The 57,671-nt window shown below is 37.3% G+C and carries 39 protein-coding genes, 3 tRNA genes and 3 pseudogenes; 41 read left to right on the plus strand and 4 right to left on the minus strand.

What is annotated here, in order from left to right; all coding sequences use genetic code 11:
* From tuf to PVV60_RS03550, 13 genes and pseudogenes are all read left to right on the plus strand, one after another.
* Positions 1-351, plus strand: a pseudogene (gene tuf, locus PVV60_RS03490) (elongation factor Tu); the annotation flags it as partial.
* A gap of 48 nt (positions 352-399) precedes the next feature.
* A tRNA-Trp gene (locus PVV60_RS03495) sits at positions 400-475 on the plus strand.
* Between the two features lie 205 nt (positions 476-680).
* Complete coding sequence (secE, locus tag PVV60_RS03500) at positions 681-893, plus strand: preprotein translocase subunit SecE (protein ID WP_273723221.1); 213 nt, start codon at positions 681-683, stop codon at positions 891-893.
* Between the two features lie 20 nt (positions 894-913).
* Positions 914-1,444, plus strand: coding sequence for a transcription termination/antitermination protein NusG (gene nusG / locus PVV60_RS03505; RefSeq protein ID WP_012755024.1), 531 nt, complete (start codon positions 914-916; stop codon positions 1,442-1,444).
* 149 nt (positions 1,445-1,593) lie between these two features.
* Positions 1,594-2,022 (plus strand): 50S ribosomal protein L11, encoded by a 429-nt coding sequence (gene rplK / locus PVV60_RS03510; RefSeq protein WP_273723157.1) that lies wholly within the window; start codon positions 1,594-1,596, stop codon positions 2,020-2,022.
* Between the two features lie 4 nt (positions 2,023-2,026).
* Positions 2,027-2,731: a 50S ribosomal protein L1 gene (gene rplA / locus PVV60_RS03515; protein WP_273723159.1), complete on the plus strand. Its 705-nt coding sequence runs from the start codon at positions 2,027-2,029 to the stop codon at positions 2,729-2,731.
* Positions 2,732-3,087: 356 nt separating this feature from the next.
* Complete coding sequence (gene rplJ, locus PVV60_RS03520) at positions 3,088-3,606, plus strand: 50S ribosomal protein L10 (protein WP_273723160.1); 519 nt, start codon at positions 3,088-3,090, stop codon at positions 3,604-3,606.
* A 101-nt stretch (positions 3,607-3,707) separates the two neighbouring features.
* Positions 3,708-4,079: a 50S ribosomal protein L7/L12 gene (gene rplL / locus PVV60_RS03525; RefSeq protein WP_012755028.1), complete on the plus strand. Its 372-nt coding sequence runs from the start codon at positions 3,708-3,710 to the stop codon at positions 4,077-4,079.
* A gap of 290 nt (positions 4,080-4,369) precedes the next feature.
* Complete coding sequence (gene rpoB / locus PVV60_RS03530) at positions 4,370-8,518, plus strand: DNA-directed RNA polymerase subunit beta (RefSeq protein ID WP_273723163.1); 4,149 nt, start codon at positions 4,370-4,372, stop codon at positions 8,516-8,518.
* Positions 8,519-8,691: 173 nt separating this feature from the next.
* Positions 8,692-12,903: a DNA-directed RNA polymerase subunit beta' gene (gene rpoC, locus PVV60_RS03535; protein WP_273723164.1), complete on the plus strand. Its 4,212-nt coding sequence runs from the start codon at positions 8,692-8,694 to the stop codon at positions 12,901-12,903.
* Positions 12,904-13,446: 543 nt separating this feature from the next.
* Positions 13,447-13,833: a MerR family DNA-binding transcriptional regulator gene (locus PVV60_RS03540; protein WP_273723165.1), complete on the plus strand. Its 387-nt coding sequence runs from the start codon at positions 13,447-13,449 to the stop codon at positions 13,831-13,833.
* A gap of 208 nt (positions 13,834-14,041) precedes the next feature.
* Positions 14,042-14,731, plus strand: a complete 690-nt coding sequence (locus PVV60_RS03545) for a nitroreductase (protein ID WP_273723167.1) — start codon at positions 14,042-14,044, stop codon at positions 14,729-14,731.
* 339 nt (positions 14,732-15,070) lie between these two features.
* On the plus strand, positions 15,071-16,462 hold the full coding sequence (locus PVV60_RS03550) for an L-serine ammonia-lyase (protein ID WP_273723169.1): 1,392 nt from the start codon (positions 15,071-15,073) through the stop codon (positions 16,460-16,462).
* A gap of 723 nt (positions 16,463-17,185) precedes the next feature.
* Here the strand turns inward: PVV60_RS03550 and PVV60_RS03555 are convergent.
* Positions 17,186-18,368, minus strand: a pseudogene (locus tag PVV60_RS03555) (type ISP restriction/modification enzyme); the annotation flags it as partial.
* 1,220 nt (positions 18,369-19,588) lie between these two features.
* Positions 19,589-19,996 (minus strand): ATP-binding protein, encoded by a 408-nt coding sequence (locus PVV60_RS03560; protein ID WP_273723222.1) that lies wholly within the window; start codon positions 19,994-19,996, stop codon positions 19,589-19,591.
* Positions 19,997-20,294: 298 nt separating this feature from the next.
* On the opposite strand from PVV60_RS03560, the pseudogene PVV60_RS03565 reads away from it, so the two are divergent.
* Positions 20,295-20,567, plus strand: a pseudogene (locus PVV60_RS03565) (XRE family transcriptional regulator); the annotation flags it as partial.
* A gap of 175 nt (positions 20,568-20,742) precedes the next feature.
* On the opposite strand, the gene PVV60_RS03570 reads toward PVV60_RS03565, so the two are convergent.
* Positions 20,743-20,818: transfer RNA gene (locus tag PVV60_RS03570), tRNA-Val, on the minus strand.
* 173 nt (positions 20,819-20,991) lie between these two features.
* Between PVV60_RS03570 and PVV60_RS03575 the strand changes: the two genes are divergently transcribed.
* The 24 genes from PVV60_RS03575 to PVV60_RS03690 all read left to right on the plus strand — a co-directional run bounded on the left by PVV60_RS03575 (position 20,992) and on the right by PVV60_RS03690 (position 49,200).
* A tRNA-Asp gene (locus PVV60_RS03575) sits at positions 20,992-21,068 on the plus strand.
* A 301-nt stretch (positions 21,069-21,369) separates the two neighbouring features.
* A complete protein-coding gene (locus PVV60_RS03580) occupies positions 21,370-21,735 on the plus strand; it encodes an NADH-quinone oxidoreductase subunit A (protein ID WP_005773599.1) in 366 nt (121 codons plus the stop codon).
* Positions 21,726-22,307 (plus strand): NADH-quinone oxidoreductase subunit B family protein, encoded by a 582-nt coding sequence (locus PVV60_RS03585; protein ID WP_273723174.1) that lies wholly within the window; start codon positions 21,726-21,728, stop codon positions 22,305-22,307. Before PVV60_RS03580 ends, PVV60_RS03585 begins: the two co-directional genes overlap by 10 nt.
* Before the next feature lie 14 nt (positions 22,308-22,321).
* Complete coding sequence (locus PVV60_RS03590; protein ID WP_273723175.1) at positions 22,322-22,933, plus strand: NADH-quinone oxidoreductase subunit C; 612 nt, start codon at positions 22,322-22,324, stop codon at positions 22,931-22,933.
* Between the two features lie 120 nt (positions 22,934-23,053).
* On the plus strand, positions 23,054-24,244 hold the full coding sequence (locus PVV60_RS03595) for an NADH-quinone oxidoreductase subunit D (RefSeq protein ID WP_273723177.1): 1,191 nt from the start codon (positions 23,054-23,056) through the stop codon (positions 24,242-24,244).
* Positions 24,244-24,897 carry an NADH-quinone oxidoreductase subunit NuoE gene (gene nuoE / locus PVV60_RS03600; RefSeq protein ID WP_273723179.1) on the plus strand — a complete coding sequence of 218 codons (654 nt, stop codon included), beginning with the start codon at positions 24,244-24,246 and terminating at the stop codon, positions 24,895-24,897. Before PVV60_RS03595 ends, nuoE begins: the two co-directional genes overlap by 1 nt.
* A 166-nt stretch (positions 24,898-25,063) precedes the next feature.
* Entirely contained in the window at positions 25,064-26,371 is a 1,308-nt protein-coding gene (nuoF, locus tag PVV60_RS03605) for an NADH-quinone oxidoreductase subunit NuoF (protein ID WP_273723180.1), read from the plus strand.
* A 63-nt stretch (positions 26,372-26,434) separates the two neighbouring features.
* Positions 26,435-28,504, plus strand: coding sequence for an NADH-quinone oxidoreductase subunit NuoG (nuoG, locus tag PVV60_RS03610; protein ID WP_273723182.1), 2,070 nt, complete (start codon positions 26,435-26,437; stop codon positions 28,502-28,504).
* Between the two features lie 22 nt (positions 28,505-28,526).
* Positions 28,527-29,573, plus strand: a complete 1,047-nt coding sequence (nuoH, locus tag PVV60_RS03615; RefSeq protein ID WP_273723223.1) for an NADH-quinone oxidoreductase subunit NuoH — start codon at positions 28,527-28,529, stop codon at positions 29,571-29,573.
* 14 nt (positions 29,574-29,587) lie between these two features.
* Complete coding sequence (gene nuoI, locus PVV60_RS03620; protein WP_273723184.1) at positions 29,588-30,079, plus strand: NADH-quinone oxidoreductase subunit NuoI; 492 nt, start codon at positions 29,588-29,590, stop codon at positions 30,077-30,079.
* A 94-nt stretch (positions 30,080-30,173) separates the two neighbouring features.
* The gene (locus PVV60_RS03625; protein ID WP_273723185.1) at positions 30,174-30,794 is read left to right on the plus strand and encodes an NADH-quinone oxidoreductase subunit J; all 621 of its coding nucleotides are present in this window, start codon (positions 30,174-30,176) and stop codon (positions 30,792-30,794) included.
* Between the two features lie 16 nt (positions 30,795-30,810).
* Positions 30,811-31,119: an NADH-quinone oxidoreductase subunit NuoK gene (gene nuoK / locus PVV60_RS03630; RefSeq protein ID WP_015856359.1), complete on the plus strand. Its 309-nt coding sequence runs from the start codon at positions 30,811-30,813 to the stop codon at positions 31,117-31,119.
* Between the two features lie 6 nt (positions 31,120-31,125).
* On the plus strand, positions 31,126-33,090 hold the full coding sequence (gene nuoL, locus PVV60_RS03635) for an NADH-quinone oxidoreductase subunit L (protein ID WP_273723224.1): 1,965 nt from the start codon (positions 31,126-31,128) through the stop codon (positions 33,088-33,090).
* Complete coding sequence (locus PVV60_RS03640) at positions 33,090-34,559, plus strand: NADH-quinone oxidoreductase subunit M (RefSeq protein WP_273723225.1); 1,470 nt, start codon at positions 33,090-33,092, stop codon at positions 34,557-34,559. Before nuoL ends, PVV60_RS03640 begins: the two co-directional genes overlap by 1 nt.
* A gap of 17 nt (positions 34,560-34,576) precedes the next feature.
* Complete coding sequence (gene nuoN, locus PVV60_RS03645) at positions 34,577-36,031, plus strand: NADH-quinone oxidoreductase subunit NuoN (protein WP_273723187.1); 1,455 nt, start codon at positions 34,577-34,579, stop codon at positions 36,029-36,031.
* A complete protein-coding gene (locus PVV60_RS03650; protein ID WP_273723188.1) occupies positions 36,031-36,840 on the plus strand; it encodes a biotin--[acetyl-CoA-carboxylase] ligase in 810 nt (269 codons plus the stop codon). The genes nuoN and PVV60_RS03650 overlap by 1 nt, the downstream gene beginning before the upstream one ends.
* 46 nt (positions 36,841-36,886) lie before the next feature.
* Complete coding sequence (locus PVV60_RS03655; protein WP_273723189.1) at positions 36,887-38,563, plus strand: ribonuclease J; 1,677 nt, start codon at positions 36,887-36,889, stop codon at positions 38,561-38,563.
* A 201-nt stretch (positions 38,564-38,764) separates the two neighbouring features.
* Positions 38,765-40,090: a proline--tRNA ligase gene (gene proS, locus PVV60_RS03660; protein ID WP_273723190.1), complete on the plus strand. Its 1,326-nt coding sequence runs from the start codon at positions 38,765-38,767 to the stop codon at positions 40,088-40,090.
* An 11-nt stretch (positions 40,091-40,101) separates the two neighbouring features.
* On the plus strand, positions 40,102-41,370 hold the full coding sequence (locus tag PVV60_RS03665; protein ID WP_273723191.1) for a lipoprotein-releasing ABC transporter permease subunit: 1,269 nt from the start codon (positions 40,102-40,104) through the stop codon (positions 41,368-41,370).
* Complete coding sequence (locus PVV60_RS03670; protein ID WP_273723192.1) at positions 41,370-42,050, plus strand: ABC transporter ATP-binding protein; 681 nt, start codon at positions 41,370-41,372, stop codon at positions 42,048-42,050. Before PVV60_RS03665 ends, PVV60_RS03670 begins: the two co-directional genes overlap by 1 nt.
* Before the next feature lie 66 nt (positions 42,051-42,116).
* Positions 42,117-42,404 (plus strand): succinate dehydrogenase assembly factor 2, encoded by a 288-nt coding sequence (locus tag PVV60_RS03675; protein WP_273723194.1) that lies wholly within the window; start codon positions 42,117-42,119, stop codon positions 42,402-42,404.
* Between the two features lie 5 nt (positions 42,405-42,409).
* Entirely contained in the window at positions 42,410-45,910 is a 3,501-nt protein-coding gene (gene mfd, locus PVV60_RS03680) for a transcription-repair coupling factor (RefSeq protein WP_273723195.1), read from the plus strand.
* 210 nt (positions 45,911-46,120) lie between these two features.
* A complete protein-coding gene (locus PVV60_RS03685; protein WP_273723196.1) occupies positions 46,121-46,960 on the plus strand; it encodes a hypothetical protein in 840 nt (279 codons plus the stop codon).
* 1,628 nt (positions 46,961-48,588) lie between these two features.
* Entirely contained in the window at positions 48,589-49,200 is a 612-nt protein-coding gene (locus PVV60_RS03690) for an invasion associated locus B family protein (RefSeq protein WP_273723197.1), read from the plus strand.
* An 87-nt stretch (positions 49,201-49,287) separates the two neighbouring features.
* On the opposite strand, the gene PVV60_RS03695 is transcribed toward PVV60_RS03690, so the two are convergent.
* On the minus strand, positions 49,288-51,918 hold the full coding sequence (locus tag PVV60_RS03695; protein ID WP_273723199.1) for a ribonuclease E/G: 2,631 nt from the start codon (positions 51,916-51,918) through the stop codon (positions 49,288-49,290).
* 587 nt (positions 51,919-52,505) lie between these two features.
* Between PVV60_RS03695 and PVV60_RS03700 the strand changes: the two genes are divergently transcribed.
* The 3 genes from PVV60_RS03700 to prfB all read left to right on the plus strand — a co-directional run bounded on the left by PVV60_RS03700 (position 52,506) and on the right by prfB (position 57,658).
* Positions 52,506-53,735 carry an N-acetylmuramoyl-L-alanine amidase gene (locus PVV60_RS03700; RefSeq protein WP_273723201.1) on the plus strand — a complete coding sequence of 410 codons (1,230 nt, stop codon included), beginning with the start codon at positions 52,506-52,508 and terminating at the stop codon, positions 53,733-53,735.
* Between the two features lie 168 nt (positions 53,736-53,903).
* Positions 53,904-56,369, plus strand: a complete 2,466-nt coding sequence (locus PVV60_RS03705; RefSeq protein ID WP_273723203.1) for a penicillin-binding protein 1A — start codon at positions 53,904-53,906, stop codon at positions 56,367-56,369.
* Between the two features lie 160 nt (positions 56,370-56,529).
* Positions 56,530-57,658 (plus strand): peptide chain release factor 2 gene (prfB, locus tag PVV60_RS03710; protein WP_273723205.1). Its coding sequence is split into 2 segments (ribosomal slippage): positions 56,530-56,598 and positions 56,600-57,658, totalling 1,128 coding nucleotides; the frame shifts between segments, so codons are not numbered across the junction.
* Positions 57,659-57,671: the final 13 nt, after the last annotated feature.

A 57,671-nucleotide genomic window follows, 5' to 3' on the forward strand; every position in this document is an offset into this window, starting at 1 on the left:
CTACGTGGTGTTGACCGTGAAGGGATTGAGCGTGGTCAAGTATTGGCGAAGCCAGGATCCGTTACGCCTCATACACGTTTTAAAGCAGAAGCTTATATTTTGACAAAAGATGAAGGTGGGCGTCATACGCCATTTTTCACGAATTATCGTCCTCAGTTTTACTTCCGTACGACGGATGTTACAGGTATTGTTACGCTTCCAGAGGGAACGGAAATGGTTATGCCAGGCGATAATGTTGCTATGGATGTTTCGTTGATCGTTCCGATAGCGATGGAAGAAAAACTTCGTTTCGCTATTCGTGAAGGTGGTCGTACTGTTGGTGCCGGTATCGTCTCTAAGATCATTGAATAAATAATGCTTGTTGAAGGGATGTTAAAAAGTGTTTTAGTTCTAAGAGTTAGGGGTATAGCTCAGTTGGTAGAGCGGCGGTCTCCAAAACCGCAGGTCGCGGGTTCAAGTCCTGCTGCCCCTGCCAAAGGGGAATAGAGTTTTACATATGAAGGGAGTGAGTTTTGCTGCCTTTTTCGCTTTTTTTGATATAGGGCTTGTTTTTTTGTGTGTGAAACGGTATTGAATAGGAAGTAAAGAAATTGCGTAAGTCTGAAAGTTGGTTTTTGCATTTTTTCCTATTTATTTTGTTGTATAAAACACAATAGGGCTAGAGAGAGTATAGTGTGACGATGGCATCTAAAACCAATCCGATTACCTTTTTGAAGCAGGTTTATGCAGAAGCAATTAAAGTGAAATGGCCTACACGTCGTGAGACGGTTATTTCTACTGTTATGGTTTTGTTGGTAACTGCATTGGCTTCAGCTTTCTTTTTTATTGTGGATCAGGTTATGCATTTTGGTGTTTGGCGGGTTATTGATCTTCTGAAATATCTTTTTAGTTGAGAATGTAAGGAAGTGTGACTGTGGCGGCTCGTTGGTATATTGTTCAGGCATATTCGAATTTTGAAAAGAAAGTAGCGGAAGCTATTGATAAGGAGGCAAAGCAAAAAGGACTTGATCATCTTTTTGAAAAGATTTTTGTTCCAACGGAGCGTGTTGTAGAGGTTCGTCGTGGACGCAAAGTTGATGCTGAGCGAAAATTTTTTCCTGGTTATGTTCTTGTTCGTGCTGAGTTAACAGATGAAGTTTATCATCTTATTAAGAATACGCCTAAAGTAACAGGTTTTTTAGGATCGGATGCGCGTCCTGTTCCCATTTCTGATCGAGAGGTTGAGCAAATTCTCAAACAGGTTCAGGAAAGGGTCGAATCTCCAAAGTCCTCTGTATTGTTTGAGGTTGGAGAGCAAGTTCGCGTTGCTGATGGTCCTTTTGTTTCATTTAATGGAATTGTTCAAGAGGTTGAAGAAGAGCGCTCTCGTCTTAAGGTTGAAGTGCTTATTTTTGGGCGTCCTACGCCTGTTGATTTGGAATTTGGTCAGGTTGAAAAACTCTGATTAAACTTAGAGTAGTTTTAATTACTTTAAGGAAGGAGTGGGAGGTGATTTATGGCTTTTGTCGGCTTAATGATCCGAACCACATGACTGCAGCGGGTAGCGGGCAAGATGGATTGTCAGTATACCAGTGAAATTAAAGGCAGATTGTTATGGCAAAAAAAAGTATAGGTCAGCTTAAGTTGCAGGTTCCTGCAGGAGCTGCTACTCCATCTCCACCGATTGGTCCAGCTCTTGGGCAACGTGGTATTAATATCATGGAATTTTGTAAGGCGTTTAATGCAGCTACACAAGAAATGGAAAAGGGAGCACCGATTCCAGTTGTTATTACGTATTACCAAGATAAGTCTTTCACATTTTCTCTCAAGACGCCTCCTGTATCATTCTTTTTAAAGAAGGAAGCAAACCTGAAATCTGGTTCAAAAGAGCCTGGTAAAGTGTCTGTAGGAAGCATTTCTCGTGATAAAATTCGTTCGATTGCCGAATCAAAAATGAAAGATCTTAATGCGAATGACATTGAGGCAGCAATGCGTATGGTTGAAGGTTCTGCTCGCTCGATGGGCTTGGAAGTGGTGGGCTAATATTATGGCAAAAGTAGCAAAAAGAATAAAAAATATCCGAAAAGATATTGATTTTAATGAACTTTACGCTTTAAAAGATGCCGTTTCAATGGTTAAGGAGCGTGCAGTTGCTAAGTTTGATGAAACAATCGAAATTTCAATGAACTTGGGTGTTGATCCTCGTCATGCTGATCAAATGGTTCGAGGAGTTGCTCATTTGCCTAATGGAACAGGGAGAAATATTCGTGTTGCCGTTTTTGCCCGTGGGGATAAGGCTGAGGAAGCTAAGGCGGCAGGAGCTGATATTGTGGGTGCCGAAGATTTATTTGAAAGCATTAATGGAGGGACTATAGACTTTGATCGTTGTATTGCAACACCAGACATGATGCCTCTAGTTGGTCGTCTTGGTAAGATTCTTGGTCCACGGAGTTTGATGCCGAATCCAAAAGTTGGTACTGTAACACTTGATGTCAGCGGTGCTGTCAAAGCTTCTAAGGGTGGTGCTGTTGAGTTTCGTGTGGAAAAAGCTGGTATTGTGCATGCTGGTATTGGTAAGGCTTCTTTTGGTGTTGAAAAAATCGTAGAAAATATAAAAGCCTTTGCAAGTGCAGTTATTAAAGCCAAACCGCAAGGTGCAAAAGGTGAGTATATTAAGCGCGTTGCTGTTTCTTCGACTATGGGAATTGGTGTTAAAGTTGATCCAGCAACGGTTCGTTCAGAGTTAGTGTAAGCTGATTTATAATTTTGTTTTGGGGTATGTGAATGTCAAAATTCTACTTAAAATGCTGGTTTTGATCAGCATTTACCTATCTAAGCTTTATAGGGCTTAGGTTATACCGGGAGAAATTCCGGAATATCCTGTCCGAGATTGTAGGCGATGCTTTTAAGTATCTTAATCAAAAAACCTACATGAGACTGGGGTAAAAACTGAGAGTTAGAAGACTTAAAGGGTTTGAACCAAGGTTGCCTTTGAACGCTGTGCGTGAAAAAGGGGACAGGATCCTCATCGGTGGCATGAAGTATTTTATGTTATCAAAGGTAACCAACAGGTTTGTTTTTAACAAATCTGTTAAATGGAGAGAGAAAGTGAATAGAGCGGAAAAACGCGAATTTGTTACATGGCTTAACGAGGCTTTTCGGAAGTCTGGTTCTGTTGTTGTTGCACATTATTCCGGTCTGACAGTTTCACAGATGAATGATCTGCGTTCGAAAATGGGTGAAGCTGGAGGTGCCGTTAAAGTCGCCAAAAACCGTCTTGCTAAAATCGCTCTTCAGGGCACGGAATCTGAATCAATAATGGGCTTGTTTACTGGACAAACACTTATTGCTTATTCAGAAGATCCAATCACAGCACCGAAAGTTGCTGTTGATTTTGCGAAAAGCAATGACAAATTTGTCATACTTGGCGGTTCGATGGGTGCAACGAGTTTAACTGTAGATGCTGTGAAGTCATTGGCTTCATTGCCTTCATTAAACGAGTTGCGTGCAAAACTTGTGGGTATGATTTCTACCCCTGCGACCCGTATTGCACAGGTTGTTAATGCTCCTGCTGGTCAGGTTGCACGTGTCATTGGCGCATATGCTCAGGAGGATAAGGCGGCTTAAGGCTGTTTGTATTCACATTTATGGAAGAGCGTTAATGCTTTTCTGTTTTTTTGGATAAGATTTAATAATGGTTCAAATCTTTTAATTGAAGGAATTTAAAAATGGCTGATCTAGAGAAGATCGTAGAAGACCTTTCTAATCTAACCCTTTTGGAAGCCGCTGAGCTTTCTAAGTTACTTGAAGAAAAGTGGGGAGTTTCGGCTGCTGCTCCTGTGGCTGTCGCTGCTGTTGCTGGTGCTGCTGCTCCAGCTGCTGAAGAAAAAACAGAATTTGATGTTATTCTTGTTGAAGGTGGCGCGCAAAAAATTAATGTTATTAAGGAAGTTCGTGCTCTTACTGGACTTGGTCTTAAAGAAGCTAAGGATCTGGTTGAAGGGGCACCTAAGCCTATTAAAGAGGGTGCTTCTAAAGAAGAAGCAGAAAAAATTAAATCTCAACTTGAAGCTGCTGGTGCTAAAGTAGAACTTAAGTAAATTTAATTTTATCGGCGGGCATTTATGTTCGCCGATTTTCTTTCTCTTAATACAAAGAGGAAAAATAATGAGTAAAAAACCTTTCCCCAACGGTTTCGTAACAGTAATGGGATAGGTTTGTACTACCCATCCCTTCATCATAGAGACAAAGAAATGAATGGCTTATGTTGGTGGGGAAAGTTAAAGATGCTCATTATTGAGTGTCAAGTGAACTGGTCTGCATATGCAGGTTAATGATATAAGGCTTTCAAGGTTGGTCTACCTTGAAGAGTAAAGATCAAGGAGCGACGATGGCTCAGACTCACGCAATGATGTCTCAATTCAATGGTCGTAAGCGCGTACGCAAATTTTTTGGTAAGATTCCTGAAGTAGCAGAAATGCCGAATCTTATTGAGGTTCAAAAAGCGTCATACGATCAGTTTCTCATGGTTGAGGAACCGAAAGGTGGACGACCAGATGAAGGTTTGCAAGCTGTTTTTAAATCGGTTTTTCCTATTTCAGATTTTTCCGGTACAGCTATGCTTGAGTTTGTTGGTTATGAATTTGATTTACCAAAATTTGATGTTGAAGAGTGCCGTCAACGTGATTTAACTTATGCTGCCCCATTAAAGGTCATATTACGTTTGATTGTTTTTGATGTTGATGAGGATACTGGCTCTAAAGATATCAAAGACATTAAAGAGCAAGGCGTTTATATGGGCGATATGCCTTTAATGACAACAAATGGTACCTTTATTGTTAATGGTACGGAACGTGTTATTGTTTCGCAGATGCATCGTTCTCCTGGTGTCTTTTTTGATCATGATAAAGGAAAGTCCCATTCGTCGGGAAAGCTTCTTTTTGCTGCTCGTGTTATTCCTTATCGTGGTTCTTGGCTTGATATTGAGTTTGATGCTAAGGACATCATTTATGCACGTATTGATCGACGGCGCAAGATTCCTGTTACGAGTCTTTTGATGGCACTAGGTATGGATGCGTCGGATATTTTATCGACGTTTTATGATAAAGTGACTTATGAGCGTGATGGAGAAGGATGGCGAGTTCCTTATTCTGTTGATCGCTTTAAAGGAATGAAGCTCATTTCTGACCTTATAGATGCAGATAGCGGTGAAGTCGTTGCGGAGGCTGGTAAAAAATTAACAGTTCGTACTGCGAAGTCTTTAGCAGAAAAAGGACTTAAAGCGGTTAAAGTTAGTGAAGATGATTTATTAGGTTGTTATCTAGCCGAAGATATCGTCAATTACGAAACAGGTGAAATCTACCTTGAAGCTGGTGATGAAATTGACGAAAAAGTATTAAAGGTTTTGCTTGATGTTAGTGCTGATCAAATCAATATCCTTGATATTGATCACATGAATATTGGCGCTTATATCCGCAATACTTTAAAGGTGGATAAAAATGAAAGTCGGCAGGATGCGTTATTTGATATTTACCGCGTGATGCGTCCAGGTGAGCCCCCAACAATCGATACAGCAGAAGCAATGTTCCATTCATTGTTTTTTGATCCAGAGCGTTATGATCTTTCAGCTGTTGGGCGTGTTAAAATGAATTTGCGTATGGATCTTGATTGTCCAGATACAGTTCGCATTTTACGCCAAGAGGATATTCTTGCGGTTGTTAAGATGTTGGTTGAATTGCGTGATGGTCGTGGTGAAATTGATGATATTGATAATCTTGGCAACCGTCGCGTTCGTTCCGTTGGGGAGTTAATGGAAAATCAATATCGCATTGGTCTTCTTCGTATGGAACGTGCGATAAAAGAACGTATGTCATCGGTTGAAATTGATACAGTTATGCCCCAGGATTTGATCAATGCAAAGCCTGCTGCTGCAGCAGTTCGTGAGTTTTTTGGGTCTTCACAATTGTCGCAGTTTATGGATCAAACCAATCCATTGTCGGAAATTACCCATAAGCGCCGTCTTTCTGCTCTTGGTCCAGGTGGTTTGACTCGTGAACGTGCGGGGTTTGAAGTCCGTGACGTGCATCCTACGCATTATGGTCGTATTTGTCCGATTGAAACACCAGAAGGCCCCAATATTGGTCTGATTAACTCCTTAGCAACATTTGCACGAGTTAACAAATATGGTTTTATTGAAAGCCCATATCGAAAAATTATTGATGGTAAAGTTACAAAAGAAGTCATTTATCTTTCAGCGATGGAAGAAGCAAAGCATTACGTCGCTCAAGCGAATTCTTCATTAGATAGTGAAGGTCGTTTTATAGAAGAGTTTGTTGTTTGCCGTCATGCTGGTGAAGTTTTAATGGCGCCGCGTGATCATGTTGATTTGATGGATGTTTCACCAAAACAGTTGGTTTCAGTTGCAGCAGCGCTTATTCCTTTTTTAGAAAATGATGATGCGAATCGTGCGCTTATGGGATCAAACATGCAACGTCAGGCAGTTCCTCTTGTACGTGCTGAAGCACCATTTGTTGGGACGGGAATGGAATCCATAGTTGCGCGCGATTCAGGAGCTGCTGTGAGTGCAAAACGTAGTGGTGTTGTTGATCAAGTCGATGCTACCCGTATTGTTATTCGTGCAACAGAAGATTTAGATCCTTCAAAATCAGGCGTTGATATTTACCGCCTACAGAAATTTCAGCGTTCTAATCAGTCCACTTGTATTAATCAGCGTCCTCTTGTACATGTCGGTGATAGGGTAGAGAAAGGTGATATCATTGCAGATGGTCCGTCCACGGATCTTGGTGATTTAGCTCTTGGGCGGAATGTTCTCGTGGCCTTTATGCCTTGGAATGGATACAATTATGAAGATTCTATTTTGTTATCCGAGCGCATTGTTGCTGATGATGTGTTTACTTCAATTCATATTGAGGAATTTGAAGTTGCAGCACGCGATACAAAACTTGGTCCGGAGGAAATTACGCGCGACATTCCTAATGTTGCGGAAGAAGCGTTGAGAAATCTTGATGAAGCTGGCATTATTTATATTGGTGCTGAAGTTCAACCAGGTGATATTTTAGTTGGAAAGATTACCCCAAAAGGTGAAAGTCCCATGACGCCGGAAGAAAAGCTTCTGCGTGCAATTTTTGGGGAAAAGGCATCCGATGTTCGTGATACTTCTATGCGTATGCCACCTGGGACTTTTGGTACTGTTGTTGAAGTTCGAGTTTTTAATCGCCATGGTGTGGAAAAAGATGAACGTGCGATGGCAATTGAGCGTGAAGAAATTGAGCGTTTAGCAAAAGACCGTGATGATGAACAGTCTATTCTTGATCGCAATGTTTATGCGCGCCTTACCGATATGTTGACAGGTAAAGTTGCTGTAGAAGGTCCAAAAGGCTTTGCGGGCAGCAAAAAGCTTGATAGTACTGTAATGGGAAATTATCCACGATCCCAGTGGTGGCAATTTGCTGTTGAGGATGAAAAGCTTCAAAATGAAATTGAAGCTTTGCGCAAGCAATATGATGAATCAAAAGAAGCATTACAACGTCGCTTTATGGATAAAGTTGAAAAGGTCCAAAGAGGTGATGAAATGCCTCCTGGTGTTATGAAAATGGTAAAGGTTTTTGTGGCTGTGAAGCGCAAAATCCAACCAGGTGATAAGATGGCGGGACGTCACGGGAATAAGGGTGTTGTTTCACGTATTCTTCCCGTAGAAGATATGCCCTTTCTTGAAGATGGGACCCATGCTGATATCGTCTTGAATCCACTTGGTGTGCCTAGTCGTATGAATGTTGGACAAATTCTTGAAACGCATCTTGGTTGGGCATGTGCAGGGATGGGCAAGAAGATTGGTGATTTGTTAGAGTTGTATCAAGAGACTGGGGATATATTACCGTTGCGTCAGCGTATTGAAAATCTTATGCCTGATGATAATCATAATGAACCAGTCCGTCAGTATGATAATGAAAGCCTTTACAAATTAGCATTACAGATGAAAAAAGGGGTTTCAATTGCAACGCCTGTTTTTGATGGGGCACATGAGTCTGATATTAACATGATGCTGGAAGACGCAGGCTTAGATAGTTCGGGGCAGGTTACACTTTATGATGGTCGTACTGGGGAACCTTTTGATCGTCCAGTAACGGTGGGATATATTTACATGTTGAAATTGCATCACCTTGTTGATGATAAGATTCATGCACGTTCTATAGGTCCCTATTCACTTGTTACGCAGCAGCCACTAGGAGGTAAGGCGCAGTTTGGTGGTCAGCGTTTTGGTGAAATGGAGGTTTGGGCACTTGAAGCTTATGGTGCTGCATATACTTTGCAGGAGATGCTAACAGTAAAATCAGATGACGTGGCTGGTCGAACAAAAGTCTATGAGGCGATTGTGCGTGGTGATGATACATTTGAGGCGGGTATACCCGAAAGCTTTAATGTGTTGGTAAAAGAAATGCGTTCACTCGCTCTTAATGTGGAGCTTGATGATGCGCGTGAACTTATTGCACAGCGGGCATTGTCTGATACGGCAGAATAATAATTCAAGGAGCGCACCGGAAAAAAGGCTGCGCTCTGATTACTTTAAGAGGCTCAATAACCTTATTAAGGTTGTACAGGTCGTTTTTAAAAGTAAATGTCTTTTAAAGAAGATTTGTTATAAAATAAATGAGATATTACAACAGGTTCTAAGAATCTTTGAAGGAGAACAGCATGAACCACGAGGTCATGAATCTTTTCAATCCTCAAGCGCCAGCGCAGACATTTGACTCTATTCGTATTTCCATTGCGAGTCCTGAGAAAATTTTGTCCTGGTCGTATGGTGAGATTAAGAAGCCTGAGACTATTAATTATCGGACTTTTAAACCAGAGCGTGATGGTCTTTTTTGTGCACGTATATTTGGCCCTATTAAGGACTATGAGTGTCTATGTGGCAAATATAAGCGCATGAAATACAAAGGCATTATTTGTGAAAAATGTGGTGTAGAGGTTACTCTTTCGCGCGTACGCCGTGAGCGTATGGGGCATATTGAACTTGCTGCACCTGTTGCACATATATGGTTTCTTAAATCACTACCAGGTCGTATTTCTACACTTTTAGATTTAACTTTAAAAGATATTGAGCGGGTTCTTTATTTTGAGAATTATATTGTAACCGAACCAGGATTGACATCTCTTAAGCTTCATCAGCTTCTTTCTGAAGAAGAGTATATGCTTGCTATTGATGAGTTTGGAGAAGATCAGTTTACAGCTATGATTGGCGCTGAAGCTATTTACGAGCTTTTAGCTAGTATGGAGTTAGATAAAATCGCTAATGATTTGCGTCTTGAATTAGCTGAAACAACTTCAGAGTTAAAGCAGAAAAAATTAATTAAACGACTTAAAATCGTTGAAAATTTTCTTGAATCTGGAAATAAGCCAGAGTGGATGATTATGAAAACAATTCCGGTTATTCCACCGGATTTGCGTCCATTGGTTCCGCTTGATGGTGGGCGTTTTGCGACATCAGATCTGAATGATCTTTATCGGCGTGTTATTAATCGTAATAACCGCTTGAAACGGCTGATTGAATTGCGTGCTCCTGGAATTATCGTGCGCAATGAAAAGCGTATGGTACAAGAAGCTGTTGATGCATTGTTTGATAATGGACGGCGTGGGCGTGTGATTACTGGAGCCAATAAACGTCCTCTCAAGTCTCTATCAGATATGTTGAAGGGCAAGCAAGGACGTTTTCGTCAGAACTTACTTGGGAAGCGTGTTGATTACTCAGGGCGTTCTGTTATCGTGACGGGGCCTGAGTTAAAATTGCATCAATGTGGTCTTCCCAAAAAAATGGCTCTTGAATTATTTAAGCCTTTTATTTATGCGCGGCTTGATGCAAAAGGCTATTCATCAACGGTAAAGCAGGCAAAGAAGCTTGTTGAAAAAGAACATCCAGAAGTTTGGGATATTTTGGATGAGGTTATTCGTGAACACCCTGTTTTACTCAACCGTGCGCCAACATTGCACCGTTTGGGGATTCAGGCTTTTGAACCTATCTTAATTGAAGGCAAAGCTATTCAGCTTCATCCACTGGTGTGTACTGCTTTTAATGCAGATTTTGATGGTGATCAGATGGCTGTTCACGTTCCGCTTTCTCTTGAAGCACAGCTTGAAGCCCGTGTTTTGATGATGTCGACCAATAATATTCTTCATCCGGCCAATGGTGCCCCCATTATTGTTCCCTCACAGGATATGGTTCTTGGTCTTTATTATCTTTCAATTGTTTCTGAAAAAGAACCAGGTGAGGGAATGGCTTTTTCTGATATAGGTGAGCTTTATTATGCCTTGGAAAATAAGGTTGTAACGCTTCATACGAAAATTAAAGGCCGTGTTAAGAATATGGGGAAGGATGGAAAAGAAGTTTCTAAACTTTATGATACGACACCTGGTCGTTTGATTATTGGTGAGCTTTTGCCAAGAAATTCGGATATCTCATTTGATATTGTCAATCAAGAAATGACGAAAAAGAACATTTCTAAGATGATTGATCATGTTTATCGGCACTGTGGACAAAAAGAGACGGTTATTTTTTGTGACCGTATCATGCAGCTTGGCTTTTCTTATGCTTGTCGTGCAGGAATTTCATTCGGTAAGGATGATATGGTTATTCCTGATAGTAAGTTGCGTTTAGTTGCAGAGACAGAAGCTTTGGCTAAGGAGTACGAACAGCAATATAATGATGGTTTGATTACACAAGGTGAAAAATACAATAAGGTTGTAGATGCTTGGGGTAAATGTACAGATCGCGTTGCAGATGAAATGATGAAACGTATTCAAGCCATCGATTTTGATCCTAAAACAGGTCGTCAACGGCCGATGAATTCGATCTATATGATGTCGCACTCTGGTGCACGTGGTTCTGCTAACCAGATGAGACAATTGGCCGGTATGCGTGGATTAATGGCAAAACCATCGGGTGAAATTATTGAAACCCCCATTATTTCAAATTTTAAAGAAGGTCTAACTGTTAATGAATACTTCAATTCCACGCATGGTGCACGTAAAGGACTTGCTGATACTGCGTTAAAGACGGCGAACTCTGGTTATTTAACACGGCGTCTTGTTGATGTTGCACAGGATGCTATTATTTCAGCAGTTGATTGTGGTACCGCAAAAGGGCTTACCATGCAGCCAATTGTTGATGCAGGACAAATTGTTGCCTCCCTTGGGCAAAGAATTCTTGGTCGTACAGCGCTTGTTGATATTCTACATCCTGTCTCTGGAGAGGTTATCCTTGAAGGTGGAGAAATGATTGAGGAAGCTGATGTCGCGAAGATTGAAGAGGCTGGGATTCAATCTGTTCAAATTCGTTCTGCTTTAACATGTGAAACACGTCTTGGGGTTTGTGCAAAATGCTATGGTCGTGATTTGGCGCGTGGGACACCTGTTAATCAGGGAGAAGCCGTTGGTGTTATTGCTGCTCAATCCATTGGTGAGCCGGGAACACAGCTTACTATGCGTACTTTCCACTTAGGAGGAACTGCGCAGGTTGTTGATTCATCGTATTTAGAGGCATCTTATGAAGGTAAGGTGGAGATTCGTAATCGTAATGTGGTTCGTAACTCTGAAGGCCATTTGGTTGTTATGGGGCGTAATATGGCTATCCTTATCAAGGATGAGTTAGGAAAAGAGCGCGTTGTACATCGCGTTAGCTATGGTTCCCATATTTTTGTTGATGATGGTGATGTGGTTAAACGTGGCCAACGTATAGCAGAATGGGATCCTTATACACGTCCAATTTTAACGGAAGTTGAAGGCTATGTAGGTTTTGAAGATATGATTGATGGTTTATCTGTTACTGAAACAGCTGATGAATCTACAGGTATTACAAAGCGTTTGGTGATTGATTGGCGTGCTAATCCACGTGGTGCGGATCTTAAACCAGCTATTATTATTCACGCAGATAAAGAAGGTGAATCCATTGCTAAATTGTACAAGGGAGGTGAGGCCCGTTATATGATGTCAGTGGAAACTATTCTTTCTGTTGAGCTTGGTGCTCATGTTAAGGCTGGTGATGTTATTGCTCGTTTGCCAATGGAAAGTGCCAAGACAAAAGATATTACGGGTGGTTTACCACGTGTAGCTGAGCTTTTTGAAGCGCGTCGTCCAAAGGATCATGCGATTATTGCCGAAGTAAGTGGCACGATTCGATTTGTCCGTGGTTATAAGAATAAGCGCCGTATTATCATTGAACCAAATGATGAAACTCTTGAGCCAGTAGAATATTTGATTCCAAAGGGTAAGTTGTTTCACTTCCAAGAAGGCGATCAAATTGAAAAGGGAGATTATATCCTTGATGGTAATCCAGCACCCCATGATATCTTGGCGATTAAGGGGGTTGAAGCTTTGGCATCTTATCTTGTTAATGAGATTCAGGAGGTTTATCGTTTGCAGGGAGTTCTTATTAATGATAAGCACATTGAAGTGATTGTTCGTCAAATGTTGCAAAAAGTTGAAATTACTGAATCTGGAGATTCTGGTTATATTCCAGGTGATCATGTTGATCGTATTGAACTTGATGAAATCAATGATAATTTGATTGCAGACGGGAAGAAACCTGCATCTGGTAATCCCATTCTTCTTGGAATTACAAAAGCTTCTCTTCAAACGCCTTCTTTCATTTCGGCGGCATCGTTTCAGGAAACAACACGTGTTCTTACTGAAGCAGCAGTTTCTGGTAAAATTGATACTTTGCAAGGTCTTAAAGAGAACGTTATTGTCGGTCGTCTTATTCCAGCAGGTACGGGTGGTACGATTTCTCAAATCCGTCGTATTGCTGCAGTTCGTGATGATTTGATTGTAGATGAGCAGCGTAAGTCTAGTAATAATGAAGCGGCTAAGGCAATGTTGACAAATATGACAACCGGCGCCGTTGCTGAATAATTTAAATACAATATCACATAATATAAAAACGTCTGAATAGAAAATTCAGACGTTTTTTATCTCGAAATGCAGAAGTTGCATACTCTCCTGAAAAATATCAAAAATTATAAGGCAATAGTTATTTTAAATATTTAGTAGCTTATTATTTTATAATGATGCTTATCTTTTTTGTTAGTTTATTTTAAAGTTTTTTAATTTCTAAAAGCAGTATAGAGTTTTTCTAAAAGATGTGAAACTCAAAAGTCATATTCAAGGAAAAGAGTTGATTATCTACAAATCAAATAATGATTGTTTTTGAATTTTAGAAAAATTGCTGATTGATATCTTCTGTAAAGATTTAAAAAGACTTATAATGAAAGATTAATAGTCTTTTCTGTAATCTAAAAATAATTGATTTTCTACTATACAATACTTGTATGACAAGAATGTATTTTCTTCTAAATTAGAATGCAGGAAAGTAGAGATTATGGTGCTTAACTGAAGTGTTATAAAAAATAGACATATTTCTTATAACAATGTGATCTATGCAGACAGAATGATAAAATGTACGAATATTATTCAATTGGAAAATTAACACGTGAGTTTTCAATAACAGCTCGGACTTTGCGTTATTATGAAGAAGAGGGACTTCTTATTCCTTTTCGGCGTGGAAATACACGGCTTTATACACAAATGGATCGTCATAAGTTAAAACAAATACTGCGTGCTAAAAGAGTTAAATTTTCGTTGTCCGAAATATCTGATATATTGACAATGGTTGGAAAACCACCTGATGATGAGAAAAAGCTTAAGAAATTAATTGCAGGAATTCATAAAAAACGAGCTGATTTAAAGCAGATGCAGCGTGATATTGATGATCTTCTACGAGATTTAGAACGCATTGAGGAGAGTTTTTTTGAGAGCTTAGCGGAGTTGGGGGTTAATCATTGATTATAAAATTTATTTCATCTTCTTTTAGACAATTTTCTTTCTATTAAAAGAGGTAGATTATACTATCTCTAAGGGAAATCTTTAACACTGCGTGAAATGTGTAAGTCATTTAAAGAAATAGAGTGTTTGAAAAAAGCTGCAAAGGTATTTTCGCAGTATATCGTCTTTGATAAGCAAAAAAATTCTTTTCATAAAGAAAGTAAAAACAATGACAGTTTCTCCTATGAGTGTTTTTCAATCTATTTTGTCACGAAAGTCAATTCGCGCTTTTACTGATCAGCCAGTTAGTTTGGAAACAATCAAAGAAATCTTAAAACTTGCAGCACGTGCACCATCTGGAACAAATATTCAGCCATGGCAAGTGATTGTGCTTACAGGAAGTGTATTACAGAAAGTAGGGCAAGAGCTTTCACAACTTGTGCTTTCAGGTGTAAAAGGAGAGCGTGAATATAGTTATTATCCACGTCAGTGGCGTGAGCCTTATATTTCAAGGCGTCGAAAAGTTGGTTTAGATCTTTATCAGAGTCTTGGAATTCAAAAAGGTGATGAAGAAAAAATACTTCATCAAAAGGCGCGAAATTTTTTATTTTTTGATGCACCTGTAGGACTCTTATTTACAATGGATCACGACATGGAAATGGGGAGCTGGCTTGATTTGGGTATGTTTATGCAGACTATTATGTTAGCTGCACGTGGATTTGGATTAGATACCTGTCCTCAAGCTGCTTTTGCTGATTATCATAAACAGATTCGTACGCTTTTATCTATTCCTTCTGATCGCCATATTATCTGTGGTATGGCACTTGGTTATCGCGATATGACTGCTCCAGAAAACAATTTTGAGACAGAACGAGAATCGTTAGAAAACTTTGTACGTTTCATTGAAACATACCCATAAAATATTTAATTTAACGTACGTTTTGAAGAACTTGGTGCATTATGAAAAATATTTCCGATAAGAATTTCTCATCCTTATTGAATTTTAATATTGCATATTAACACTTATTTTACTACGTTTGGAACATTAAGAGCGATGGCTCTAGGGGCATTGTCTGTTTTTTGAAGGTTGGCTAATGGAAAACACTATAGAAAGAAAGTGTTGGGTGGTAGCAAGGCGAGCGACATTCGTGTTTATTGTTGTCATTTTTTTAGTTTATCTCGCAATTTGATTTTAAACAGGACAAACGTTATGAAAAAGCATATATGCTCAAGCTGTACTATAGTTTTGAGGTGATACGTGTTTCTATCTGTTTTTGAACTTTTTAAAATTGGAATTGGTCCTTCTAGCTCACATACAATGGGGCCAATGACCGCTGCTAATATGTTTTTGAAAAAGATAGAAGATTTTTCTCAGTCGTCTGATATTCAAGTTTCTTGTATACGTGTTTACCTTTATGGTTCTTTAGCTTTCACGGGTATTGGTCATGCAACAGATAGGGCTATCATATTAGGACTTTTAGGAGAAAAAGCTTCTACTGTTGATCCTGATAGCATGGGGGTTTTGTTAGAAAAAGTTATACGTGAAAAAAAAGTGCAACCAGAAGGACATCCCGCTTATTACTTTGATGTGCAACGTGATCTTGTTTTTGAACGAAAGAAAATCCTCCCTGGACATACAAATGGACTAGCTTTTGAAGGACTTAATACTGATGGGAATGTTCTGTTGCGGCAGATTTATTATTCTATCGGTGGAGGCTTTGTTGTGACTGAGGATGAATTAAGCCATATGAATGATAATATACAACCAGAAGCATTTGATGTACCATATCCATTTGATTCTGCTTGTACAATGTTATCAATGGCAGAAAAATCAGGACTTTCCATTGCTGAAATGAAGCGCTTAAATGAAGAAATAAAGATAGAGCGTTCTTCTCTTGATACAGGGCTTGATGAAATTTTTTCAGCGATGACAAATTGCATCGATAGAGGTCTTTCACAAGAAGGAGAGCTTCCTGGTGGATTGCGTGTTCTAAGGCGCGCTAAAAAGCTGCATGAAATGCTTTTGAAAAATCAAAAGAAAAATCACAATTATCCACTTTGGTCAAATGATTGGCTTTCGGTATATGCCATAGCAGTTAATGAGGAAAATGCAGCAGGTGGTCGTGTTGTTACAGCACCTACAAATGGAGCAGCAGGTGTTATACCAGCAGTTTTGCGTTATTATCTTCAATTTAATGATGATTCAGATCGAGAGGGAATACATAATTTTCTATTAACGGCAGCAGCTATAGGCGGTGTTATCAAACATAATGCCTCTATTTCTGGTGCAGAAGTTGGGTGTCAAGGTGAAGTTGGAACGGCGTCTTCAATGGCCGCGGCAGGGTTGACCGCAGCGTTAGGTGGAACACCGGCTCAAATTGAAAATGCGGCAGAAATTGCGCTTGAGCATCATTTGGGAATGACATGTGATCCTGTTGCAGGTCTTGTACAAGTTCCTTGTATTGAGCGTAATGCAATGGGAGCTGTTAAAGCGGTAACGGCTTCTTCTCTTGCATTATATGGTAATGGAAATCATTTTGTTTCTCTTGATGCTTGTATAGAAACAATGCGCCAGACTGGTCATGATATGAGTGAACGCTATAAAGAGACAAGTAAAGGTGGTCTTGCAGTCAATGCAATCTCTTGTTAGGAGCTGGAACGTTTTTTAATCCATAACTGGACTTTTTGAGAGGGATCGTATTTCCTGATAAAGCTTATGTTTTTTGTTCCTTATAAATCAAAACTCCAATTTAATTCAGCAGCATGCTTAAAATAAATTTAAGATGGGCTCGGTGCTTTCTTAATGAATAATAGCTGTTGCATGCAAATTTTGAGGCAAAGTATTGTTGATATCTGTCTGATTTGTCTCTAAAATGGGAAAAAAGTTTAATTTGGAAAAAATAAAAGAGCGTAAAGTAAAATTAGTAATCAATTTACCATTATTTTTTTAGCTGGATTTTATGGCTTTAAAAAGTTTCCATAGCCATATCTTTTAAGCACTGGAAGATTATACTTGAGTATTCAAGGAAAATTTGTTTTAAATCTGAATAATTATGATGAAGAGAGAGAGTTTTAAAGATTTTAATTTTTTAAATGTGAAGTTCTTTGCTACCTAGTATGGTAAAAAATACCTTGAAAAGAAACGCTAATTTACAATAATTAAGAGATATATTGGAAATATCTTTTTTACTTATAAATTCTGTATTGATAAAAAATTAAAATAAATAATAACGTATACATTAAAAAATATTTATAAAAATTCTCATGAGAATAGAATGCACACAATAGAACATTATCGCGTTACTCGTTCGTGAATTTGTTTTAAAGAAACATCTCGCAACGCACCCAAGCCCATTTCACGATAGCATCTGTGAATGGCATCACGCCTCTGTAAACCAGCTGTTTTACTTTCTTCTGTAGAAATTAAAAATAAATGGGATTGTTTCTTATTTTTATCTTTTAAAGATTCAGTATCTTCGTAAAAATATCTTGGAAAGCATTGTCCTTTTTCTATTGTATCTAGATTAGGCAAAGCTTTATTCATTAAGACAGAAAAACCACTTGCTCCTATACCTGTAACTTGTATCACCCTATTATTAACCGCTTGTCCCATAGGACATATACGCGGCATTTGGAAAACTCTATGATTAAAAACACGATTGTAATAGAGCCACTGTTTTGTAAAAGGATGATAAAGGCTTTGAATTAAGCAATCACTCTTAAATTCGGAAAACTTTCCCCTTACAATTTCTTCTTTCAGACTACTACTCCAACTAATTTTTGTAACATCAATATTAACAAAATTATCTACAGATTTGATACGTACTTTACGGTCAGCATGCGCATAAGCATTATTAAAACGTTCTACTTCACTGTTATAGAACGTAATCATATTAATCATGTTTTTAGCTAAAACTTTACGACTTGAATTATATACCCAAGCATCACGATTGGTTTTTAGACCACAAGAATAAATCTCAAATATTTTTTTTTCATGCCCTTTTTTATCACCTGATACTAAAAATGCTTTGAAACTATCATCACGTTGCCTAAGCCAATCACCATGCTTATCTGGTGTAATCATTTGCCAGCTTTGTTTATGTGTAATACCACCAACACTACCAAAGTATTGGAGTCTCTCAAGTTTTTTCGGTAGAAAGATTATTACCAATATCATGATAATAAATTTTACACTCTCCAGAAGCATTAGAATTTTTGACAAACAATGTTACAGCAATACCAGTCATACTACCATTGCCAAAGACATTCTCTCCTTCTTGAGTTGCTCCATTGCTTAACATATTTTTGCGAATATCCCCCCGTAAATTAAGTACATAAATACTTGTAAACTCTTTGGCTAAAGATTTTCGTAAACCGTTCATAGAATATCCATTGATAAAACTTCCATTTGTGACAAAGCCGATTATCCCAGCATTATCAATACGGTCACTAGCCCAGCGGATTGCACGGATATAGCTATCATAAAGCGCTTGCCTAAGATTTGCTTTTGAATGAGCGGCATAGGTTTCACGAATACGGTTATCTAGTATGAGATAGAGGTACATCTCTGTAACACCAGCTTTTTGAAGAGTTTGAGCATAATACATTAATTGAGAAACGCCAGAATTTTTGTAATCTGCTGTGGGACTTTTAAACTCTATTAAAACAGCACGGTTTCCGTTATCAGAATCAAAATACAAAGCTATGTCAGGTCGACTCCGTAATTCCTTATTATCTTTCTCAGAAGCGGGCAAAAGTAACTTAACCTCTGAAATAAATGCTTTTATTCTCTTCTCACTTTGTAAATAGCTGTAGCTCATTAAGTTGTCATCAAGTATCCACAAATTATTATTTTTCAGTGGTAAGGGTAAGGTTTTATCAGCAGTGCAGTGTTGTGGAATAAATAAATTATGAATTTCTTTTTCTAGGGTTGTAGGTGTTAATAATTTAGAGAACTCATTCAGAATATTATCTCGGAATTGAACGTATTGAGTTAATTCCAGACTAGCAAAGTTTTGTGCTTTTTGTAAATTTTCTTTTGGCATCCCTTTGCCTTCACGAAGAGTTTTTCTGAAGGCTAGTTTTCTTTTTGAATATTTTTTTTCGGCGTTTTCAATAAATGAATCTTCTTTGAAGATGCCCCCAATTACATCTTTTGTGTCTAGAAAGTCTACTAAATAAGGATATTCTTCAACAATTTTTTTTGAGAAGAGTACTCTTTTTTTCTTCAATTTCTGGAAATCGGATATTAATTATTTCATCTAAGATTATCTCTAGTTTTTGATTAATGTTCTCCCAAGTCAGTCGGGTTTCTAAGTCAGGATCTTTTTTATTAATCTCAAAATCATTCCGTTCGTCGTTAACATACTTATCCAAAACAGACGATTCTAATAAAAATATCATCATCACATTATTTATTGGATTGATATTTATAAACTTTGAAAAAGGCATAACAGTACGATTATTAGCACAATAGTAAGCCTCTATTTTAGTATTAGAATTTGTGTTCTCTTCAAAATAATAAGAAAGGGTAAAGGGAATATTTAAAGGACCAATTTTTAGAGTTTTATTTTCTAAGTAAGGTAAATCTTGCGTATTGATTGTTCTTTTCTTTAAGCTTTCTACGTCTTCTAAATTTTTACATCCCTTAAGTTATTTACATCTTCTAAATTTTCTACATTATGTACATAAAAGTTAATTTGGATATTTTCATCTTTCTTTAAAAAGAGTAAAGGAAGAAGATGATAATAAATTTCATTATGAACTAGGTTTATATTTAACACATTTTGTTTATAATGTCTTTCAAAATATAAATATGTATTCCACCATTTATCTTTTTGGCCATTTTCTTTTTTAAAAGAATCTTGTGTAAACTGTGGAGTGAAATTTGAGCATTATGCTCATCTTTGCTAAAATTAACAGTTTTAACTTCCTCGAATATTTTCAAGTAAGTAATACGTCCAACCCCTTTATATCCTTCTCGAATTTTATAGTCACTTTTATAGGTAGAGAAAGATTTGATATTCTCTTCTGTAAATCCATCTCCATTGTCAAAAACGCTTATAGAAAAAACTGGTTGATTCCCCCACAAATCTACATTGCCATGAAGTTGGAATAAAATATCAATTTTTGTTGCATGAGCTTGTATAGAGTTAACGATAGATTCCTTAAGAACTGTAACGATATTCGTTTATGAAGAAAGATCGCGGATTATAGCATTAAGATTGACAAGCATGGGTACACCAATATGTTTTATTTATATATCTCGTTGTGATATTTAAATTTTATGATGATATTAAACGCACTATTTCTGATGAAAATTAATAACTTCTTACCGTAATAGATATTGTATATGCTTGATAATGGTTTTTATATAGAGGTATTGGACAAGATCTCCACACACTAAAAATAATGACTAACCAAAATTTGAAAAATTTTATTAGAATCAGAAGAAATATTTCTTCTCTAACAGGAGTTTCTAGATGCTTACATCCTTTGGTAAAATTTTACGGAAACTTCGCATTGATCGCTCAGAACGCCTCTCAGATATGGCTAAGAAATTAGACATATCTGTGCATTTTTATCTTCTGTAGAGTGTAGGACTGGAGGAAAAGATAATGGAACTCTATGCGTTAGATCAAGAGGTAGTAGAAATTTTGAGAAGAGAATCGGATGCTTGTTGCAAAAGTTTTACAATCAAGACTTCTGATCCGTTGAGGCGTGTAGCTGTTGGTGAGTCTGTTAGACTGATAAACATTATTTCATAAGAAGATTTAGAACTATTAAAAAAATTATTAGAGATAAGCTGGTAAAAAGAATGCGCTTTGTAAAGGAAAGTGTGAAAATCCTATTCCCTTAACTTGATTAAAGAATCTCTCAACTTAAAAAATACATTAAAAATCAATAATTTAACAGGAATATAAAGCTATATGGTGGGCGATGAGAGACTCGAACTCCCGACATCCTCGGTGTAAACGAGGCGCTCTACCAGCTGAGCTAATCGCCCAATGCAATGATTAGCAATTGAGTGAGAACTCTTTAAGGAAAAATTTTTCTAAACGCAAGAATAAAGATGGTATTTGATAATTTTTTTTAAAAATGCATAATCCTTCTTGACATAAACGCATGAACCCCTTACACGACCGCTTGTGCCAAATTAAATTGGTTCGAAAAAAATGCGCGGGTGTAGCTCAGTTGGTTAGAGTGCTGGCCTGTCACGCCGGAGGTCGCGGGTTCGAGCCCCGTCACTCGCGCCATTCATTTTATGATTCCTTATGAAATTTCCTTTTTAAAATACCCATATGCTATGAGTGAGGTGTGGAGTACTTGATTGGGGGATAAATATGTTTTTTCTTTCTTTTTATATGGTTTATAAGAATAGGGCTTGCGTCTTTCTTTGCTCTGCGTTACCTATGCCGATAAGAAAAGTATCGCTCTGTATGCCTTTGAAGCAGTATGAATAGAGCTAATAGAGCGATTGTTAAATTTGTCTGTTTGGTCTCGCAATATTGAATCATTGTGTTAAACTCAGGCATTTCGTTACGATGGAAGAGGGTTATGGCTTATTTATTGAGCTCTTATTTGCCAGTCTTGATTTTCATTATTGTGTCAGCGGTTATTGCTGGAGTTTTGTTGATTACACCTTACATTGTAGCATATCGTTCCCCCGATCCCGAAAAGTTATCGGCTTATGAGTGTGGGTTTAATTCATTTAGTGATGCACGCATGAAGTTTGATATTCGTTTCTATTTGGTATCAATTTTATTTATCATTTTTGATCTTGAAGTTGCTTTTCTTTTTCCTTGGGCTGTTTCATTCGAATCAATAGGTATGTTTGGCTTTTGGTCAATGATTGTGTTTTTAGCGATTTTGACTATTGGATTTATATATGAATGGAAAAAAGGAGCCCTTGAATGGAATTAAGATCTAATAATTCAACGATTGCAGCTCCAAAACCAAAAGGAATCATTGATCCAAATACTGGTGGGCTGATAGGATCTGACGATAAGTTTTTTCGTGATATTAATGCTGAATTATCAGATAAGGGTTTTTTAGTTACCTCGGCAGATGCTTTGATTACTTGGGCACGTACCGGTTCTTTAATGTGGATGAGTTTTGGTTTAGCTTGTTGTGCTATCGAAATGATGCAATGCTCAATGCCTCATTATGATAATGAGCGTTTTGGATATGCACCACGAGCTTCACCCCGTCAGTCAGATGTGATGGTGGTAGCAGGTACTCTAACAAATAAGATGGCTCCTGCTTTAAGAAAAGTGTATGATCAGATGCCAGAGCCACGTTATGTGATTTCTATGGGATCATGTGCAAACGGTGGGGGGTATTATCATTATTCCTATTCAGTAGTGCGTGGATGTGATCGTATTGTGCCTGTCGATATATATGTTCCAGGGTGTCCACCTACAGCAGAGGCATTATTATACGGCATATTGTTGTTACAGAAAAAAATCCGTCGTACCGGATCCATAGAGCGATAGAGAGTCTTCTTGTCATGGTGGATGAAACATTAGTTGAACTTGCTGCTTATTTGGAAACCAAGTTAAAAAATAAGCTTGAAGAGACAGTTCTTGCTTTTGGTGAATTGACCATTGTGGCACGTCTTGATGCAATTATCGATGTCTTAATGTTCGTTCGTGATGATTCTCGCTGTCAATTTATTAATCTTACAGACATTAGTGGCGTGGATTATCCGTCTCGCGATAAGCGCTTTGATGTTTCTTACCAATTGTTATCTCCTCGTGAGAATTTACGCTTACGTGTAAAAGTTCGTACGGATGAAAATACTCCTGTTGCTTCAGCATGTACGGTTTATCCTGGCGCAGAGTGGTATGAACGTGAAACGTATGATATGTATGGGATTTTATTTTCAGGACATCCGGACTTGAGGCGGATTTTAACAGATTATGGGTTTGAAGGATATCCTTTACGCAAAGACTTTCCTGTGACGGGATTTGTTGAATGCCGTTATGATAATGAGGCAAAGAGGGTGATTTATGAGCCTGTTGTTTTGCGCCAAGAGATGCGTAATTTTGATTTTCTTTCTCCTTGGGAAGGAGGACAGTATACTTTGCCATGTGATGAAAAAGCAGATGAAAAAAAATAATATTGGTTTTGATAAGGCATTATATTAGAGTGCTGTATTTCTTAAATAATTAAATATTTTTTAGCGTGATAGATTTTTTGATATTTGATATGAAGTTTTTAAAAAAGCAAGGGGTTGATTGTGGCTGAGGTCAATGTTCGAAACTTTAATATCAATTTTGGTCCGCAGCATCCTGCAGCGCATGGGGTTTTGCGCATGGTTTTGGAGTTGGACGGTGAAGTTGTTGAACGTGTAGATCCACATATTGGGTTATTGCATCGCGGTACCGAAAAATTAATGGAAACAAAAACTTATCTTCAAGCAGGTCCTTATCTAGATCGTTTGGATTATGTTGCTCCTATGAATCAGGAACATGCTTTTGTTCTTGCTATTGAAAAATTATTAGATATTAAAGTTCCTAAAAGAGGGCAATTAATACGTGTTTTGTTTTCTGAAATTGGGCGTATTCTTAATCATTTGCTTAATGTAACGACACAGGCAATGGATGTTGGTGCTTTAACGCCACCGCTTTGGGGATTTGAGCAACGTGAAAGATTGATGATTTTTTATGAGCGTGCCTGTGGTGCTCGTCTTCATGCAAATTATTTTCGTCCCGGTGGTGTGCATCAAGATTTACCAGAATCTTTAGTTGAAGATATTGGTAATTTTATTGATCCTTTTCTTGTTTCTCTCGGGAAACTTGATGCGCTTGTAACGCCAAATCGGATTTTTAAGCAGCGTAATGTGGATATTGGCGTGGTAAGTATTGATGAAGCTTGGGCGCGTGGCTTTTCTGGGGTTATGATTCGTGGAGCTGGTGTGCCATGGGATTTACGTAAAAGCCAACCTTACGAATGTTACGATGAAATGGAATTTGATATTCCTATAGGTAAAAATAGCGATTGCTATGATCGTTATCTTATTCGTATGGAAGAAATGCGTCAATCAGCAAAAATTATGCGCCAATGTGTAGAGCGTTTACTGAGTACTGAAAAAAATGGACCAGTTTCGAGCTTGGATCGCAAAATTGTGCCTCCAAAGCGATCTGAAATGAAAAGCTCGATGGAAGCACTGATTCATCATTTCAAGCTTTATACGGAAGGTTTTCATACGCCTCCTGGAGAAGTATATGTTGCGGTGGAAGCTCCGAAGGGTGAGTTTGGTGTTTATCTTGTTTCTGATGGAACCAATAAGCCTTATCGTGTAAAGTTGCGTGCTCCTGGGTTTGCTCATCTCCAAGCTATGGATTTTTTAACCAGAGGTCATATGCTGGCCGATGCTACAGCTATTTTGGGTTCGATTGATATTGTTTTTGGGGAGGTTGATCGCTAATGTCCGTACGCCGTCTTGCCGATGATGTTTATCAGCCCGCTGAGTTTTCTTTTACAAAAGAAAATCAGATATGGGTAAAAAATACCATAAAAAAATATCCTGTAGGGCGTCAGCAGTCTGCTGTAATTCCATTATTAATGCGTGCTCAAGAGCAAGATGGTTGGGTGACACGTGCCGCGATTGAGCATATTGCTCAGATTCTTTCCATGGCTTATATTCGTGTTCTGGAAGTTGCAACTTTTTACACTCAGTTTCAGCTTAAGCCTGTTGGAACAAAAGCGCATATTCAAGTTTGTGGTACGACTCCTTGTATGTTACGTGGATCTGGTGAATTAATTAAAGTTTGTCAGAAAAAAATTCATCATGAACCTTTTGCGACCAATCAGGATGGAACCTTATCATGGGAAGAGGTGGAGTGTCTTGGTGCTTGTGTTAATGCTCCCATGGTTATGATTTTTAAAGATACTTATGAAGATCTTACAGCTGAGCGTCTTGAAGAAATTATTGATGCATTTGAAGCTGGGAAAGGTTCTGAGATAGCGGTTGGTCCGCAAAGTAGCCGTAAATCGTCGGAACCGATTAGTGGTTTAACTTCTCTTATTGATGATGAGAAAGAAAAAAAGATTTCTCAAGTCTTCACCAAAAAAGGATAAGGATAAGAATGGGAACATAATTAAGTATTTTTCTTGAGAAAATATTTTATTATTCTACCCATGATGGCAACATTTAACGAAAAGTAAGAAGTCTTGAAAAGATATTTAAAAATTGCATTTGAGGAAAAGCGGAAAATGCTATGGGTAATAGAAAAAAAGGTGGGGTATGCTAGCTGATAAAGATCGTATCTTCACCAATATTTATGGTTTAAAAGACAAATCATTAAAGGCTGCGATGTTGCGTGGGCATTGGAATGGTCTGAAAGAGATGATTGACAAAGGCCGTGATTGGATCATTGATGAGGTGAAGGCATCGGGTTTACGCGGTCGTGGTGGTGCTGGTTTTCCTACCGGAATGAAGTGGTCCTTTATGCCAAAGCAGAATGATGGGCGTCCTCATTATTTGGTTGTCAATGCCGATGAATCTGAACCTGGAACTTGTAAAGACCGTGATATTTTACGTCATGACCCCCATACTTTGATTGAAGGATGTGCAATCGCTACTTTTGCTATGGGAGCCAATGTTGCTTTTATTTATATTCGTGGTGAATATATTCGTGAACGTGAAGCGCTTCAAGCTGCCGTTGATGAATGCTATGATGCAGGTTTACTTGGCAAAAAAACGAAATATGGGCATGCTTGTGATATTGTTATTCATCATGGAGCTGGTGCTTATATTTGTGGTGAAGAAACAGCTCTTCTTGAAAGTCTTGAGGGAAAAAAGGGACAACCTCGGCTTAAACCACCATTTCCTGCCAATATGGGGATTTATGGCTGTCCAACAACAGTAAATAATGTAGAGTCTATTGCCGTTGTTCCAACGATTTTGCGGCGGGGTGCTTCGTGGTTTTCATCAATCGGGCGAGCAAATAATGTTGGAACGAAATTATTTATGGTTTCAGGGCATGTTAATGCACCTTGTACATTTGAAGATGCTCTTGGTGTTTCATTCCGTGAATTAATTGAAAAACATACGGGTGGTATTCGTGGTGGATGGAATAATCTTTTAGCAGTTATTCCAGGGGGAGCTTCTTGTCCAGTCGTTCGTGGTGAGGATATGATCGATGCAATCATGGATTTTGATGGGATGCGAGATGTTGGGTCTTCTTTTGGTACAGGGGGAATGATTGTTATGGATAAATCAACCGATATTATTAAGGCAATTTGGCGTATAGCTGCCTTTTTCAAACACGAGAGTTGTGGTCAGTGTACACCGTGTCGTGAGGGGACCGGATGGATGATGCGTCTTTTAGGGCGTATGGTTGAGGGAAGAGCGCAAAAACGCGAGATTGATCTTTTGTTTGAAGTGTCTAAACAGGTTGAAGGACACACTATTTGTGCTCTTGGTGATGCTGCTGCATGGCCTGTACAAGGGTTGATACGTAATTTTCGTCCGGAAATCGAGCGTAGAATTGATGAATACACGCGAAATGTAGTCCAAAGCAAAAATATTGCTTTGGAAGCAGTGGGATAGAAAATTTTTTAAAGAGCAACCGAATGCAAATTTTAAGTGGGTTATCCACAGGTTGGATGGGTGATGATAAATATCAAAGTTGATGGCAAAGAGATTGAAGTTCCTGATTACTACACGTTGCTTCAGGCTGCTGAGGCGGCGGGTGTTGAAGTGCCACGTTTTTGTTTTCATGAATCTTTGTCAATTGCTGGAAATTGTCGTATGTGTTTGGTTGAGGTTAAGGGTGGTCCTCCAAAACCTCAGGCTTCTTGTGCTATGGGGGTTCGTGATTTACGATTAGGGCCTAACGGTGAAGCACCTGAGATTTTTACCAATACGACGATGGTAAAAAAAGCACGTGAAGGTGTTATGGAATTTCTTCTCATTAATCATCCTTTGGATTGTCCAGTGTGTGATCAAGGGGGGGAATGTGATCTTCAAGATCAAGCAATGCTTTATGGGCGAGATTGCTCTCGTTATACAGAAAATAAGCGTGCTGTAGAAGATAAATATATTGGACCTCTTGTCAAAACTGTTATGACACGGTGTATTCATTGTACACGGTGTGTTCGTTTTACAACAGAAGTTGCAGGTATTTCTGAGCTTGGTTTGATCGGTCGTGGTGAAGATGCTGAAATTACGACGTATCTTGAAAAGGCTATGACATCTGAATTACAGGGAAATGTTATTGATCTTTGTCCTGTAGGAGCTTTAACTTCAAAACCTTATGCGTTTCATGCTCGTCCGTGGGAATTGGTAAAAACGGAATCGATTGATGTGATGGATGCGCTTGGTAGTGCGATCCGTATTGATAGCCGTGGCCGTGAAGTTATGCGGATTATGCCGCGTACGAATGAAGATGTAAATGAGGAATGGATCTCTGATAAAACGCGTTTTATTTGGGATGGATTACGGACTCAGCGGCTTGATAAACCATATGTACGCAAAGATGGAAAGCTTCAACCTGTCAGTTGGACAGAAGCTTTTGCAAAAATTAAAATGGTGATTTCTAAAATTTTTCCCGAAAAAATTGGAGCCATTGCTGGAGATCTTGCGTCTGTTGAAGAAATGTATGCTCTTAAAGCATTATTGAGCTCTTTGGGCTCAACACTTTTTGATTGTCGCCAAAGAGGGGGGGCTTTATCGCCTGAGTTTGGGCGTTCGAGTTATATTTTTAATCCGACGATTGCAGGTATTGAACAGGCTGATGCATTGCTTATTGTGGGATCTAATCCACGTCATGAAGCGGCTGTTTTAAATGCGCGTATTTTAAAGCGCCAACGAATGGGAAATTTTCCTATTGCATTAATTGGAGAGAAAGTCGATTTACGTTATCCTTATTCTTATCTTGGATCTGGGAGTGATACATTAACGACACTTATTCGTGGAGAGGATGTTTTTTTTAATGTCTTAAAAGAAGCAAAGAGGCCCCTTATTCTTATTGGAGAGGGAGCGGTTTCAGGAAATGAAGGTTTATCTGTTTTAAAAAGTCTTGCTAAATTAGCTGATAATATTGGTGCTCTTAGTGAAGAATGGAATGGATTTGGAGTTCTTCATAATGCAGCATCAATTGTTGGAGGGTTGGACATAGGCTTTACTTCTAAGCTTGGGGTTGCAAATATACTTAAAACCTGTGAAGTTTTATTTTTGCTTGGTGCTGATGAAGTAGAATTAGCCAATACAAAAGCTTTTACAATTTATATTGGGAGCCATGGTGATAATGGTGCACATGCTGCTGATGTTATTTTGCCTGCATCTGCTTACACTGAAAAATCAGGGCTTTATGTGAATACAGAAGGACGTGTTCAAATGACAAATCGGGCTGGTTTTGCTCCAGGTGAAGCAAAAGAAGATTGGGCTATTTTGCGTGCTTTATCGGATATTTTAGGACAAAGGCTCCCTTTTGATTCTCTTTCTCAATTAAGGCAATGCTTGTTTAATGATTATCCACACCTTTGTGCTGTTGATGATATAGTGCCTTCTGATATAAGTGGACTTAAGGCACTTGGTTCAAAAATGGTTTCTCTAGAGAGTCAAACATTTACTTCTATGGTTAAAGACTTTTATTTAACAAATCCGATAGCACGTGCTTCTGCTGTTATGGCTGAATGTTCATCTCTTGCAAAAAACCACGCTACGCAAACTGTAAAGTAAGGGCAAAGGAAAAGAAATAATGATGTATGATTTCTTTATGACTTGGCTGTTGCCATTACTCATTATAATCGGAAAAACCCTTCTTCTTTTGGTTATTCTTTTGATCTTAGTTGCTTATCTTCTTTACGCAGACAGAAAGATTTGGGCCGCTGTACAATTGCGTCGTGGACCAAACGTTGTTGGTCCATGGGGTTTGTTACAGTCTTTTGCAGATTTAATTAAATTTGTTGTTAAAGAGCCTATTATTCCTGCAGGTGCAAATAAGGGTGTTTTTCTTTTGGCTCCTTTTGTTTCAGCGACACTTGCTTTATCAACTTGGGCTGTTATTCCTGTCAATGAGGGCTGGGAGGTTGCGAAGATTAATGTTGGCTTGCTTTATATTTTAGCTATTTCATCTCTTGAGGTTTATGGTGTTATTATGGGGGGATGGGCATCAAATTCAAAATATCCTTTCTTAGGAGCTCTTCGTTCGGCGGCACAAATGGTTTCTTATGAAGTTTCCATTGGTTTTGTGCTTGTGACTGTCATTTTAATAAGTGGTTCGTTGGATCTCACAACAATTGTTCATAAACAAAGTTCTGGAATTGGTACAACTCTTGGTCTTCCTTTTAACAGTTTTCTCGATTGGAATTGGTTGGTCCTTTTCCCAATGTTTATTATATTTTTTATTTCTGCGCTCGCAGAGACAAACCGTCCTCCATTCGATTTGGTGGAAGCAGAATCTGAACTTGTAGCTGGTCATATGGTAGAATATTCTTCAACACCTTACATGCTCTTCTTTCTAGGTGAATATGTTGCGATTGTTTTAATGTGCGCATTAACAACTATTCTATTTTTGGGCGGTTGGTTGCCTCCCTTAGATGTTTGGTGGCTTAACTGGGTTCCTGGTGTCATTTGGTTTGTTTTAAAAGTCTGTTTTGTGTTTTTTTGGTTTGCTATGGTTAAAGCATTTGTTCCACGTTATCGCTATGATCAGCTCATGCGGCTTGGTTGGAAGGTTTTTCTTCCTCTCTCACTAGCAATGGTTGTGATAACTGCTGCTTTTTTAAAGTTTACGGATTTCGTTTAAGAGGAGATTTTACGATGTCAGGTTTTATTCAGGCGGCAAAGTCACTTCTTCTATTGGAATTTGTGAGTGCTTTTTTCTTAGCTATGCGTCAATTTTTTTCACCAAAGCCCACAATTAATTATCCTTATGAAAAAGGTTTTGTATCTCAACGTTTTCGCGGTGAACATGCATTGCGTCGCTATCCAAATGGTGAAGAACGGTGTATTGCTTGTAAATTATGTGAAGCAATTTGTCCTGCTCAAGCGATTACAATTGAAGCTGGACCGCGGCGCAATGATGGTACGCGTAGAACTGTCCGTTATGATATAGACATGGTTAAGTGTATCTACTGTGGTTTTTGTCAAGAGGCTTGTCCGGTTGAAGCTATTGTCGAAGGTCCAAATTTTGAGTTTGCGACGGAAACACGTGAAGAACTTTATTATGATAAAGAAAAGCTTTTATTGAATGGAGATCGCTGGGAGCGAGAAATTGCTCGAAATATATTGATGGATGCGCCTTATCGCTAAGTGTATCGTTAAATGAGGTGTCGGATATTTTTCCGATAAATTGTAATCTGGTATGAAGTTTATACCAATTGTTTGAATAATTAAGGAGAAGCCTATGCTAACAGATCTAGCGGCGGCATTTTTCTATTTGTTTGCTTTTATTATGCTAACAAGTGCAGTTATTGTTATTACGGCACGCAATCCAGTACATTCTGTTTTGTTTTTAATTCTCGCATTTTTTAATGCCGCAGCTTTATTTTTGCTTGCAGGAGCAGAGTTTTTAGGGCTTATTCTGCTTGTTGTGTATGTTGGAGCTGTCGCTGTTTTATTTTTGTTTGTCGTTATGATGCTTGACGTTGATTTTGCTGAGTTAAAGAGTGGAACTCTTCGGTATGCTCCTATTGGAGCTCTTATTGGTGTTATTATCGCTGTAGAATTGATTGTTGTTTTTGTGAGTAGCTATTTTTCTCCAGTATTGAGAACGCATGTTACGCAACCAATGCCAGATTTAGCGCAGCGAACAAATACACAAGCATTAGGTGATATTCTCTATACGGATTATGTTTTCTATTTTCAAATTGCTGGAATGATTTTATTGGTTGCAATGATTGGGGCTATTGTTTTAACACTTCGTCATAAATTAGGAGTAAAGCGGCAGTCTATTGCGGAGCAAGTTTCTAGAACGGTAGAAAGTGCCATTGAAATCAAACAAGTTGAATCAGGCAAAGGTATGTAAGGGGGGGGCTATGTAGATGTATATTGATATTACACATTATCTCACTGTTTCTGCTTTGATGTTTACAATTGGTATTGCTGGAATTTTTCTCAACAGAAAAAACGTGATTATTATCTTGATGTCCATTGAGCTTATATTGCTTTCAGTTAATCTCAATTTTGTTGCATTTTCAGCATTTCTTCATGATCTTGTTGGTCAGATATTCGCTTTATTTGTCTTAACCGTAGCAGCTGCTGAAGCTGCCATTGGTTTAGCAATTCTGGTCGTTTTTTTCCGTAATCGTGGTTCCATTGCGGTTGAAGATGTTAATGTAATGAAAGGCTAACCAGTGATGTATTATATAATTGTCTTTCTTCCGCTTTTGGTTTTTTTAATTGCTGCACTAGGTGGAAAAACGATAGGAGATCGTGCGAGTGAATTGATAACATGTAGCTTTATGGTTGTTGTTGCCATATTATCGTGGATAGCATTTTTCAGTGTTGCACTTGGCCATACTCCAGCGATTGATGTATTGGTATTACATTGGCTTGACGTTGGTGGTTTAACTTTTGATTGGGCTTTGCATATTGATACATTAACAGCTGTTATGCTTATTGTTGTAAATAGTGTTTCGGCATTAGTGCATATTTATTCAATTGGTTATATGCACCATGACCCTTCAAGGTCTCGTTTTTTTTCTTATCTTTCTTTGTTTACATTTATGATGCTTATGTTGGTGACCTCCAATAATTTGATCCAGATGTTTTTTGGATGGGAAGGTGTGGGGCTTGTTTCTTATTTACTTATTGGTTTTTGGTTTCAGCGCGATTCTGCTAATAAGGCCGCAATGAAAGCTTTTGTAGTTAACCGTGTTGGAGATTTTGGTTTTCTCCTAGGTATATTTAGTATTTTTGTTTTATTCCAATCGGTTGATTTTGCCTTTATTTTTGCAAAAGCTGCAAACAATAGCTTTATACAAAATATGACATTTTTAGGTTGGCAATTTGATGGGCAGACGGCAATTACCATTACATGTCTTTTATTATTTATTGGTGCGATGGGAAAATCAGCACAATTTCTTTTACATACTTGGCTGCCTGATGCAATGGAAGGGCCAACCCCCGTATCAGCGCTTATTCATGCCGCTACAATGGTAACGGCTGGTGTTTTTATGGTTGCGCGTATGTCGCCAATTTTTGAACTTTCTTCGACTGCTTTGACCGTGATTATTATTGTTGGTGCAACAACAGCGTTTTTTGCAGCAACTGTGGGGTTGGTGCAGAATGATATTAAACGTGTTATTGCTTATTCTACATGCTCTCAACTTGGTTATATGTTTGTGGCATTAGGTGTTGGAGCTTATGGCGCTGCTGTCTTTCATCTTTTTACGCATGCTTTTTTTAAAGCCTTATTGTTTCTTGGTGCAGGTTCTGTGATTCATGCTGTATCTGATGAACAAGATATGCGAAAAATGGGTGGGTTACGCAAACATATAAAGGTCACATATTGGATGATGATGGTCGGGACCATTGCATTGACCGGTGTTGGAATTCCAGGAACACTTTTCGGGACTGCAGGTTTTTTCTCAAAAGATGCGATTATAGAGTCTGCTTTTGCATCCCATAATATTGCTTCAGGATATGCTTTTTATCTTCTTGTTTTTGCTGCCTTTTTAACAAGTTTCTATTCATGGCGGCTTATCTTTATGACATTCCATGGTAAACCACGGGCAACAGTTGATGTTATGCATCATGTTCATGAATCGCCCCCAGTTATGTTGATTCCACTCTTTCTTTTATCTATTGGAGCAATATTTTCTGGTGTCGTTTTCCAACCTTACTTTTTTGGTGACTTGTATAATTCTTTTTGGAAGGGAGCATTATTTACAAGCAGCCATAATCACATTCTTCATGATGCCCACCATGTTTTTAATTGGGTAAAATGGTCGCCATTTATAGCGATGGTTCTTGGGTTTCTCTTAGCTTATTTATTTTATGTTTCTATTCCATCTCTTCCCAAGAAAATGGTTCGTATTATGCCAAGAGCATATAACTTCCTTTACCAAAAATGGTATTTTGATCAATTATATAACTTTTTGTTTGTTCGTCCTACCTTTAGAATTGGTTCTTTTCTTTGGAAAGTGGGAGACGGTAAGATTATTGATGGTTTAGGTCCTAATGGTATCGCAGCGCGTGTTGTTGATATTACAAATAGAGTTGTTAGAATGCAAACAGGCTATCTTTACCACTATGCATTTGCAATGCTTATCGGTGTTGCATTACTCATTACATGGATGATGATCGGGGGCGTAAACTAATGACCGATTGGCCTATTCTTTCTACGGTTACATTTTTGCCACTTGTTGGTGTGCTTCTGATTTTGTTTATCAAAGATGATAGTGAAGTAGCACGCCATAATATACGTAATGTCGCATTTTTTACGACTCTATTTGTTTTTATTATTTCTTTAATTATTTGGATAGGATTTGATTCTAGTAACCCAAATTTTCAAATGGTTGAAAAATCCAGTTGGTTAGGGGGTGGCATTAGCTATCATATGGGGGTTGATGGTATTTCTATTCTTTTTGTTGTTCTCTCGGCTTTCCTTTTGCCTTTCTGTATTTTAGCAAGTTGGGAGAATGTTAAAGAGAGATTAAAGGCTTATATGATTGCGTTTCTTCTTCTAGAAGTTGCGATTATTGGCGTTTTTTGTGCTCTTGATGCAATGCTGTTCTATGTTTTTTTTGAAGGCAGTCTCATTCCAATGTTTATCATTATAGGTGTATGGGGTGGAGCACGTCGTGTTTATGCAAGTATAAAGTTTTTTTTATATACTTTACTTGGTTCAGTGCTTATGCTGGTTGCTCTTATGGCTATGTATTGGCAGGCTGGGACGCTTGATATACCAACTTTACTCAATTACCAGTTTCCTGCTCATATGCAAATATGGTTATGGCTTGCATTTTTTGCTTCTTTCGCAGTTAAAATGCCAATGTGGCCGGTTCATACATGGCTCCCTGATGCTCACGTAGAAGCACCGACAGCGGGTTCCGTTATTTTAGCTGGTGTCTTACTCAAATTAGGTGGGTATGGTTTTCTTCGTTTTTCTTTGCCTATGTTTCCTATCGCTTCAGCGGATTTTGCACCTTTGATTTTTACATTATCGCTTATCGCTATTATTTATACGTCATTGGTCGCACTTGTTCAAAATGACATCAAAAAACTTATTGCTTATTCTTCAATAGCGCATATGGGGTATGTGACAATGGGTATTTTTGCTGCGAATGAACAAGGAATACAAGGGGCTATTTACCAGATGCTATCCCATGGAATTGTTTCAGCAGCGTTGTTTCTTTGTGTTGGGGTTATTTATGATCGCTTGCATACACGTGAAATTTCAGCGTTTGGTGGTTTAGTGAATAATATGCCTAAATATGCTGTTGTTTTCTTAATTTTCACTATGGCAAATGTTGGTTTGCCTGGAAGCTCAGGATTTTTGGGTGAATTTTTAACCTTAATAGGTGTTTTTCAAGTCAATAAATTGGTTGTTGTTTTAGCAACAACAGGTGTTATCTTATCGGCAGCCTATGCCCTTTATCTTTATCGGCGTGTGGTTTTTGGTTCCTTGGATAAAGAGAATTTAAAAGTATTAATAGATCTTTCTCTAAGAGAAAAATTTCTCCTCTATCCAATGGTTATTCTTACAATATTCTTTGGTATCTATCCAACGCCTATTCTTAAGGCAACGGCGTTTTCCGTAGAAACCCTCATCAATAAACTGCACTAGATAAGGGAAGAATGCACATGCAAACTGAAATAATAGCGCAATTAGTCTTAATTCTTCCAGAGCTTTTAATTGCATTAGGAGCTGTCGTGTTGCTTGTGATTGGTGTTTATTCCAATACACGTGCTTCTTTAACAGTGACAGGTTTAGCCATGGCGATTTTTATGGCAACCATTATTATTCTTATAGTTTTTCCGAAAAATGGTTCATTTCAAACCAATGCGCTTATTATAGATTCTTTCGGTCGTTATATGAAAATTTTAATGCTTATTGGTGCACTCTTTTCTCTTATCATGTCTGTTGGTTTTGCTAATGCACAAAAGTTTAATATATTTGAATTTCCAGTGCTTGTTCTTTTAGCAACCCTTGGAATGATGTTTATGATTTCAGCGGGTAACATGCTGTCGCTTTATATGGGGTTAGAACTGCAATCTTTAGCTTTATATGTTTTAGCAGCGATTAATCGTAATAATGTAAAATCTTCTGAAGCCGGCATAAAATACTTTGTTTTAGGGGCATTATCTTCAGGGTTGCTGCTTTATGGTATTTCTTTACTTTATGGTTTTACCGGTCAAATTGGTTTTCACGAAATTGCTCTTGCTTTAAAAGGTAAAAATGTACAATTGGGGGTTATTTTTGGAATTGTCTTTATTTTAGCTGGTTTGGCTTTCAAAATTTCTGCTGTTCCATTTCATATGTGGACACCTGATGTTTATGAAGGAGCACCAACACCGATTACAGCATTTTTTGCTGGTGCCCCTAAAGTTGCTGCAATGGCTTTAATCATCCGTATTATTGTGATGACATTTATTCCCTTAGGACGTGTTGATAATGTGATGCCTGCATGGCAACAAATTTTGATCTTCATGGCGATTGCATCAATGATACTGGGTGCATTTGCTGCAATTGGTCAAAATAATATTAAGCGCTTGATGGCTTATTCGTCGATCAGTCATATGGGCTATGCACTTGTTGGTTTATCTGCTGGAGATATGCTAGGAATAAAAAGTGTTATTCTTTATATGACGATTTATCTTGGAATGACGATTGGCTCGTTTGCTTTTATTCTTGGAATGCGCTCTCAGAATGGCAATGTTGAAAATATTTATGATCTTTCAGGGTTAGTAAAGACAAATCCGTTTATGGCTATTGTGATGACAATACAGCTGTTCTCTTTAGCAAGTATACCTCCTATGGCTGGTTTTTTTGGGAAGTGGTATACATTTTCTGCGGCTGTCCATGCTGGTCTGACGCCACTTGCAGTCGTTGGGATGATAGCGTCTGTCGTTGGGGCTTTTTACTATTTGCGAGTCATTAAAATTATGTGGTTTGATGACGTAAAAGCGCATTTTGTTGCTTTATCGAATGAGCTTCAATTTTGTCTTGGTCTTTCTGCATTGTTTATTTTATTTTACGCGCTTTTTGGAGTTTGGTTCGCTGAGCTAGCAGAAAAAGCAGCAGCAGCATTGTTTTAATGAATATGGTTTATACTTTATCAGATTTTGCACAAAAACAGGGATACACTATTGAAGCGTACGATAGTGTTGATTCAACAAATCTCATTGCACAACGAAAAGCACAAGCTGGTCATCAAGGTAATCTTTGGATTGTTGCACAAGAACAATCACAGGGAAGAGCAAGAAGAGGGAGAACTTGGTCTAGTCCAAAAGGGAACCTTTATTCTAGTCTTTTATTAATTGATGATATTGTTCATCAAACTGCAGCTCAACTTGGTTTTGTTGCTGGAATAAGTGTGGCAGAGGCAATAAAACAATTGATAGAAGAGGACAAGCAGACAAACAATATTGTGAGTTTAAAATGGCCAAACGATATTTTGCTCAGAGGAGCAAAAAGCTCTGGAGTTTTGCTTGAGATTTTAAAATTGTCATCACAACAATATGCCTTGGTTATTGGTATTGGAATAAATGTGAAATATAATTATGAAGATGCACCCTATCCCACTTCAAGCTTAAAGAATATCGGTTTGCATATTGAAGCAGAACAATTATTTACGGTTTTGACGGACTGTTTTTCTAAAAATTACTTTCTTTGGAAACAACCAAAAGGATGTGAAACAATCCGAAAAAAATGGCTTTTATATTCTGCTCACCTTGGAAAACATGTCAAAGTGGTGAATGATGAAAAAGTCATTGAGGGTGTTTTTGATGGTCTTGATAGTGATTTTAACTGCATTATAAAGCAAAAAAATGGTCAGATAGCCGTTATAACAGCTGGAGATGTTCATTTTGGTTCTGCTGCTTCTATTAATGCAGGTCGTTATTAAAAAATTATTTTACCATCAGATGCCTTAATGATTTTGGGAGATGTTTATGGTTGCAGCCAATAAGAATGAATTTGTTTTTTTACCTCTGGGAGGTGTAGGTGAAATAGGGATGAATTTAGCTGCTTACGGATTTGGTCCCAAAAATCTTCGTGAATGGCTGCTGGTTGATATGGGGATTAGTTTTGCTGGTTCTGAATTACCAGGAGTTGATCTTGTTTTGCCTGATATTCGTTTTTTAGAAAGTGAAAAACATAATATACGGGGTCTTGTTTTAACGCATGCACATGAAGATCATTATGGGGCCGTTCTTGATTTATGGCCAAAGTTACAAGTGCCAATTTATTGTACGCCTTTTACGGCAGGATTATTGGAAACTAAAAAACAATTAGATTTTGAATCTCAAAAAATTTTACTCAATATTTTTCAAGCTGGTGATTGTTTTCAGGTAGGTGCCTTTGCTGTAGAGGCTATAGCTGTTAACCATTCAATACCAGAATCTGTATCTTTAGCAATTACAACCTCTTTGGGAACTGTGATTCATACGGGTGATTGGAAAATTGATCACACTCCTTCACTCGGGGCTGTGACGGATGAAAAAAGATTTCGTGCTTTAGGCAAAAAAGGTGTTTTAGCATTACTTTGTGATTCCACAAATGCATGTCGGGATGGTATATCTCCATCAGAGCAGCAGGTTCAAGCCAGTCTTTCTGAGATTATTTCCAAAGCTGAAGGGCGCGTTGCAATAGCAACTTTTTCTTCTAATATTGGTCGGATACGTTCTATTGCTCTTGCAGCTGAAGCTGCTGGACGTAAGGTGCTTGTCATTGGGCGTTCCCTTAAGCGAAGTATTATGGTTGCACAAGAGCTTGGTTATATGAATGGTTTAGCGCCATTTGTAACGGAAGATGATTATGGTTACATCTCGCGAAAAGATCTTGTTTTAATTGTCACAGGGAGCCAAGGTGAGCCGTGTGCTGCCTTGGCTAAACTATCACGTGATGGAATGAGAAATATTGCACTTTCTGCTGGTGATACCGTTATTTATTCATCACGAAGTATTCCAGGAAACGAAAAAGCGATTATTGAGGTACAAAATCGTTTCATTGATTTGGGTATTGAAATTATCACGAATGAAGATGCACTTGTTCATGTTTCAGGCCATCCCCGTCGTTCAGAACTTTTACAGATGTATGATTGGGTAAAGCCACAGATACTTGTTCCTGTACATGGGGAAGCAATACATCTTAAGGCTCAGGCAACTTTAGCGCGTCAAGCGGGTATTAAAATTGTTACAGATATCAGAAATGGACATATGTTACGTTTTGCACCAGAGCCTGTAGAAGTTGTTGATCAAGTTCCTGTCGGCCGCATCTATAAGGATGGTTGCCTAATTGGAGATGAAAATGAACTAGGGATTCGTGAACGTCGCAAACTAAGTTATGCTGGTCATGTTACTATTTCTCTCCATATAAATAGTAAGCATGAATTATTAGGGGATATAGGTCTAACAACATTCGGGTTACCTGAAAGTAATGGAAAAGGGGAAAGTTTAAAAGATATTCTTTTAGATATTGTAGAAAATACAGTTTACAGTATCCCACGCATGAAACAGAAAAATAATGAACTTATTCGAGAGGCAACACGACGTGCTGTGAGGGCGGCTGTTTATGAAATTTGGCAAAAAAAACCTATCTGTACAGTTTTTTTACATCGGTCAAAATAAAGAACTTTCATATTACGTTATTTAAAAAGAGAAGAGCATTTTTATTTTATGCTAAATAAGAAAAATAGAGAATGAAGCACAATAAATTTTTAAATAATAAGGTCGTTATATTTGCAAGTATTCAGAATGCGGCTATAGATGAGTAGAGGGTGTGATAAATTGTTCCGATATGATAGGTCTGATTAGGAGTTAATTATTTCAATGCGTCTTTCTCAATATTTCCTTCCACTTTTAAAAGAGAATCCTAAAGAAGCAGAAATTGTTTCTCATCGCTTCATGTTACGCGCTGGAATGATTCGACAACAAACATCAGGAATTTATTCTTGGCTTCCTTTGGGAAAAAAAGTGCTTGATAAAGTTTGTAAAATTATTCGTGAAGAGCAAGAACGTGCGGGTGCAATAGAAATATTGATGCCTACAATTCAGTCTGCTGATCTTTGGCGTGAAAGCGGTCGTTATGATGATTATGGTTTGGAAATGCTTCGCATTAAAGATCGTCAAAAGCGTGATTTACTTTATGGTCCAACCAATGAAGAGATGGTAACAGATATTTTTCGCTCATATGTTCGTTCTTATAAAGATCTTCCGCTTAATTTGTATCACATTCAATGGAAATTTCGTGATGAAATTCGTCCACGTTTTGGTGTGATGCGGGCACGAGAATTTTTAATGAAAGATGCTTATTCTTTTGATCTTGATTATGAAGGCTCTAAAACATCTTATAATCGTATGTTTGTTGCTTATTTACGCACTTTTTCTCGCCTTGGCTTAAAAGCAATTCCTATGCGTGCAGATACAGGTCCAATAGGGGGGGAGCTCAGTCATGAATTTATCATTTTGGCTGAAACAGGAGAGAGCGCTATCTTCTGTGATAAACAATTTCTTGAACTTATCGTTCCCGATAGTTCAATTGATTTTAGTGATAAAGCTGCTTTAGATGATATTGTTAAACAATGGACATCTTTTTATGCAGCAACGGAAGAAATGCATAATGAAGAGGAGTGGGCTAAAGTTTCTGATCATAATTGTCTTTCAGCGCGTGGTATTGAAGTCGGACATATTTTCCACTTTGGCACGAAATATTCTGCTCCAATGGGAGCAAAAGTTATGGGACAAGATGGAAAAGAGCATGTGGTCTCTATGGGATCTTACGGTATTGGACCTTCACGTCTTGTTGCGGCCGCTATTGAGGCTTCTCATGATGAAAATGGTATTATTTGGCCAAAGTCGATGGCACCGTTTGATTTTGGGATTATCAATATGAAACTCGATGATGAAAAATGCACACAGGCGTGTGAGTTTCTCTATCAGGGATTAAAGGAGGTTGGTTTTGATCCGTTATTAGATGATAGAAATGAACGTCCTGGATCAAAATTTGCAACAATGGATTTGATTGGTTTGCCAACGCAAATCATTGTTGGTCCTAACAGCATTGCACAAAATGAAGTTGAAATTAAAGATCGCAAAACAGGAATAAAAAAATCTCTAAAGGTTGAAGATGTGCTCAGCCAACTTTCTATAATTTAATAGGAAATGTTATGAAGAGGCTGAAAAACAAATGGTTTTCATCTTATGAGTGGATGATCGCTTTTCGTTATATGATCCCCAATAAAAAACATGTCGTTGCATCTGTTATTTCAATTATTTCTCTTATTGGGATTATGTTGGGCGTATTTGCTCTGGTTGTTGTTATGGCGGTGATGAATGGCTTTCGTACAGAACTTCTCAATCGTATTCTTGGTATGAATGGGCATCTTATTATTCAAACAGTTGATTCTAGTTTTTCTGATTATAAGACTCTTATTTCTTCTTTAGAAGCTACAAACGGTGTGAAGTTTGCTTTACCTGTTATTGAAGGTCAAGCGCTTGTTCAAGGTGAAGTTCAAGGTGGCTCTGGCGCGTTAGTTCGTGGTATGCGCAAACAAGATCTAGAAAAGCTTAAAACAGTCTCTCAAAACATTAAATTAGGATCGATTTCTCGGTTTGATCAAGAAGAAGGTGTTGCAATTGGAAGTGGCTTAGCAGAAAAATTGGGACTGACAGTTGGAAGAGATATTCGTATTATTACTCCAGATGGTGACGAGACTCCTTTTGGCGTTACCCCACGTGTGAAATCTTATAAAGTCGTTGCTATTTTTGAAGTTGGTATGTCTGAATATGATTCAATATTTATCTTTATGCCTCTCCATGAAGCACAAATGTTTTTTAATTTAGGAGATAAGGTTCAGTCTTTAGAATTATTTCTAAATGATCCGGATGCGGTTGATCAAATAAAACCTGTTGTAGAAAAAGCAGTTGATCAACAGGTCTATTTAATTGATTGGCGGACACGCAATCAGGCTTTTTTTTCAGCCTTACAGATTGAACGAAATGTTATGTTTTTCATTCTTTCTCTAATTGTTCTTGTTGCTGCTTTAAATATTATTTCAGGGTTGATTATGCTTGTAAAAGATAAAAGTCATGATATTGCAATTTTACGCACGATGGGGGCTCAACAGAGTGCGATTTTGCGTATATTTATCATTACAGGGATGATGATTGGTTTTATTGGAACTATATTGGGTTTAGTTTTAGGTGTTATCGCGACCGCGAATATTAATCATATCCAAGACTTTATATCTTGGTTATTTAATGTCGACGTTTTTAATCCTCAACTTTATTTTTTAACAAAATTGCCTGCACAAATTGAGTGGAAACAGACCATCTTGGTTGCTATGATGGCTTTATTCTTGTCGTTTCTTGCTGCTCTCATTCCGGCATGGCGTGCTGCTAAGCTAGATCCCGTACAAGCTTTGAGGTATGAATAATGACAGCTATTTTAGAGCTTGTAGAGATTGAAAGACGCTTTTTCGAGAGTCATAAACCGCTTATTGTTTTAGATAAAGCGAATTTTATTCTTAATCGTGGAGAGCTTGTTGCACTTGTTGCACCATCTGGTGCTGGAAAATCAACACTTCTTCATATTGCTGGATTATTAGAAAAACCAACAGCTGGTGATGTGATGTTACGGGGGGTTTCTTGTGCAAAGCGCTCTGATAGTGAGCGAACAGCTATAAGACGAAATGATATTGGTTTTGTTTATCAATTTCATCATTTACTTCCAGAGTTTACGGCATTAGAAAATGTCATGATACCGCAAATGATAGCAGGATTAAAAAAATCCATAGCGGAAGATCGTGCGCGCAAATTATTGACGTATCTGCGTGTTTCTCATCGTGCTGATCATCGTCCCTCAGAGTTATCGGGAGGAGAACAACAACGTGTTGCTATTGCACGTGCCGTAGCAAATGGCCCTTCGGTTCTTTTAGCTGATGAACCTACAGGAAATCTTGATCCCGTAACTGCAGCTTACGTCTTTCAAGCTTTATCTATCCTTGTTCGTCAATCTGGTCTTTCTGCTCTTATTGCAACACATAATTACGCTTTGGCTAAGCAAATGCATCGACGAATTACACTTAAAGAACAAAAGATTATAGAACTTCCTTAAAAGCAAGGTAAAAATTTTATACGATTAATTGAATAGTTTATATTACTTTATTCAAGGAGATTTTTCATGACAGTTTTTGTCGTTGACAAAAATCAATTAGATGTACGTCGTCGTCGATTGATTTTTCGTGCATGGCATCGCGGTATTCGTGAAATGGATTTCATTTTTGGACATTATGTCGATGCCCATATTACTGGAATGAATGATAAAACACTCTCTGAACTTGAGTATATTATGTCTTTTGATGATCGTGATTTACTCATATGGATTACTGGAGAAATTTCGCCACCCTCTGAAGTTGATAGTCCACTTTTTCGTGATATTGCCAATTATCGTACTTTCTTAAGTTATTAATCCCGATGCCTATATTTAAAAAAATTGTTATTCCCCCAAATAATTCTGTTCGTATGATTTTAGATGGAGTTATTGATGGATTTGAAGCCTTTGCGCTTGCTAAATTAAGTTCAGAAATTGCACAAGGTAAACCGCTCATCTATCTTGTCCGCGACGGAACAAAAATTGTGCATTTACAACAAGTTTTAAATTTTATTGAGCCCAATTTACCCGTACTTCAATTTCCTGCATGGGATTGTTTGCCTTATGATCGTGTGTCACCAGGAATTGCTGTTATGGCACGTCGACTATCAGCATTGGCACACATAGCAAATTTACGTAAAGATCCACATCCTGCAATTATATTAACAACAGCAAATGCGATTATGCAAAAGTTGCCTCCTCGTGAAATGATAGAAGCTCAGCTTATTCACGCATGTGTTGGCCAGCGCAATAACATGGGAAATCTTATTCAATTTCTAGAAACCAATGGTTTTGAACGCGTTACGGTTGTCCGTGATGTTGGTGAGTTTGCTGTAAGAGGAGGAATACTTGATATCTTTTCTCCGATGGATGTTGAACCTTTACGTCTTGATTTTTTTGGAGATACCCTAGAAAGTATCCGCGTATTTGATCCAGAAAGTCAAAGGACAACACGCCAAAAAACTGAACTTTTATTACAGGCAATGAGTGAGGTTGTTCTTACACCAGAATGCATCAGCCGTTTTAAAAGCAATTATACCCGTACATTTGGCGTATCACAAAAAAATAACATGCTTTATGAAGCAATTGCTCAAGGTCGGCGCTTTTCCGGTATGGAACATTGGCTTCCATTTTTTTATGAAAACCTTGATAGTTTTTTTGACCATTGTGGCAACGTACCGATCGTTTTTGAGCATCTTATAGAAGAAGTCTTCATTGAGCGCTATCGTCTTATTGAAGACTATTATAACGCGCGCAAAGAGCACGAAAATGATGAAAAAAATTCTACTTCTTATCATCCAATAGATCCTAGTCTTTTCTATTTAACGCCAGAGCGTGTTTTGAAAGATGTACAACAATCTTCACAGCGTATTGATTTTTCGCCTTTTAATATTCCACAAAGTCTAGAACAAACTGTTATTCATACCAATATTAAACAGGGATATGATTTTGTAAAAGAGCGTAATGCGCAGGAAAAAAATGTTTTTTCAAGTGTTATTGATCATATCGCATCTTTACGCACTGCTGGTAAAAAAGTGCTTTTAGCGTGTTGGAGTGAAGGATCTCTCAATCGTTTGCTACAAGTTCTCGACGAGCATGGATTGAAAAAAATAGATGTTGTAAAATCCTTGCAAACTGTCAAAGCAACCCCACGAGATCGCATATTAGCAGCTATTATCATGATAGAACATGGTTTTGAGGCTGAAGATTTAGCGGTTATAGCAGAGCAAGATATCCTTGGCGATCGTTTTATAAGATCGCCAAAGCGGCGTAAAAATAATACAAATTTTATTTCTGAAATTTCTGCTTTAAATTCTGGTGATATTATTGTGCATATCGACCACGGTATTGGACAATTTGTTGGTCTTAAAACCATCAAAACCACTGGAATTTTACGAGATTGCCTTGAAATTAGATATGCTGGAGGTGATTTACTCTTTTTACCTGTTGAAAATATTGAACTTCTCTCACGTTATGGCTCAGAAGGAACAGAGGTAACTTTAGATAAATTAGGGGGTGTTGCTTGGCAAACACGTAAAGCTAGGCTTAAAAAACATTTATTGGAAATGGCAGGGCAATTAATCCGTATAGCTGCAGAGCGTATGACTCGTGCTGCGCCTGCTTTACTTCCACCAGTTGGACCATTTGATGAGTTTGTTGCTTGCTTTCCTTATGAAGAAACGGAAGATCAAATGAATGCAATTGATGCTGTTTTAGACGATTTAGCCTCAGGAAAGCCTATGGATCGCTTGATATGCGGTGATGTTGGTTTTGGAAAAACCGAAGTAGCTATTCGAAGTGCTTTTGTCGCAGCATTAAATGGATATCAGGTTGCTGTTGTTGTACCGACAACCTTGCTTTCACGTCAACATTACAAAACATTTATTTCGCGTTTTCAAGGATTACCGGTTAAAATTGGACATGCTTCAAGGCTTGTAAAAGCGAAAGAACTTGCACGAGTAAAAAAAGGTCTTTCAGATGGTACAATCGATATTGTCATTGGAACTCATGCATTATTAAGTGGTGCAGTTAATTTTTTACGGTTAGGCCTTCTCATCATTGATGAGGAGCAGCATTTTGGTGTCAAACACAAAGAGCGTTTAAAAGAGCTTAAAAGTGATATTCATGTTCTCACACTTTCAGCAACTCCCATACCGCGCACTTTAGGGTTAGCATTATCGGGTGTACGTGAACTTTCATTGATAACAACACCTCCCATTGATAGAATGGCGGTTCGTACTTTTATTTTACCATTTGATGCACTTGTTATACGAGAGACCCTGCTTCGAGAATACTATCGTGGTGGACAAAGTTTTTATGTTTGTCCACGTATTTCTGATTTGGCTTTTGTAGAAGAATATCTCAAAACACATGTACCAGAACTGAAATTCGTTGTAGCTCATGGACAAATGCCGGCAGGACAACTTGATGATATCATGAATGCATTTTATGATGGACAATATGATGTACTGGTCTCAACAACCATTATTGAATCAGGTCTTGACATTCCAACAGCCAATACCCTAATTGTGCATCGCGCTGAGATGTTTGGCCTTTCTGCCCTTTATCAGTTACGTGGTAGGGTAGGGCGTTCAAAACAACGTGCTTATGCTCTCTTTACATTTCCTGCTGGTAAAGTTTTAACAGCTGCTGCTGATCGTCGTCTTAAAGTTTTACAATCTCTTGACACCTTGGGGGCTGGTTTTCAATTGGCAAGCCATGACATGGATATCCGCGGTTCAGGCAATTTTTTAGGTGAAGAGCAATCAGGGCATATCAAAGAAGTTGGATTTGAACTTTATCAAAAAATGCTTGAGGATGCTGTTGCTGAATTAAAAGACGGGGAGCTAAATGAAGATAAGCAGTGGTCTCCTCAAATTTCACTTGGTACAACAGTGATGATACCAGAAAGTTTCGTGCCTGACTTGCCATTACGTATGGGGCTTTATCGTCGTTTAACAGAACTTGATGATTTAGAACAAATTGATGAATTTGCAGCAGAGTTAATTGATCGCTTTGGTCCTTTACCGCTTGAAGTTCAACATCTCCTTAAAGTCTTTTATATTAAAACATTGTGTCGAAAAGCACATGTAGAAAAATTAGATGTTGGACCAAAGGGTATTGTTATACAGTTTCGCAATAACTATTTCGCAAATAGTGTTGCTCTTGTTCAGTGGGTGGGAAAACAAGGTTCAATGGCAAAAATTCGACCAGATCAAAGTATTGCTCTCATTCGTGATTGGTTCACAGCGGATGAAAGGCTTGTTGGAGCAGCGAATATTATGACACAGCTTGTCGAAATGGCAGAACAACATTCTGTTTAAAATTTTTTTATTGATTTAGAATTATTACTTATTTTTATAAAAATGAATTTATAATAAAGGAAATCCTTATATATTGATTTTGAGTTTTTGTACAATACGTATTGATACAGTGAAGAAAATAGATTAGATGGCGTAACTGCAATGAATAGCACTTGCATACAATAAGCTTCTGTAAATTTTGTAAAAAACAAAAATTTAGGTAAAGATAGCATGCTTTCTTCATTACAAAAGTGTCTAACTATCGTTTTTTTATTACTCACTTTGATGCATGGCGTAAAAAACGCTCACGCTGAGTTGTTTTCTGAGGAACAATACCAACATTTAAAAAACAAAAGAAAGAATATTAAAGAGAGAATACAATTTATTGAAGAAAGTATATCTCATTTAGATATTTGGGAAAAAAATATTTCTAAAGCAGAATACTATGAGCGTTTGCGGGAACAGAATAAGTTGTACAAAAAACTGAAAACTATGAAGGATGAATATTATAATCTTGGTTCGAAATTACAGGATCTATTTGAAAAAAAACAAAAAATTATCTCTAGGATACATATAGCGAGAGAGTACGAAGTAGGGGAGTATGAAGAAAAGTTGATTAAAACAAAAGACTATTTAAAAAAAACACAAATGTTTAATGAATGGGGAATGAATGAGAACAGTGGAAGTGATGATGAGATAATGAAAAATTATCTCATGTTTATTATTGCTTGCAACACGTTAGCGGATACACTGCAAAGTGATATAGGTGCTATTTTGCGCAAAGATTTTGATTGGAAAGATAAAGATTTTAGTTGGGCAAAAGACGCAAACCATTCAATAAGTCCTAATTTAGTCAGGGATATTAAAGAATTACTAACAGATGGCTCTTATAGTTATGAAAAACAAATATTTGACGATATAAAAAATAGTCTTACAGGAGATAATTGGTTTGTGAAAAATGCACCTGTGTTTTGCAGAACCATTAAGGAAGTACATAATATAATGCTTCCAAACAAGAGAAAGAATATTATAGATCGTATGCGTTCTCATGTTGAAGAATTATTCAATTAAAAAGTATTGTTTGATTTATGTAGAAATGTGTTAAAAATAGAAAAATATTTAATTTTCTTAAAATTGTAGTTTAGACACTTCATGAAGAATAATGCTATAAGAATATCCTATTAAAAATTTACTCAGATAAATACAGATAAATTAAGATGATATACTAAACAATAGTGAAAATAGTCTAGTGATAATATATTTTTAATTTTTTAAATTATTATTTATAATAAAATAATTTTATACATATAAGATATTACTATTATATCATATAAGATACATATTAAGTAATAATCTTATATATCTTTTTTATGCTTGTTTTTTGTGTTTGTATATTTTTATCTGATTATTATTTTAATAAGGATACATCTCATATCATAAATCATATTTCGTTAATACAATAAGAAAGATATTTCACTGTTTTATATAAGAAAACAAAATGATATTTTGAATTCATTTTTGCTTAAAATTTAAATCATTGACGATTTGTATCTTTGATGTTGTGAAAGATGAAAAAATTATAGGAATTTATCATTTTAACAAATTCTTTTATTTGAGAAATAACTTAAAATAAATTGATAAAAGCTATATTTTTTATTCACGTTATAAAGCTGAGAGATAATATTTGTACAGAGCTGTAATATATAAATGTTTAATATATGAGCATAAATTTATTATGCCTTTGGGCACGTAAGATGATTCATAGAGGGTATTTTTATTCCTTTATTCAGTAGTTTTATCTATAAAACTAACTCCTCTTGTGATGTGCAAGTGGATAAATTTTATTGTTTCAATATAAGAGAAGTTTACGCTATTAGGATCTTTCATACAATATAGAAAAAAGATAAATTATTATTATAAATTAATATGTTATTATATTTTAAGGAAGTTTATTATAAATAAAATATTTTCAGCAGTTATAGATTTTTTCTCTAAGAAAATGTGTTGTTTAATTAAGAAAAAAGCACTTCTTTAGTAGCTTATTTTTAAACTAAACTTTTTAGTTAAAAGCTATGGAATATAAAATTTTTATTACAAAAGCGTATCACCATTGTTTTGTAAACAAGGGCAGAAGATTGTCCATTACCAAAAAGTTCTCTTACAATTATGCAGAAATTTTAGACAATAAGTGGCTTTAATTCATCCAATGTTTCAATAATACCGTAAATGATTTTGTTTTTGTGTATTACACGAGGCACATAAGAAAAACAGTAAAATTTACCTGATATTTTGGAGATTCATGCATTGCAACACCTATTGCTAAGGCTCCATAAGCTTAACATGAAGAGTAATAAATGTAAAAAGTTTAATTAGTAAGATTTTTAGAGTAGTATTGAAGTTTATTTTAATTAATATTGCAATATTGATTCGTTTGTGTAATCTTAATTGGAATGCACAGAGGTGTTTTATGGATAGATTGCATCAAATACCAATGTGATGAAGAGGGGAATTATATGGGTGTATAAAAATTAGAATGGCTCATCGTAGTTTTTTCTCTAAATTTGACTTTTTTTTATATATTGAAGTAAAAATAGTAAAATTAATTGTTATTTCATTATAATTTAATAAATTTAAGTTGGAATTATATTTAATATTTTTTTGAAGTTACTTAAGAGCGCGTTGAAAGGATTAACTTAATCATGTCGCATAAAAATGTTTATTCTGCTGTTTCAGTATTAGTTGGAGCAGCTGCCCTTTTTCTTATAGCTGGTATTTCTGCAAATGCGCAAACTTTATCACAAGGTTGGTACAAAGTTTGCAGTAAGCAGCATGATGTTGATATTTGTAATACAATGAATACTGTATTATCGAATACGGGACAACCTTTAACGGCTTTTAATCTTGTTGAAATAAAAGGGAAGCAAAATGAAAAACGTATAGGTATTCAAGTGCCTACAGGTCGTTTTTTGCCAGAAGGTGTTCAAATTAAAATTGGTGATGACTTCTCTAAAAAAATTCCTTATATTATTTGTAATGGACCAAGTTGTATTGCCAATGATGTCTTAGATGATAAGCTTATAGCAGCTATGAAAAGTGGTACAAAAATGGTTGTAACCACAGTTAATTTCCGTGGTTCAGCTAATCCTATTGAATTTTCTCTTAATGGATTTACAGCAGCCTATACCGGTCCTGGTATGGAGGAAAAAGATTTCCAACAAGAACAAATAAAGCTGCAGCAAGCAATTCAATCAAATCAAAAAGAAATTGAAGAACGTATGCGGGTTGAGCAAGAAAAAGCAAAACAAAAGTAATAAACTCACATCATAGAATTGGTTGAATTGTTTTCTATTATTGTTTATTTAAACCGCCGCAGTTTTCTGTGGCGGTTTTTTTAATTCTTAGTTTTTCGAAGGAATTCTTCGTTTCCACCAACCAATACGTTCGGTTTTAGAAGAATCATTAGGTGTTGATGAAATAACAACGGGTTGATTAATTGTTTCTTCAATTTGGAAAGGAGAGGTTTCGATAACTTCCTCTATCTCGGTTACAGTTTCTTTCTCTAATATTTTTTGTATTTGCGTTGCCTCTTTAGAAGATGATTTTTTACGTGTTCCACGTGTTGATTTTTTACTGTTTTCAAGAGTTTTATCTTCTACCTCATGAATAGATTTATCTACTTTTTTTGTTTTAGCTTTACGTATCGAACTGGTTTTAGTTTTTTCTTCAAGAGATTTTTGTTCTACGACATTTTGATCATTCTCTAAAGAAAGTTGATTTTCTGCTACTTTTGAAGAACGTGCTTTACGTTTTTTAGGTTTAATACTTGTATCAATTTTTTTAGACTCACCCTGTTGTTGTATATCTAGAGCTTGTGTATTATTTTTTGTTTCTTCAAGTTCAAAAGGTTTAGCAGATGAAGCACGACGTTTGCGATGTTCTGCTTTAATTTCTGCTAAAGCCTGCTTAGCAAAATCTCCCACTGGTTCTGCGTAAGGAACGCGAATCTGATGAAAACTATTATCTTGATTGCGTCGACCACCACGACGTCCTCGACGACGTCCTCGACGATAAGAATCATCATTTAAGGTATCTTCTTTTTTATGAACGTTAGAGAGAGAGGGATCAGCAGTTTCACCGTGACGATTTTTGCGCTGACGCTTTTGATTTGTTTCAACGGGAGAAGGATTTTCAATAGATTCACTCTTTATGAAAATAGAATCTTCAATTTCTTGCTTATTGGCATCTTCCAATGAAGGTCGAGAAATGCTCTCTGCTATTGATCCTTTAGAAATAACAAGATGTTGCGTTCCAATACTATCATCTGCTTCAATACTAATATTAAGCTTAAAGCGAGCTTCTAAATTAACAAGAATGTTGCGTTTATGATTTAATACATAAAGTGCCGTTGCTACGGGTGTGCGCACGATAATATTATATTGCGAATTATGAAGAAGATATTCTTCAATTGAGCGCATGACATGTAACGCAATTGATGATTCAGAACGTATATTTCCTGTTCCTGCGCAATGCGGGCAGGGCTGTGTTGTACTTTCTAAAACCGATATGCGAATACGTTGACGACTCATTTCTAAAAGGCCGAAGTGTGAAATATGACCTACTTGAATACGAGCACGGTCATTTTTTAAACAATCTTTTAATTTTTTTTCGACCAGCTTCACATTACGTTCTTCTAGCATATCAATAAAGTCAATCACGATTAAACCAGCAAGGTCACGCAAGCGTAATTGACGCGCCACTTCTTCAGCAGCTTCAAGGTTAGTTTGTAAGGCTGTCTTTTCGACAGAGAATTCTTTCGTAGAGCGGCCAGAATTTACGTCAATAGCAACAAGTGCTTCTGTTTGATTAATAACAAGATAACCACCAGATTTCAAAGAAACCTGTGGTTGCAACATTTTATCAAGTTGAATTTCAATATTATTTCTTGCAAAAATGGGTGTAGGATCACGATAAGGTTGCACAACTTTTGCATGGCTTGGCATAAGCATACGCATAAAGTCTTTCGCTTCACGATATCCTTGGTCTCCAGAGACAAGAATTTCACTAATGTTCTTATTGTAAAGATCTCGTATAGAACGCTTGATGAGATTACTTTCTTCATGGACAAGGCACGGCGCCGTTGATTCGAGTGTCAAAGTGCGAATAGTATCCCATAACCGCATAAGATATTCATAATCACGTTTAATTTCAGCTTTTGTTCTATTGGCACCAGCAGTTCGTAAGATAACGCCCATACCCTTTGGAACTGCTAATTCTTTTACGATTTCTTTAAGACGCTTACGATCTTGTACATTCGTAATTTTTCGTGAAATACCACCACCACGTGCTGTGTTGGGCATTAGAACAGAGTAACGACCTGCTAGAGACAGATATGTTGTAAGGGCAGCACCCTTATTACCACGCTCTTCTTTGATGACTTGTACCAACAAAATTTGACGTCGTTTAATGACTTCTTGAATTTTATACTGACGCCCTTGTTTTCTTTGATAAATTGGGAGCTCTTCACGAATGTCCTCAGCACCGACCATTTCGATCTCATCATAAGAGATATCGGCATTTAATGCTTCTTCTGTAGTATCAATTATTGTCGTTTCAGATGTGATATCATTTTCAATATCGGCAGCTATGACTTTGTTTTTTCCATTTTTTTTTGTTCTTCTGGAGCGTTTTTTATTGTTAGTTGCTTCTTCCGTAAAGGCATCTACAGAATTCTCTCCTACAGCGGCTTTTTCTTCTTCTTCAAGAAGAGCAAGACGATCCGCAATAGGAATTTGATAGTAATCAGGATGAATTTCAGAAAATGTTAAAAAACCATGTCGGTTTCCACCATATTCAACAAAAGCTGCTTGGAGAGAAGGTTCTACACGCGTAATACGCGCAAGATAAATGTTCCCCTTGAGCTGCTTTCTATGCTCTGATTCAAAATCAAGTTCTTCAATTTTGTTGCCGTGAACAACAACAACACGTGTTTCCTCCGGATGGGAGGCATCTATAAGCATTTTGTTTGACATAAGTTAATATCCTGAAGGCGACATGCACAATTTTATTCAAACGAACACTATAACTATTCGTAAACATAAAAGGCTGTCTGCCGTAAAAGGGAAGTACCAGAAAAACAGGACGGAACACCACGTGCAGAGGCATGACTGCATTTACACCATTTCTCATCTTTATTTCCATCTGTTTTTTATGACTCATATTTCTTAAAAGTCTCCGGTAAAATAATCTTTAAAACAGTTCGGATATCCGAACCAACGAATCTTAAGTAATGCAATCCTAATGTTATAACATAGAAATTTTTCATCCATAAAAAAGTCTCAACACATAATAGGCAAAAAACCTCTAAAGACAACTTAATATGAGTTACAGATAATTTAGATGACTATTATTAGCTAGGAAGCATAAATATTCTTTTATGTTGATATCATGCGTTTGGCAAGTAACAATGTAAATCATGTATAATGATAATATCTTTATGACTTTAATTTTGTTTTTGGGTGTTTATTTAGCTTTTAGTGAAAAATAGAGAATAAATTGGTGTATCGTTTTTATATAACCAAGATAAATTATTACAAATGTAATGTAGAGTATTTTGCTTATGATAAGAGTTTTTTTTACCAAAAAGCTGAAAACAGCTTATGGGGATGTTATTGTGCTCGTCACATACTTTTTATTATGTTTTTTGCTATTCCAAACCAGTGTTCAAGCCGCAGATCCTTTGAGACTTGTTAATTTTCGAACCATTGGTGATAGTGTTCATACGCGTATTATTGCGGTTTTCAATTCAAAACCAAATGTTCGTTTACAGACTTTGGACAGGCCAGCACGTTTGGTCATCAATTTACCTACAATTGACTTTTCGATGCAAAATACGCCTTTAAAGAAACAGAATACATCAACTGTTATGCTTTCAGATGTGCGTTATGCTTTCTCTGACATACAGACTTCACGCATTATTTTGACAAGTAAAACGGTTTTTGTTGTTGAAAAAAGTGTCGTAAAAAAATTAAATAATGGTTTATGGCAGTTGCTGATTGATATTCGTAAAAGTACACAAGAAAAATTTGATGAGATATTAAAAAAACAGCAAAGGGCCAATTTTGATACAAAAACACAGTTAATACCAGCATATAATTTCCGAGTTGTTCTTGATCCTGGTCATGGTGGTATTGATGGTGGTGCACGGGGTGTTACTGGAATTTTAGAAAAAGATGTGACTTTAGACTTTGCACGTGCATTGCGAGACGAATTACAAAAGGATTCTCATATTACTGTTGCTTTAACGCGAGATTCCAATATTTTTTTAAGACTAAGTGAAAGAGTTAAAAAAGCGCAAGAGTTTGATGCTGATCTTTTTATATCTATTCACGCAGATACGATTGATCTACATTCTCTTCGCGGTGCCACCGTGTATACCATATCAGATAAAGCCTCTGATGCCATTGCAAAATCTTTAGCTGAAAATGAAAATAAAGTTGATTTGCTCGATGGTTTGCCTGCAGATGAAACACTCGAAGTTACAGATATTTTGATGGATCTTACACGACGTGAAACACATACATTTTCGGTTAATTTTGCAAATAGTGTTATTTCAAGTTTATCAAAAAATCATATTAACTTGATTAATAACCCACATCGGTATGCTAATTTTCAAGTTTTAAGAGCTTCAGATATACCCTCCGTCCTGATAGAGATAGGTTATTTATCCAATAAAGAGGACGAAAAGTTATTAAATGATCCTCATTGGAGAAAACAAATGGCAGCCTCTATTGCTCATTCTATTCGTCAATTTGCTGATTATAGGCAGAAAATGATACAGCCTCTTTAAATTTGTGAGAAAATAGGGTATCAATATGGGCTTCTAGTATACCCTAGTATAAATAAAAGATAGAAAACAAATTCTCTTGATCTCAATCTTGTGGTGATATCCACTTGGTGTATTGGAAGTAACGTATTTTTTCTTTGATTAATGCTTAAGAAAGCGATAGCCGTTTTTATGATGATTTTTTTAAGATATCTTCTTCGTTTTTTTGTTGCTATTGGACTTTTTGGTGCAATAACGTGGGGTGTTATGACCAGTGGTCAAGCAAATGCACTGCCTGATTATGAAGTTCTTTCACTTTATGAGCCGCCGGTAATGACTCGCGTCCATGCTTCTGATGGCCGTCTTATGGCAGAGTTTGCAACAAAACATCGCCTCTATTTACCGATTCAATCAATACCAAAGCTTGTTATAAATGCTTTTATTTCGGCTGAAGATAAAAACTTTTATCATCATTTTGGTTTAGATCCCGAAGGACTTTCTCGAGCTTTGATCAATAATATTCGTAATATTGGTTCTGGAAGACGTCCAGAGGGTGCATCAACTATAACGCAACAAGTCGCTAAAAACTTCCTTTTAAGTTCAGAAACAACGTTAGAGCGTAAATTTAAGGAAGCTATTTTAGCAATGCGTATTGAGAAAACTTATTCAAAAGAGCATATTCTCGAACTTTATCTCAATGAAATTTATCTGGGTCGTGGTACCTATGGTATAGCAGCTGCTTCTTTGACCTATTTCAATAAATCCGTCAATGATTTGACACTAGAACAATGTGCTTATTTGGCTGCTCTTCCAAAAGGACCAGCAAATTATGATCCATTTAAGAATACACAACGTGCTATTGATCGGCGCAATTGGGTTATAGATCGGATGATTGCAAATGGATATGTAACGCGTGAACAAGGTGAAAAAGCGAAAACTAAACCTTTAGGAGCGACAATACGTGGAAGTGATAGCTATGTTTTTGCGGCTGATTATTTTACTGAAGAAGTGCGGCGTCGTTTAATACATCGCTATGGGGCTAAAACACTTTATGAAGGTGGGCTTTCCATTCGTACAACGCTTGATCCGCATTTACAACTTATTGCGCGACGTGCTTTGCACGCTGGGTTAATTAGATTTGATCATTCGCAAGGATGGCGTGGAGCTTATGCACATATTGATGAGAAAGGTGATTGGGGGATAGAACTTGCAAATATCACGGGACTAAGTGATGTTCCTGAATGGCGTTTAGCTGTTGTTCTTTCTACTAATCCCAATAAAGTAGAGATTGGTTTACAGCCACAGCGCGAAGCTTCAGGTATATTATCAAAAAAACGGGAAATTGCTATTTTATCTGAATCTGATTCAAAATGGGCACTGCATGTTGTAAAAGAAAATGGTTATCGAAAAACTGTTCAGAACTTATCTCATGTTCTGCAAGTTGGGGATGTCATTTTTGTTGAAAAACTATCCAATACAAACAACACTTATCGCTTACAACAAATTCCAAAGGTTGAAGGTGCAATTGTTGCTATGGAACCTCATACAGGGCGCGTTCTTGCTATGGTGGGAGGATTTTCTTTTGCCGCATCTGAATTCAATCGTGCAACCCAAGCTTATCGCCAACCGGGGTCTGCTTTTAAGCCTTTTGTTTATGCAGCAGCTCTTGATAATGGGTATACACCAGCATCTGTTGTTTTAGATGGCCCCATTGAAGTTCGTCAATATAATGGTGAAGTTTGGCAACCCAAAAATTATGGAGGTACCTTTGCAGGACCTTCAACGTTGCGGTATGGTATTGAGCGTTCTCGTAATCTTATGACAATACGGCTTGCCAATGATATGGGAATGCCTCTTGTCGCTGAATATGCAGAACGCTTTGGCGTAGTGGATAAATTGCAGCCCTATCTTCCCATGGCTTTAGGAGCTGGTGAAACAACAGTATTACGAATGGTTACAGCTTATTCAGTCATTGCCAATGGAGGGCGCTCTATTAAACCTTCTCTGATAGACAGAATTCAAGATCGTTATGGAAAGACAATTTATCGTCATGATGATCGTATTTGTGAAAATTGTAATACGCATTCATGGAATAATCAACGTGAACCCACATTGATTGATGAGCGAGATCAAGTTCTTGACCCTATGACGGCTTATCAGATTACATCCATGATGGAAGGGGTTGTTCAGCGTGGTACTGCAGCACGTTTACGTTATCTTAATCGACATATTGCTGCTAAGACAGGGACAACCAATGACTCTAAAGATGTATGGTTTATGGGATTTACTCCTGACATTGTCGTTGGTATTTTTATCGGCTACGATCAACCTGCTCCGTTAGGATATAATGGAACCGGAAGTTCATTAGCTGCACCTATTTTTGGTGAGTTTATGGCAGATGCTCTTAAAGGGAAGCCAGATGTTCCCTTTAAGATGCCGAAGGGTATGATTTTAATGCCAATTAATCGGAAAACAGGAATGCTTGCAGAAAGAGGAGATCAAGATGTCATTATAGAAGCATTTAAACCAGGAACTGGTCCTGCTGATATATATCAAGTTATTGGGGGTACAAATTCTTTTCAAGAAGGTGTTCCAGCAGTAACGACTTCTCCACAAGTCAATAAAGCCCTTGAAAGTGGGACAGGTGGGTTGTATTAATCAACAAAATCTCCTTTTGTCATAAGCTATGGTTTTTTTACAGTGTTGGTCCTGTAAATAGAATGATAAATCCATGCTATTTCCTCACAGAAGCTATCAAATTTGTATAAGATTCTAGGGACATAACCAGAAAGAGTGTTTAAAAATACGGTGTTAAATTATGCGAGCAGAAATAGAAACATTAGTTGATGAAATCCAGAAAGCAATTCAATTGCTAAGGGGGCATCTTTGACTGGGATCAATCACTAAAGCGTCTCGAATATCTTAATCAAAAAGCGGAAGATCCGTCATTATGGGATGATGCACAACAAGCACAGGATATGATGCGTGAGCGTCAGCGTCTTGATGATTCAATCAATGGTCTTTTATCATTTACAAGAACACTTGAAGAATGCATTGAGCTTATCGCGATGGGTGAAGAAGAAAGCGATGTTGAAATTATCGCTGATGCAGAAAATTCAATACGCAATCTTAAAAATGAGATCGATAAAAGGCAAATTGATGTACTTCTTTCAGGAGAGGCGGATCCGAATGATACCTATTTAGAAGTTCATGCTGGAGCAGGGGGAACAGAAAGCCAAGATTGGGCTTCTATGCTCTTACGTATGTATATGCGCTGGGCTGAACAGCATGAAATGAAGGTTGAAATTTTAGAAATTCATGATGGGGAAGAAGCAGGGATAAAGTCAGCGACTATTCTTGTAAAAGGGCATAATGCTTATGGAATGTTAAAAACAGAATCAGGCGTTCATCGCTTGGTGCGGATTTCTCCATTTGATTCGAATGCAAAGCGCCATACCTCTTTTGCGAGCATTTGGGTTTATCCAGTTATTGATGACAATATTGAAGTTGATGTTTCAGAGGCAGACGTGCGTATTGATACATATCGTGCATCGGGCGCAGGAGGACAACATGTTAACACGACAGATTCCGCTGTTCGCATCACACATATAAAAACGGGTATTGTTGTTCAATGTCAAACAGAGCGTTCTCAACATAAAAATCGCGCTACGGCTTGGTCGATGTTGCGTGCACGGCTTTATGAAGAAGAGCTTAAAAAAAGAGAAGAAGAAACCAATGCTGCTGAATCTTCTAAAACAGAAATCGGGTGGGGACATCAAATTAGATCTTATGTTCTTCAGCCCTATCAGCTTGTCAAAGATTTGCGTACAGGGATTGAAAATACGGATCCACAATCCGTACTTAATGGTAATTTAGATGCATTTATAGAGGCAGCACTTGCACGGCGCATTTATGGAAAAGACAAAGAAATTGAGGATATTCGTTAATTATATACTCTTC

It is taken from the genome of Bartonella sp. AU18XJBT, assembly GCF_028618595.1.
Lineage (GTDB): Bacteria > Pseudomonadota > Alphaproteobacteria > Rhizobiales > Rhizobiaceae > Bartonella.

What these genes read in the sequence shown, in the direction of transcription:
- PVV60_RS03690 (WP_273723197.1), top strand. Translation starts at nt 48,589, where the DNA reads ATGTCGCATAAAAATGTTTATTCTGCTGTTTCAGTATTAGTTGGAGCA.
- nuoF (WP_273723180.1), top strand. Translation starts at nt 25,064, where the DNA reads ATGCTAGCTGATAAAGATCGTATCTTCACCAATATTTATGGTTTAAAA.
- PVV60_RS03685 (WP_273723196.1), top strand. Translation starts at nt 46,121, where the DNA reads ATGCTTTCTTCATTACAAAAGTGTCTAACTATCGTTTTTTTATTACTC.
- PVV60_RS03540 (WP_273723165.1), top strand. Translation starts at nt 13,447, where the DNA reads ATGTACGAATATTATTCAATTGGAAAATTAACACGTGAGTTTTCAATA.
- PVV60_RS03665 (WP_273723191.1), top strand. Translation starts at nt 40,102, where the DNA reads ATGAAGAGGCTGAAAAACAAATGGTTTTCATCTTATGAGTGGATGATC.
- nuoH (WP_273723223.1), top strand. Translation starts at nt 28,527, where the DNA reads ATGTATGATTTCTTTATGACTTGGCTGTTGCCATTACTCATTATAATC.
- PVV60_RS03655 (WP_273723189.1), top strand. Translation starts at nt 36,887, where the DNA reads ATGGTTGCAGCCAATAAGAATGAATTTGTTTTTTTACCTCTGGGAGGT.
- nuoI (WP_273723184.1), top strand. Translation starts at nt 29,588, where the DNA reads ATGTCAGGTTTTATTCAGGCGGCAAAGTCACTTCTTCTATTGGAATTT.
- secE (WP_273723221.1), top strand. Translation starts at nt 681, where the DNA reads ATGGCATCTAAAACCAATCCGATTACCTTTTTGAAGCAGGTTTATGCA.
- PVV60_RS03590 (WP_273723175.1), top strand. Translation starts at nt 22,322, where the DNA reads ATGGTGGATGAAACATTAGTTGAACTTGCTGCTTATTTGGAAACCAAG.
- PVV60_RS03650 (WP_273723188.1), top strand. Translation starts at nt 36,031, where the DNA reads ATGAATATGGTTTATACTTTATCAGATTTTGCACAAAAACAGGGATAC.
- PVV60_RS03585 (WP_273723174.1), top strand. Translation starts at nt 21,726, where the DNA reads ATGGAATTAAGATCTAATAATTCAACGATTGCAGCTCCAAAACCAAAA.
- PVV60_RS03670 (WP_273723192.1), top strand. Translation starts at nt 41,370, where the DNA reads ATGACAGCTATTTTAGAGCTTGTAGAGATTGAAAGACGCTTTTTCGAG.
- PVV60_RS03705 (WP_273723203.1), top strand. Translation starts at nt 53,904, where the DNA reads ATGATGATTTTTTTAAGATATCTTCTTCGTTTTTTTGTTGCTATTGGA.
- proS (WP_273723190.1), top strand. Translation starts at nt 38,765, where the DNA reads ATGCGTCTTTCTCAATATTTCCTTCCACTTTTAAAAGAGAATCCTAAA.
- rplA (WP_273723159.1), top strand. Translation starts at nt 2,027, where the DNA reads ATGGCAAAAGTAGCAAAAAGAATAAAAAATATCCGAAAAGATATTGAT.
- rpoB (WP_273723163.1), top strand. Translation starts at nt 4,370, where the DNA reads ATGGCTCAGACTCACGCAATGATGTCTCAATTCAATGGTCGTAAGCGC.
- rplK (WP_273723157.1), top strand. Translation starts at nt 1,594, where the DNA reads ATGGCAAAAAAAAGTATAGGTCAGCTTAAGTTGCAGGTTCCTGCAGGA.
- PVV60_RS03545 (WP_273723167.1), top strand. Translation starts at nt 14,042, where the DNA reads ATGACAGTTTCTCCTATGAGTGTTTTTCAATCTATTTTGTCACGAAAG.
- PVV60_RS03695 (WP_273723199.1), bottom strand. Translation starts at nt 51,918, where the DNA reads ATGTCAAACAAAATGCTTATAGATGCCTCCCATCCGGAGGAAACACGT.
- nuoG (WP_273723182.1), top strand. Translation starts at nt 26,435, where the DNA reads ATGATAAATATCAAAGTTGATGGCAAAGAGATTGAAGTTCCTGATTAC.
- nuoE (WP_273723179.1), top strand. Translation starts at nt 24,244, where the DNA reads ATGTCCGTACGCCGTCTTGCCGATGATGTTTATCAGCCCGCTGAGTTT.
- PVV60_RS03675 (WP_273723194.1), top strand. Translation starts at nt 42,117, where the DNA reads ATGACAGTTTTTGTCGTTGACAAAAATCAATTAGATGTACGTCGTCGT.
- nuoL (WP_273723224.1), top strand. Translation starts at nt 31,126, where the DNA reads ATGTATTATATAATTGTCTTTCTTCCGCTTTTGGTTTTTTTAATTGCT.
- rpoC (WP_273723164.1), top strand. Translation starts at nt 8,692, where the DNA reads ATGAACCACGAGGTCATGAATCTTTTCAATCCTCAAGCGCCAGCGCAG.
- PVV60_RS03640 (WP_273723225.1), top strand. Translation starts at nt 33,090, where the DNA reads ATGACCGATTGGCCTATTCTTTCTACGGTTACATTTTTGCCACTTGTT.
- PVV60_RS03580 (WP_005773599.1), top strand. Translation starts at nt 21,370, where the DNA reads ATGGCTTATTTATTGAGCTCTTATTTGCCAGTCTTGATTTTCATTATT.
- mfd (WP_273723195.1), top strand. Translation starts at nt 42,410, where the DNA reads ATGCCTATATTTAAAAAAATTGTTATTCCCCCAAATAATTCTGTTCGT.
- nuoN (WP_273723187.1), top strand. Translation starts at nt 34,577, where the DNA reads ATGCAAACTGAAATAATAGCGCAATTAGTCTTAATTCTTCCAGAGCTT.
- rplL (WP_012755028.1), top strand. Translation starts at nt 3,708, where the DNA reads ATGGCTGATCTAGAGAAGATCGTAGAAGACCTTTCTAATCTAACCCTT.
- PVV60_RS03700 (WP_273723201.1), top strand. Translation starts at nt 52,506, where the DNA reads ATGATAAGAGTTTTTTTTACCAAAAAGCTGAAAACAGCTTATGGGGAT.
- nuoK (WP_015856359.1), top strand. Translation starts at nt 30,811, where the DNA reads ATGTATATTGATATTACACATTATCTCACTGTTTCTGCTTTGATGTTT.
- PVV60_RS03625 (WP_273723185.1), top strand. Translation starts at nt 30,174, where the DNA reads ATGCTAACAGATCTAGCGGCGGCATTTTTCTATTTGTTTGCTTTTATT.